The 57,671-nt window shown below is 35.4% G+C and carries 51 protein-coding genes (1 of these 51 running past the window's edge); 42 read left to right on the top strand and 9 right to left on the bottom strand.

Annotation, left to right across the window (positions count from 1 at the left end):
- The 5 genes from IIF7_RS16995 to IIF7_RS16975 all read right to left on the bottom strand — a co-directional run.
- Positions 1 to 964: the 5' portion of an HlyD family secretion protein gene (locus IIF7_RS16995; RefSeq protein ID WP_084842883.1), read on the bottom strand. It extends 119 nt beyond the left edge of the window; 964 of the gene's 1,083 nt are visible here — the first part of the coding sequence; its start codon is at positions 962 to 964; the stop codon falls past the left edge of the window.
- A 13-nt stretch (positions 965 to 977) separates the two neighbouring features.
- A complete protein-coding gene (locus tag IIF7_RS16990) occupies positions 978 to 2,306 on the bottom strand; it encodes a TolC family protein (protein WP_176218985.1) in 1,329 nt (442 codons plus the stop codon).
- The gene (locus IIF7_RS16985) at positions 2,296 to 2,943 is read right to left on the bottom strand and encodes a TetR family transcriptional regulator (RefSeq protein ID WP_245801667.1); all 648 of its coding nucleotides are present in this window, start codon (positions 2,941 to 2,943) and stop codon (positions 2,296 to 2,298) included. Before IIF7_RS16985 ends, IIF7_RS16990 begins: the two co-directional genes overlap by 11 nt.
- Positions 2,944 to 3,023: 80 nt before the next feature.
- Positions 3,024 to 3,434, bottom strand: coding sequence for a hypothetical protein (locus IIF7_RS16980; RefSeq protein ID WP_084842882.1), 411 nt, complete (start codon positions 3,432 to 3,434; stop codon positions 3,024 to 3,026).
- A gap of 140 nt (positions 3,435 to 3,574) precedes the next feature.
- Positions 3,575 to 4,294, bottom strand: coding sequence for an energy transducer TonB (locus tag IIF7_RS16975; protein ID WP_084842881.1), 720 nt, complete (start codon positions 4,292 to 4,294; stop codon positions 3,575 to 3,577).
- A gap of 453 nt (positions 4,295 to 4,747) precedes the next feature.
- On the opposite strand from IIF7_RS16975, the gene nusG reads away from it, so the two are divergent.
- Genes nusG through IIF7_RS16875 form a run of 20 tightly spaced genes read left to right on the top strand, consistent with a single transcriptional unit; the run spans position 4,748 to position 25,209 of the window.
- Complete coding sequence (gene nusG, locus IIF7_RS16970) at positions 4,748 to 5,221, top strand: transcription termination/antitermination protein NusG (protein WP_084842880.1); 474 nt, start codon at positions 4,748 to 4,750, stop codon at positions 5,219 to 5,221.
- A gap of 57 nt (positions 5,222 to 5,278) precedes the next feature.
- Positions 5,279 to 6,592, top strand: coding sequence for a lipopolysaccharide biosynthesis protein (locus IIF7_RS16965; protein ID WP_084842879.1), 1,314 nt, complete (start codon positions 5,279 to 5,281; stop codon positions 6,590 to 6,592).
- Complete coding sequence (locus tag IIF7_RS16960; protein ID WP_084842878.1) at positions 6,564 to 7,457, top strand: polysaccharide pyruvyl transferase family protein; 894 nt, start codon at positions 6,564 to 6,566, stop codon at positions 7,455 to 7,457. Before IIF7_RS16965 ends, IIF7_RS16960 begins: the two co-directional genes overlap by 29 nt.
- A 1-nt stretch (position 7,458) precedes the next feature.
- A complete protein-coding gene (locus IIF7_RS16955; RefSeq protein ID WP_084842877.1) occupies positions 7,459 to 8,337 on the top strand; it encodes a glycosyltransferase family protein in 879 nt (292 codons plus the stop codon).
- A 24-nt stretch (positions 8,338 to 8,361) separates the two neighbouring features.
- On the top strand, positions 8,362 to 9,216 hold the full coding sequence (locus tag IIF7_RS16950; RefSeq protein ID WP_084842876.1) for a glycosyltransferase family 2 protein: 855 nt from the start codon (positions 8,362 to 8,364) through the stop codon (positions 9,214 to 9,216).
- Between the two features lie 21 nt (positions 9,217 to 9,237).
- A complete protein-coding gene (locus tag IIF7_RS16945; RefSeq protein WP_084842875.1) occupies positions 9,238 to 10,185 on the top strand; it encodes an NAD-dependent epimerase/dehydratase family protein in 948 nt (315 codons plus the stop codon).
- A gap of 11 nt (positions 10,186 to 10,196) precedes the next feature.
- The gene (locus IIF7_RS16940) at positions 10,197 to 11,300 is read left to right on the top strand and encodes a glycosyltransferase family protein (RefSeq protein WP_176218984.1); all 1,104 of its coding nucleotides are present in this window, start codon (positions 10,197 to 10,199) and stop codon (positions 11,298 to 11,300) included.
- Between the two features lies 1 nt (position 11,301).
- Positions 11,302 to 12,393, top strand: coding sequence for a glycosyltransferase family 4 protein (locus IIF7_RS16935; RefSeq protein ID WP_084842873.1), 1,092 nt, complete (start codon positions 11,302 to 11,304; stop codon positions 12,391 to 12,393).
- Between the two features lie 37 nt (positions 12,394 to 12,430).
- The gene (locus tag IIF7_RS16930) at positions 12,431 to 13,012 is read left to right on the top strand and encodes an acyltransferase (protein ID WP_245801666.1); all 582 of its coding nucleotides are present in this window, start codon (positions 12,431 to 12,433) and stop codon (positions 13,010 to 13,012) included.
- The gene (locus IIF7_RS16925) at positions 12,969 to 14,117 is read left to right on the top strand and encodes a glycosyltransferase family protein (RefSeq protein WP_084842871.1); all 1,149 of its coding nucleotides are present in this window, start codon (positions 12,969 to 12,971) and stop codon (positions 14,115 to 14,117) included. The genes IIF7_RS16930 and IIF7_RS16925 overlap by 44 nt, the downstream gene beginning before the upstream one ends.
- 22 nt (positions 14,118 to 14,139) lie before the next feature.
- A complete protein-coding gene (locus IIF7_RS16920) occupies positions 14,140 to 15,381 on the top strand; it encodes a glycosyltransferase family 4 protein (protein WP_084842870.1) in 1,242 nt (413 codons plus the stop codon).
- Positions 15,382 to 15,385: 4 nt separating this feature from the next.
- The gene (locus IIF7_RS16915) at positions 15,386 to 16,702 is read left to right on the top strand and encodes a hypothetical protein (RefSeq protein ID WP_084842869.1); all 1,317 of its coding nucleotides are present in this window, start codon (positions 15,386 to 15,388) and stop codon (positions 16,700 to 16,702) included.
- Positions 16,703 to 16,708: 6 nt separating this feature from the next.
- Positions 16,709 to 17,911 carry a glycosyltransferase gene (locus IIF7_RS16910; RefSeq protein ID WP_084842868.1) on the top strand — a complete coding sequence of 401 codons (1,203 nt, stop codon included), beginning with the start codon at positions 16,709 to 16,711 and terminating at the stop codon, positions 17,909 to 17,911.
- The gene (locus IIF7_RS16905; RefSeq protein ID WP_084842867.1) at positions 17,874 to 19,070 is read left to right on the top strand and encodes a glycosyltransferase; all 1,197 of its coding nucleotides are present in this window, start codon (positions 17,874 to 17,876) and stop codon (positions 19,068 to 19,070) included. Before IIF7_RS16910 ends, IIF7_RS16905 begins: the two co-directional genes overlap by 38 nt.
- Positions 19,039 to 19,620 (top strand): LbetaH domain-containing protein, encoded by a 582-nt coding sequence (locus IIF7_RS16900; protein WP_084842866.1) that lies wholly within the window; start codon positions 19,039 to 19,041, stop codon positions 19,618 to 19,620. Before IIF7_RS16905 ends, IIF7_RS16900 begins: the two co-directional genes overlap by 32 nt.
- Positions 19,621 to 19,655: 35 nt before the next feature.
- Positions 19,656 to 20,618, top strand: coding sequence for a UDP-glucuronic acid decarboxylase family protein (locus IIF7_RS16895; protein WP_084842865.1), 963 nt, complete (start codon positions 19,656 to 19,658; stop codon positions 20,616 to 20,618).
- 12 nt (positions 20,619 to 20,630) lie between these two features.
- Positions 20,631 to 21,410, top strand: coding sequence for a glycosyltransferase family 2 protein (locus tag IIF7_RS16890; RefSeq protein WP_084842864.1), 780 nt, complete (start codon positions 20,631 to 20,633; stop codon positions 21,408 to 21,410).
- Positions 21,411 to 21,450: 40 nt separating this feature from the next.
- Positions 21,451 to 22,218 carry a polysaccharide biosynthesis/export family protein gene (locus IIF7_RS16885; protein ID WP_139801350.1) on the top strand — a complete coding sequence of 256 codons (768 nt, stop codon included), beginning with the start codon at positions 21,451 to 21,453 and terminating at the stop codon, positions 22,216 to 22,218.
- A gap of 11 nt (positions 22,219 to 22,229) precedes the next feature.
- Positions 22,230 to 24,596 carry a GumC family protein gene (locus IIF7_RS16880; protein WP_084842863.1) on the top strand — a complete coding sequence of 789 codons (2,367 nt, stop codon included), beginning with the start codon at positions 22,230 to 22,232 and terminating at the stop codon, positions 24,594 to 24,596.
- A complete protein-coding gene (locus IIF7_RS16875) occupies positions 24,505 to 25,209 on the top strand; it encodes a hypothetical protein (RefSeq protein ID WP_139801349.1) in 705 nt (234 codons plus the stop codon). Before IIF7_RS16880 ends, IIF7_RS16875 begins: the two co-directional genes overlap by 92 nt.
- A gap of 86 nt (positions 25,210 to 25,295) precedes the next feature.
- Here the strand turns inward: IIF7_RS16875 and IIF7_RS16870 are convergent, their stop codons facing one another.
- The 3 genes from IIF7_RS16870 to IIF7_RS16860 form a co-directional block, all read right to left on the bottom strand.
- Positions 25,296 to 26,774: a S41 family peptidase gene (locus tag IIF7_RS16870; RefSeq protein WP_084842861.1), complete on the bottom strand. Its 1,479-nt coding sequence runs from the start codon at positions 26,772 to 26,774 to the stop codon at positions 25,296 to 25,298.
- Positions 26,775 to 26,949: 175 nt separating this feature from the next.
- The gene (locus IIF7_RS16865; protein ID WP_084842860.1) at positions 26,950 to 27,633 is read right to left on the bottom strand and encodes a fibronectin type III domain-containing protein; all 684 of its coding nucleotides are present in this window, start codon (positions 27,631 to 27,633) and stop codon (positions 26,950 to 26,952) included.
- A complete protein-coding gene (locus IIF7_RS16860; RefSeq protein ID WP_084842859.1) occupies positions 27,630 to 32,663 on the bottom strand; it encodes an ELWxxDGT repeat protein in 5,034 nt (1,677 codons plus the stop codon). The genes IIF7_RS16865 and IIF7_RS16860 overlap by 4 nt, the downstream gene beginning before the upstream one ends.
- 364 nt (positions 32,664 to 33,027) lie before the next feature.
- Here IIF7_RS16860 and IIF7_RS16855 point away from each other — a divergent pair, with 364 nt between their 5' ends.
- Both IIF7_RS16855 and IIF7_RS16850 read left to right on the top strand, forming a co-directional pair.
- Positions 33,028 to 34,269, top strand: a complete 1,242-nt coding sequence (locus tag IIF7_RS16855; RefSeq protein WP_084842858.1) for a DUF5018 domain-containing protein — start codon at positions 33,028 to 33,030, stop codon at positions 34,267 to 34,269.
- A 14-nt stretch (positions 34,270 to 34,283) separates the two neighbouring features.
- Positions 34,284 to 36,578 carry a leucine-rich repeat protein gene (locus IIF7_RS16850; RefSeq protein ID WP_084842857.1) on the top strand — a complete coding sequence of 765 codons (2,295 nt, stop codon included), beginning with the start codon at positions 34,284 to 34,286 and terminating at the stop codon, positions 36,576 to 36,578.
- Between the two features lie 692 nt (positions 36,579 to 37,270).
- Here IIF7_RS16850 and IIF7_RS16840 read toward each other — a convergent pair.
- On the bottom strand, positions 37,271 to 37,612 hold the full coding sequence (locus tag IIF7_RS16840; protein ID WP_084842855.1) for a putative DNA binding domain-containing protein: 342 nt from the start codon (positions 37,610 to 37,612) through the stop codon (positions 37,271 to 37,273).
- A 520-nt stretch (positions 37,613 to 38,132) separates the two neighbouring features.
- On the opposite strand from IIF7_RS16840, the gene IIF7_RS16835 reads away from it, so the two are divergent.
- From IIF7_RS16835 to IIF7_RS21155, 20 genes are all read left to right on the top strand, one after another.
- Positions 38,133 to 38,459 carry a DUF6660 family protein gene (locus IIF7_RS16835; RefSeq protein WP_225573949.1) on the top strand — a complete coding sequence of 109 codons (327 nt, stop codon included), beginning with the start codon at positions 38,133 to 38,135 and terminating at the stop codon, positions 38,457 to 38,459.
- A gap of 138 nt (positions 38,460 to 38,597) precedes the next feature.
- Positions 38,598 to 43,031, top strand: a complete 4,434-nt coding sequence (locus tag IIF7_RS16830; RefSeq protein WP_075325750.1) for a CusA/CzcA family heavy metal efflux RND transporter — start codon at positions 38,598 to 38,600, stop codon at positions 43,029 to 43,031.
- A gap of 22 nt (positions 43,032 to 43,053) precedes the next feature.
- Positions 43,054 to 44,304, top strand: coding sequence for an efflux RND transporter periplasmic adaptor subunit (locus tag IIF7_RS16825; protein WP_173636774.1), 1,251 nt, complete (start codon positions 43,054 to 43,056; stop codon positions 44,302 to 44,304).
- Between the two features lie 95 nt (positions 44,305 to 44,399).
- Entirely contained in the window at positions 44,400 to 44,729 is a 330-nt protein-coding gene (locus IIF7_RS16820) for a P-II family nitrogen regulator (protein ID WP_057482983.1), read from the top strand.
- 24 nt (positions 44,730 to 44,753) lie between these two features.
- Positions 44,754 to 45,176, top strand: a complete 423-nt coding sequence (locus IIF7_RS16815; RefSeq protein ID WP_057482984.1) for a Fur family transcriptional regulator — start codon at positions 44,754 to 44,756, stop codon at positions 45,174 to 45,176.
- A gap of 26 nt (positions 45,177 to 45,202) precedes the next feature.
- The gene (locus tag IIF7_RS16810) at positions 45,203 to 45,562 is read left to right on the top strand and encodes a SpoIIAA family protein (protein ID WP_057482985.1); all 360 of its coding nucleotides are present in this window, start codon (positions 45,203 to 45,205) and stop codon (positions 45,560 to 45,562) included.
- A 30-nt stretch (positions 45,563 to 45,592) separates the two neighbouring features.
- Positions 45,593 to 45,811 carry an SHOCT domain-containing protein gene (locus IIF7_RS16805; RefSeq protein WP_008615618.1) on the top strand — a complete coding sequence of 73 codons (219 nt, stop codon included), beginning with the start codon at positions 45,593 to 45,595 and terminating at the stop codon, positions 45,809 to 45,811.
- A 57-nt stretch (positions 45,812 to 45,868) separates the two neighbouring features.
- The gene (locus IIF7_RS16800; protein WP_057482986.1) at positions 45,869 to 46,630 is read left to right on the top strand and encodes an AlbA family DNA-binding domain-containing protein; all 762 of its coding nucleotides are present in this window, start codon (positions 45,869 to 45,871) and stop codon (positions 46,628 to 46,630) included.
- Between the two features lie 277 nt (positions 46,631 to 46,907).
- Entirely contained in the window at positions 46,908 to 49,460 is a 2,553-nt protein-coding gene (locus IIF7_RS16795; protein ID WP_057482987.1) for a heavy metal translocating P-type ATPase, read from the top strand.
- A gap of 35 nt (positions 49,461 to 49,495) precedes the next feature.
- Positions 49,496 to 49,924: a Fur family transcriptional regulator gene (locus IIF7_RS16790; protein ID WP_057482988.1), complete on the top strand. Its 429-nt coding sequence runs from the start codon at positions 49,496 to 49,498 to the stop codon at positions 49,922 to 49,924.
- A gap of 89 nt (positions 49,925 to 50,013) precedes the next feature.
- On the top strand, positions 50,014 to 51,417 hold the full coding sequence (gene lpdA, locus IIF7_RS16785; protein WP_057482989.1) for a dihydrolipoyl dehydrogenase: 1,404 nt from the start codon (positions 50,014 to 50,016) through the stop codon (positions 51,415 to 51,417).
- Between the two features lie 97 nt (positions 51,418 to 51,514).
- Positions 51,515 to 52,864 (top strand): Na+/H+ antiporter NhaA, encoded by a 1,350-nt coding sequence (gene nhaA, locus IIF7_RS16780; RefSeq protein WP_057482990.1) that lies wholly within the window; start codon positions 51,515 to 51,517, stop codon positions 52,862 to 52,864.
- 10 nt (positions 52,865 to 52,874) lie between these two features.
- On the top strand, positions 52,875 to 53,666 hold the full coding sequence (locus IIF7_RS16775; protein WP_217806691.1) for a cation transporter: 792 nt from the start codon (positions 52,875 to 52,877) through the stop codon (positions 53,664 to 53,666).
- A gap of 45 nt (positions 53,667 to 53,711) precedes the next feature.
- Positions 53,712 to 54,392, top strand: coding sequence for a lipoprotein signal peptidase (locus tag IIF7_RS16770; RefSeq protein ID WP_041579156.1), 681 nt, complete (start codon positions 53,712 to 53,714; stop codon positions 54,390 to 54,392).
- A gap of 2 nt (positions 54,393 to 54,394) precedes the next feature.
- Positions 54,395 to 55,393 carry a sodium:calcium antiporter gene (locus IIF7_RS16765; RefSeq protein WP_013073444.1) on the top strand — a complete coding sequence of 333 codons (999 nt, stop codon included), beginning with the start codon at positions 54,395 to 54,397 and terminating at the stop codon, positions 55,391 to 55,393.
- A 3-nt stretch (positions 55,394 to 55,396) separates the two neighbouring features.
- Positions 55,397 to 55,582 (top strand): hypothetical protein, encoded by a 186-nt coding sequence (locus tag IIF7_RS16760; RefSeq protein ID WP_013073443.1) that lies wholly within the window; start codon positions 55,397 to 55,399, stop codon positions 55,580 to 55,582.
- Between the two features lie 18 nt (positions 55,583 to 55,600).
- The gene (locus IIF7_RS16755) at positions 55,601 to 56,917 is read left to right on the top strand and encodes an APC family permease (RefSeq protein WP_013073442.1); all 1,317 of its coding nucleotides are present in this window, start codon (positions 55,601 to 55,603) and stop codon (positions 56,915 to 56,917) included.
- 9 nt (positions 56,918 to 56,926) lie between these two features.
- The gene (locus IIF7_RS20880; RefSeq protein ID WP_013073441.1) at positions 56,927 to 57,103 is read left to right on the top strand and encodes a hypothetical protein; all 177 of its coding nucleotides are present in this window, start codon (positions 56,927 to 56,929) and stop codon (positions 57,101 to 57,103) included.
- Between the two features lie 18 nt (positions 57,104 to 57,121).
- Entirely contained in the window at positions 57,122 to 57,478 is a 357-nt protein-coding gene (locus IIF7_RS16750) for a SpoIIAA family protein (RefSeq protein WP_008615606.1), read from the top strand.
- Positions 57,479 to 57,535: 57 nt separating this feature from the next.
- Positions 57,536 to 57,667: a universal stress protein gene (locus IIF7_RS21155; protein ID WP_262508199.1), complete on the top strand. Its 132-nt coding sequence runs from the start codon at positions 57,536 to 57,538 to the stop codon at positions 57,665 to 57,667.
- Positions 57,668 to 57,671: the final 4 nt, after the last annotated feature.

Below are 57,671 nucleotides of genomic sequence, written 5' to 3'. Positions count from 1 at the left end.
AGTTTCCGGTAGCATTATCTGGTGGTAATAAAGAGAACCTTGCACCAGTTGCAGGAGAAAAAGCAGTAATTTTTCCTTCAAATTCGTAACCTGGGTAGGCATCAACTTCAATCCCAACTTTTTGTCCCACGCGCATTTTTTCAAGCTGAGTTTCTTTAAAGTTGGCGATAATCCATTTATCGTTAGTATTTACCAGATAAAAAAGTGATTGTCCCGGTTGGATAAATTGTCCCGGCTGGATATCTACGCTAGATAATTGCCCATCTATAGGAGCGGTTATTACCGTATAATCCATATTTAATAATGCAGCATCTAAAGCAGCTTTTGCGCTTTCTACATTAGCTTCAGCAACGCTAACCTGATTTTCTGAAATTTCTGTTTGAGAAACGGCAGCATTACGTTGGCTGGCAGAAGCTTTTTCCTGATTCTTTAAAATTTCTAATTGTTGCTCAGCTTCTTGTTTTGCCGCTAAAGCCTGTTCGTATTGCTGTTCTGTAATAGAATGATTGGCAAAAAGATTTTCGTAACGTTTAAAATCCTGAGTGGCTCTCCATAATTTAATCTCTGCAGATTTAATATTTCCACCGGCAGATTTGTATTGTGAGTTAGATGCTGCTGCATTTGCCTGGTATGATCCTATGCTTGCTTTTGCAACACCAACCTGACTTTCAGAAGCTAGTAAATTAGCTCTAGCTTGTTGTAACTGTACTTTATAATCGCGACTATCAATTATTAGCAAGGTGTCTCCCTTTTTTACTTTTTGATTATCGCTTACGTACACTTTTTCAACATAACCACTTACATGAGGGATAATTGGGTTCATCTTGGCTTCAATTTGGGCATCGTCGGTCTCTTCGTGAGAAAGGGAATGTATAAACTTGTAGCCACCATATACAATTCCTACCAATATTAATGCTCCTATTATGAAGATAAACTTCTTATTCGCTTTTTTCTTTTCTTCCATCTTAGTAAAAAGATTAGTTATTTTTGAAATTGAATTTATTTGTTAAAAGACCTTCAGCCTGTAATAATTGATAGTATTTTAAGCTAATATCGGCCTGGGCGTTTGTTTTATTTATTTTAGACTGAAGTTGGTCTACATCGGCTTCTAAAAGATCGTTGGTGTCTACTAGACCATTATCGTATTTATCTTTTACGATCCGGTAATTTTCTTCAGCTTGTTCCTGGGATTGGGAGTATACTTCGAACTGTGTTAAGGCTAGCTGATATTCTTCTTTAGCATTTTCAACCTGAATCTTTACATCGTCTTTTGCCTTTGCAATGTTATATTGTAATTCTTCAGCTTTATGTTGTGCCAATTTAACTTCATTTTTGGCTTTAAAAATATTCGAGATATCATAGCTTACACCCACTCCTACATTCATAGCGTTAGTAACAGTTAACGCATTTTGAATATCTAAAGCAGCATAACCACCCAATAAAGCGATAGAAGGATAATAGGCAGCTTTGGCCATTTTTATACTATTTTCTGAAGCTTTTTGTCTATAATCTAAGGCCTCTAAATCTGCACGATGTATGCTTGTATTTTCTACTGAGGGTGTTACTCCAATGGTTTCTTCAGGTAATTTGAAGGTAGAATCTTCAGGAAGTTTTAAAAATGTGGCTAATCTAAAATTTAGAATCCTAACATTTTTTTCGGCTTCTTTTAAAGTAAGATTAATATTGGATTCCTGAAGCTGTGCTTTTAAAAGATCATTGCGAGCTAGAAGTCCGTTTTCTTCCATCGCACTAAAATCTTTCACGCGCTGTTGGGCGCTTTTAAGATTCTCTTTTACAACCGCTACCATTTGCTGTGCCTTATAGAGATTAAGATAAGTGCTTATGGTTTGTAATGCGATGCGCTCTTTTGCACTAGCAGCTTCCAGACTTGTTGCTTCAAAATTGTTCTGACTAGCATTTACAGCATTTTTCAATCTAAAACCAGAAAATATAGGCATAGAAACACTTGCCTGTCCCAGCATAATTTGATTAATATCTGGTGTGCCAACTTCTTCAGTTTCACTATCTGCAGGATCTGAATTTCCTAGCGCAAGTTGCAAATCGATATCTGGGCTGGTAAGATATTGATATTGCACAGAAAGTGAAAATTCTGGATATTGACTGTTTTTAGTAACCTTCAGTTCTTCTGAAGCTGTTTTGATAGTTGTTTCAGCAAGCTTTGCATCGTCACTATTATTAATGGCGATGTTTACAGCTTCTTCAAGGCTTAAATTTTGATTCTCTTGCGAGAAACTTTTTAAACCTAAAAGTAAACAACACACTAACACTAGGGATTTACTCTTCATAGGTTAAAATTGCTTTTATTGTTCTTTGAATATGTTGGGTTAAAGTGGTGAATACAAATTGATCGAAATCTTCTTCCTTAAAAAGACCATGAACTTTTGAGTAGATTTTTTTGTTATAATAGAGATTAAAATAACTACCTAAAATTGTAGGAATTATAAGCTCTATATTAACATCTTTACTAAATATGCCTTCTTTTTGTCCTGCTTCAATAAGCGTTCTAAAGAGTTCCAGATTTTCTTCTTTTTGCTTTAGATAATTCGAGAAATCAATTTTTGGGTTTTCTCTTGAAAATTCAAAATGAACCAGTTTTTGGATTCGGCGGCCTTTATGAATGCGCTTAATTATGATGGCAATAATAGAATCGACTTTGTTCAGGTAAGAGGTTCCATCTGAAATAACCTGATCTATTTCGATTTTAAAGTTCGAAATACGATAGTTAACAATGGTTTCTAATAGTTTTTCTTTACTACCAAAATAATAAGAGATCATGGCGATATTAATATTCGCTGTTTTTGCAATCATTCTTACAGAAGTGCCGTCAAAACCATTTTTAGCAAAGAGTTCTTCTGTAACTTTAATGATGTGTAATTGTTTTTCGCTTAGTTCCATAATCCCTAAATCAATTATTCGGCACAAAATTAAACAATTGTTTAAATCAAACATTTGTTTAATTTTGTTTTAACCTATATCGATGTAGTTGTTGAGAAAAGATGATTTTATACTTCCTCTTGAAGTTCGTAAATGTGCTGAAATGCATCATGTAATGAAGTTACCTGGAATATTCTTCTTCTATAGAACATTCTCTCGAAGATAAGATTCATCATTCCAGAAGGGTGAGGTGTGATTACCGAAAAACTCTTTAAAAAATAACGATTATTGAAAAATTTTAGCCAGTCTTGAGAGACTGTGTAATATTCATTAATTCGGTTAGAGATATAATGAGGGCGGCAATCTTCACCTAAGATCCTTTTGGCGTCGGCGATTACTTTTTCGGCACATTTCCAGTTAAAAGTGATTCCTTCATGCATTTCAGAAACAATAATGTCATCAAAGAAATAGAAAATTCCAAAATCATAATCGATAAATTCGATTACCTGGTCGACATATTTAGAATCTGCAAGTCTCATAACCCAATTACTTAGAGTACATTAAGTTAGTGAATTTTTATAAATTATTTAGGCTGAAAATGCCTAAAATATTGGATTATAAAAAAGAGGCCAGTATCGGCTGGCCTCTATAAAAGTAGTTGTTATATATACTTGTGATTTTAATTTTGTACTTTAAAGTTTATAGGTATTACATAGCGAACAGGTACTGGTTTGCCTCTTTGTTTCCCAGGTTCCATTTTAGGTAACAGTTTAATAACCCTTTTTCCTTCTTCTTCTAGAAGTTTGTGTGGACCTCTTGCTTTAACATTATTTACTTCACCATTTTTATCTATTTCGAACATTATCGTTACTCGATTTATACCGCTTAGGCCTAAATCTTCACCAAGGCCGGTATCGAATCTTTTGCTTATAAAACGAGAGATTTTTTCACTCATACAGGCTTTTCGTTCTTCATTATCGTTTAAGCTTTCGCAGCCTGGAAAAATTGGTACATCTTCGATAAATTCAAAAGGTACAGGTTCTACAGGATCATCATCTGGAGCTTCAATAATTTCGTCTACCTCTATAATATCATCAAGACTAGTTTCTGTAGTTTCTATTTCGTCCTCAGTATCAGGAGATTCATCAGGAATTAGTTCTATTACCGGTGGATCTTTAGGTTTTGGCGGTGGTAAGTCTTCCTGAACCTTTGTTATAGGAATAGCTTCTTCTTCAGTCATTTCTATAGGATCCCATTGTTCTACTTTCGCTTGTTTTGTGTCGTAGGTTTTTAAATTGATCATTAAGTAAGAGAATAGTAAGACGACGATGAGCCCTATTTGTAAAAATAAAACGGTCTTTTTCCTAAGATCTGCCTTTGGGTTCTTCTTTGGTTTCATAATAAAAGAATTTATATTAATAAAAAATGTTACAAATTGAACTTATCAAATCGCTGATAAATAGGGAGGTGGGGACTGTTTTTGGAATAACAATTTTTATGCCGCATAAAACCGTTTAACGTTTATTTAAGGAACATTTTTATCGATAACATGACGTTTTTATCGTTTATGTAGCATTTTGGTGTGTTGAAACATGTTGATTTATAAGTAATTATATGAATTGTAAGATGCTTTGTGGTTTTTGCAGTTTATTTAAGAATCTTATCGAAAAAAGTCTTAAAATTTTAACTTATAGGAAATTAATTCTTTATTTAGATCCCAGATGCAGAAAATAGTAGTTGCTCACGATCTTAAGTGAGTGACGAGGCGAAGCAGTATTTATGCCTCTCATCACCCCTCCCTACAAATACTTTTAGCAAGATTAGAATTTTTTAAACTAAAAAATTATATGCTATGAAATGGTTTGTATTATACACAAAAAGTAGATTTGAAAAAAAAGTAGCCGATAGATTAAGAAATATTGGTTACGAAGTTTATTGTCCTTTGGTAGAAAGAAAAAGTAAATGGTCTGATAGAACTAAGATAGTAACAGATCCACTATTTAAATCTTATGTATTTGTGTGTCATTCTTCCAATCCTAGGACAGAAGTTATGAACGTACCAGGAGTGGTACAATATCTTTATTGGCTTGGAAAACCCGCAATAGTTAAACAACATGAGATTGATACCATTGAAGAATGGTTAAATATGGGAGAGGTAGAAGATTGTAGGATTACAAGTATGTCACCAGGCGATCGAATTAAAGTTAAAAATGGTCTTCTAAAAGGTGAAGATGGAGTAATCAAAGAAATAAATGGAGATACTGTTAAGCTAATTTTGAGTAGTCTTGGATGTACTGTCGTCATCAAAACTTTAAGTTTAGTTTAAGTTTTTATACTAAACCGTTATGTTTAGTTCTTAGTTTACTATTTTATTTCATTATCAATGATTAAAGCATTATTTAGAACCCGTTTCTCTGGGCTCATTTATCATAATTGGTTTAAGATAATAATCGTTTTTATTGCAGGACAAGGGGCCGTGCAGTTTGTTCAGTTGTTAAGCGGGTTCTTTTTAATACATTGGTTATCTGTAGAAGATTATGCGCAGTATAGCATAGCTTTTGCCTTTCAAAGTACTGCACAGGTTTTGGTAGAGTTGGGAGTTTCGGGATCTGTTGTTGCACTAGTAGGTAATAGGATAAATGATAAAGCTGTTTTAGGGAAATATATTAAAGGTGGAAAGTTTTTTAGAAACCGCATGTTGTTTGTGGTTAGCGTAATATGTTTAATTGGGTTTCCGTATATGACCTGGCAGCACGGTTGGCCTATACACATAACTTTTTTCCTATTACTTTGTATACTCCTAAATTTATTTTTTTCGGGAAATACAGCTTTTTACATTACTCCTTTGATGATTCATAGGAAGTTAAAGGATATTTATAACATTCAGCTTACAAGCGGAATTTTTCGACTAATTTTTTTATGGATTGTATATCTACTATCTATTATCAATTCTTGGATAGCAGCCTTAACAACATGCCTAACCGTATTTTACAACGGCGAAAGATTTCGTGAAAAATCAAAGGATTTTATAGAAGAACCGGTTGAGAGTGATCCAGAAACTAGAAAAGAGATTTTAAACTATGTTAAGCCAGTTATACCAGGTATAATCTATTCAGCATTCAGCGCTCAGATCTCGTTGTTTATTATCGGAATTTTCGGAGCTTCTGAAAATATAGCTGAAGTAGGTGCACTAGGAAGACTAGGACAGATATTTATGATTTTTAATATGGCTAGCTCTACACTGGTAGTGCCTTATTTGGCAAGACAATCGAAAAAATATTTGGGTAGAAAGTTTTTAGCTATTTTGGGAATAGGTCTATGTATAGCACTTACACTTATTACTATTGGTTTCGTACTTCCCGAACCGCTGTTATGGATAATGGGAGATAAATATTCTCATCTTAAGGGAGAAGTAGGGTTATTAATACTTAATTCAAGCATCATTTTTATTAATGTCTTGATGTGGGATATGAACTGTTCCAGAAAGTGGTTGTGGTCCTGGATTCCAATTGTGAGCATAAGCTCCAATATATTGCTTCAGGCTTTAATGATTTTTACTATGGATCTAAGTACAACCTATAGTGTCTTAATCTTTAGTGTTATTCTAAGCGTATTTAATCTATTAAATAAAATCCTGGTTACTATAATCGGTTTAAACAAGACAAAAAATGAAATTAATTTATTATCAGAAGAATAAAAATTTCGGAGATGCTCTAAATCCATTCATTTTTAAGAAATTAATCCCTAATTTTTTTGATGAAGACCCTAGTTCGATATTTTTAGGTATAGGTTCTATTCTTCAATTTCATTTTCCTGAGGCACATAAAAAAGTTGTTTTTAGTACAGGTTTTGCTTACGGAAAACTACCAGAAATTAATTCTTCTTATGACGTTATGTGTGTGCGCGGACCGCTAACAGCGAAAAGAATAGGAATAGACCCTAAATTAGGTATTACTGATGGAGCGGCTTTATTGAAGACGTTTGATTTTGGAGAAAAGAAAAAGAAATATAAGGTTTCTTTTATGCCACATCATCAAAGTGATCACAATTATGACTGGAGGAAAGTTTGTAAAGAAGTCGGTTTTAATTATATAGATCCTCTTTCCCCATTTTTAGAGGTAATCGATGCGATTAAATCTTCTGAAGTTATTCTAGCAGAAGCTATGCATGCTGCAATTGTTGCAGATACTTTGCGCGTACCATGGATTCCTCTCAAAATGTATCCTAGTATCAATGAATTTAAATGGAAAGACTGGACCGCTTCTTTGGATATGCAGTATAAACCAAATTATTTAAAAGCCCCATATAATTTAGGTGCGACTTCAGAAAAGATAGCAACTCGTTTAAGTTTAGAAGATGGTTTGCTTTTAAGGGGACTTTCTAAGGTTCATTATAAATACAGTGATATGCTCAAGCGAAATCAATTTGTTGATCAGTTTGGTGATATGTGTAAAGCACCACAATTTTTAAGTGATGAAAAGTTACTTGATGATAAAGTGGGGCAACTTCAGGAGAAAATAGAAGTATTTAAAAGAAAGTATAGTTCACTTTACACGCTATAATATGAAATTAGAGAAAATTATTACACTTGCCAATAGACACGTTAAAATTCAATTTTTAGCAATGGAACGCTCATTAAGAGCTACCGGCTGTGATTTGCCTATATGGGTTATTCCGTTTAATGATGATAAATTCGAACTGCCTGAGAATTCGTTTTGGTGGGAGGAGCAAGAGTTAATTGAATGGACCAAAGAAAATAATATTTTTGAAATGTGTCGGAAATATCAATGCCTGTTAACCAGCAATTATCAGTACGTTGACTCGGATATTGTATTTCTCCGAAACCCACAAGAAGTTTTAAAAGATCACTCTGGATTTATTAGTTCCTGTACACATTGGAATAATCCAGATCACACTTTCAATTCAGAGAGTCGGGATTACTTTAAATCGAAAAGCACAATTTGGCAAAGTTCAATATTCAACGCAGGGCAATTTGCATGCGATCAAATTCTATATACTCTTCAAGATTTAATAGATACTTGTAGGGGGCGATTCAAGAAAACTCTTATAGATGAGATCAATTTGTATAAAGATCAAGTCGCTCTAAACCTATTAGTTAGTTTGACAGGTGTTAAAGTAAACAATTTAACCCTTCCCCCAACGAACATGCAGTCTACTTGGGCTGGCGACTATACAGATGAAAATTTCGAAACTATCTATTGGGATAGGGAAGATCAAAAGCCATATATACTGCATTGGGCAGGTGTTCCAAAATTTATAAAAATTCCGGTGAATAAATACTTTCTCAAATTTCTAGAGCCACACGAAGAAAAGGAATGGAAAGAATTTATAGCAAAAGAAGAAAAACAAAGCAAGAATCTCTCTATACGGAATTTCAAAATTAAAATGCATCGCTTCAAAAAAGCATTGCAAACAGCTTAATCAAGATCTCAATTAAATAATAAGATGAATAATATTTCTATAGTTATTCCAACAAGGCATAGAAATGAACATTTAGAAGAGTGTTTAACATTACTGTCTCCAGATTTACAAAAGTATCCTATAAATAATTATGAAGTTATTGTCTCTGATGATGGTAGTATTACAACAGCAGAGAAGTTAATCCAGGAAAAATTTCCCTGGGTGAAATGGGTTAAAGGTCCACAAAAAGGACCTGCCGCTAATAGGAATAACGGAGTAAAATATGCTAAATTTAATTGGATTGCTTTTACAGATGATGATTGTTTGCCATCTAAAAACTGGTTAAAATCTTTTAGTAGGGCTATTGGAGATTACCCTGAAGGAAATGTTTTTGAGGGAAAAACAGAAGCAGATAGAAGAAAAAAGCGTTTCAATGAGGTAGCTCCAATCAACTCGAATGGGGGATTGTTATGGAGCTGCAATCTTATGGTAAGAAAATCTTATTATTTAAGTATGGGAGGGTATTGTGAAGAATTTAAGTTTGAACTAGAAGACATTGAATTTAGAACTCGTGTTCAAAAGGATAAACAACCAATAATTTTTGTTCCTAAAGCATTTGTTTGCCATCCTTGGAGAAAAATAGATAATAAGTATAAGGTTGAATATGAAAGTGTACTTATTTTTTTGAAAAGACATCCAGACCATCAGAAGCATTACAGTTTAACGACCAGATTAAAGATTATCGCTGTAATGACCCTAAACCTCTTCAAAGATGCTTTTCGTTTTAAATTTAGAGGGATAGGCTATGCAATTGTAGATCTATCTTATGAATTAAGAAGTGCTTTCGTGGTGCACTTTAAAATTGTTGCAAATCAGAAGCAGATTAATAAACCTGCTTAATAATCATTAAAACTTAAAATCATGGCGAAATATTGCGTTTTTGGCGGATTGGGATTTATTGGTAAGTATATCGTAAATCAATTAAGGTCTGAGGGTCATCAAGTGATCGTAATAGGGATGAAAATGCGTAATCTCGAAGATTATTATGATTGGAATGGATTGACATACCTTAAGCTCGAACAAATAATGGAAGGGGTTAATGGAGTTGTAAACTTAGCTTATGCTTCTACACCAAAAACTAGTTTTGACGATCCAATAACAGATATAAAAGATAATCTACCTTCTATTGTGAATTTTCTGGAATGGATGAGTTTATTTTCTGTAAAGAGAATTGTAATGGTGTCTACAGGAGGGGCTATTTATGGGAATACAAATGAAAATCCCATTTCAGAAGCAGCTGCAACAAACCCTATATCTCCTTACGGTATAACTAAACTTGCGGTAGAGAAATATTCCTCTATGTATTGTACTCATAAGAAGTTACCAGTTATAACCGTTAGACCAGGAAATGCTTATGGTGTTGGGCAATCGCCATTTCTGGGGCAGGGATTTATTGCAACTGCAACATATTCTGTTCTGGATCAAAGGGAAATGAAAATCTTTGGTAAAAACGGAACAGTTAGAGATTATATCCATGTTAAGGATGTTGCAAATGGTATTATTGCAGCGCTAAAAAAAGGAAAGATTGGAGAAACCTATAATATAGGAACTGGTAGAGGAGCATCGACCAAATTTGTCTTCGATTATATATCGAAATTAGCCAGAAAGAACGGCTTTTTTTCTCCGAAAGTTCAAATAGAAAAATTAAGACCATTCGATGTGAGAAAGAATATTCTGGATAGTTCAAAACTCAAAAAGGATACCGGTTGGTACCCTCAAGTAAGTTTAGAAGAAGGAATTGAAGAATATTGGAATCACAGTCTTGAGGCTTTTAAGTCTAAAGCCATCGAACGTGTTTTATGGGCTTAAATAATTATAATATGCATTGTGTAAGAGTTATAGATCCGTCAAAAAAGATCGTTATCTTTTTATCAGCGAAAGATGATATAGGGCGTGAAAGAAAAGCATATTATTATGCTTTAAAAAAATATTTTAATGTTGTCTGTTGTATTGATAAAGAACTCGATCAGGTAATTGCTTCTATGGAGTCTCAGGGAGAAATATTCTTAATTCTCTATCCAGACCCTTGCGAGGCCATTATTCCTGAAAATATTTTGAGTCTTAATTATCCTACAGGTTGTTTTCAAATAGACACTTACGATGGAACTAAAGCTAGATTAGACCAATCGATGCTCTTTGATCATGCATTTATATTTCATCCGAAGTATGATAAAATGCTAGAAGGAATGGGACATCCTGGAGTAACTTTACTTCCGCATGCAGTTGAGACGAATCTCTATCCAGAATTTAAAAAAGAAAGAAAATTCGATGTAGGATGGGTTGGTCGTTTAGATGGACCTTTTTATCAAATTCGAAAAGAGCAGGTAGAAGCAATTAGTAAACTTTATATAACCAACGATATTAATAAATTCTATAATCAGGATGAATTAATATCTGTTTATACAAATTCAAAAATTGCTGTCAATATATCGAGGGATGATTATATGATCGATGCGAATTTAAGATGTTTCGAAATTATGGCTTCTGGAGCGCTGTTGATAACAAAAAAACCTACGGAACTAGATGAAATTGGTCTAGTCGCAGGAAAACATTTTGTGACTTACAAAACAACAGAAGACTTACTTCAGAAGATAGCGTATTATTTACAAAATGAGAATGAAAGAAAACGCATCGCTTTTCAGGGATACCAGGCAGTTAATAGGTCTCATGATTTTGTAAATAGAGTAGCGACTATCGTTGATGTAGTCCAGAATAATAACAATAGAAAATTAGCTCCAGCAAGGAATTGGGGAGCGACTAAAAAAAATGAAGTGTTTTTTGAATATTATGCTCATCGTAGAAAGTTATTTAAAGCACTTAAATATGGTATTTATCTATTGAAATCTAGATATAGCCGATCCTTGTATGTCTTCAAGAATTTGGGAAGAATAGTTTTTTTAAACATGAAATTTTATACGAAATAATATGAGTTTAACAATACTTCACGTAGCAGATATAAAGCTTGATCCTTATTCAGGGATGGGAAGGATAGCATATTTTTGGAAAAAAGCTTTTGAAGAAGCAGGTCATCAATTTATTCATTTGGGAAAAGAAAATGTGGTTACAAAGCATCCTTCAGAATTTCCTGGTAAGGCTTTTAAGATATTTAAAGAAAAATTCGGCAAAAAGAAGCCAGATGTTATTTTGGCTCATGAGCCTGTGTCTGGAAAATTTATTGGAACCAATATTCCAATTGCGCTTTTTAGCCATGGAATTGAGCAGCGCGAGTGGAATTTAAGAAATACTTCCTATAAAAAATTTCATGACGAGGTTAGCTTGAGAAGTAAAGTTTTATTTCCAATATGGCGCCTTCGAAACTGTAATAGGGGACTTAGAAAAGCTAATTTATTATTGCTTTCAAATAAAGAAGATCAAAGTTACGCTATAGAAAAGTTTAAAAGACGTATAGATGACATTACAATCTTTAGGAATGGAGTGAAAGAAGACTTTCTAACTCAAAGTGATATCAACATTGAGAACAAACAATGTACTATCGGATTTAGCGCTACCTGGATCAAAAGAAAAGGCACGGGACTAATTATTGAAGCATCAAAGAAAATATTAAAAGATGGAATACCTGTAAGGTGGTTACTGTTTGGAACTGTCTTTCCTAAAGAAGACATCTTAAAACAATTTCCAGAGGAGTTACATCCAAATATTGAGATTGTACCCACTTTTAATTCAGACGAAGAAAAAGAATTGTATGAGCAATGTGATATCTTTATTCTACCTAGTTTCTTCGAAGGACAATCATTAGCTCTTTTACAAGGTATGGCGGCAGGTTTATGTTGTGTAACTTCAGATAATTGTGCTCAAATCGATCTAATCCAGCATAGGGTAAATGGTTTACTCTTTAAAACTGGAGATTATTTAGATCTTACTACTCAAGTAGAGTTAGCCATTAAAAATCCAAAATTTCGAAAAAAATTGGGAGAAAATGCACGGGAGAGTGTGATTGATCGTAGATGGAGCGTGGTATCGAAAGAAGTTGTTAATCAGATAGAGAAGATAGCATAGGTTTATTTAAATGATAATTCATAAGATATTCTTTAAATTGTCATTTTACTATCACCAATGGCTGGCTAAGATTTGTATTCTCCCAGCGGTTTTAGCAGGTTTAAAAATAGGGTCCGATAGTGTAGTAGGAAAAACCTTTTTCTCATGGCCACACCAGGTGAGCATCGGAAAGAATTGTATCCTCGAAAGCTATATAAACTTTAGGTATGATGGTGTTTGGAATCCAGGACCATCAATAGTTATTGATGACAATGTTTATATAGGAGCTAATTCAGAATTTAATATTTGCAGTGATATTTACATTGGTAAAGATGCTTTAATTGCTTCTGGATGTAAGTTTATTGATCATAATCATGGCTACCGTTCTATAAGTACGCCAATTAGATTACAGCCACCAGATGTATCAGCTATTAGAATAGCTAATAATGTTTGGTTAGGGACGAATGTAATAGTTCTAAAGGGTGTTAAGATTGGTTATGGAGCAATTGTAGCAGCAGGTTCTGTGGTTACAAAGTCAATTCCTTCAATGGAAATATGGGGCGGAGTTCCCGCCAAAAAAATTAGTATAAGAAAAGATGAAGACATTAATAATCACATGCGGATGTCTGGAACCTTCTAAAGACGGTATAGGCGATTATTGTTTCAATTTAGCTAAGGCGATAAAACTTTTAGGTGTTAAAGTTGTTTTAGTTAGTATCAACGATTTTTATGTAAAGTCTTTTAGAGAAGAAACCCGGGAAGATATCCAGCTTTGTAGAATTCCCGCAAGAAATAATTGGCAACAAAAATACAGATTATTTAAAAATATATCTGAAACCGTTAGTCCAGATCATATAAGTTTTCAATATGTGATTTATGCTTTTCACAAAAAGGGGCTACCGGTTGTTGCACATCAGTTTTTAGTGGGAATTCTTAAATCTTATGAGGTTAGCATTATGATGCACGAACCTTGGATAGGAAGATCTAAGGAAGATTCATTAAGACATAAGGTAATTGGCTATTTTCAGCAAATAATAATTAAGCAACTAATTAATGGAATCTCACCTATAAAAGTGTTTACTAGTAATATAGCATTTAGTCGCTTACTAAAGGATAATGGGATTCAAAATAAAGTTCTTCCGCTTTTTAGTAATATACCATTTAGTAAAAATGCGTTACAACAGCTGCCTCAGTTGTTCAACGAAAACCAATTATTTCTTTTTGAAAAGTCACTTAAGATTGTTCTTTTTGGAAGAATCCCTTTTAGCTGGCGAAAAGAAGAGTTTGTTAGGTGGTTAGATGGAAAGCACATTACTATAATGGTAGCCGGAAGGTCTGATCAAGATTCTGCCAACAATTTAAGGCATGAAATTAAAGGTTTGAGCGGGAAAATTAACTTTATAGCTTTAGGAGAGTTAAGTAAAGAGCAAGTTTCCACCTTATTACAATATGCAGATGCAGGTTTAGCCTTAACTCCTCCACAAATTTTAGGTAAAAGCGGAGTTGTTGCGGCCTATAAAGAGCATGGTTTACCTATAATATTAGCTGGAAATAATGAGCGATTTTTAGAAACAGACCTAAGCGGTCCAGAGCAATTAGATAAATTAAGTTTAGATATTTCTCTTGATGATCAATTAGAAAAACTTAAACGAAAACCTTCATATTCTGGAGTTCAACTTATTGCTGAAACTTTTTTAAATGGAGTAAGTGATTTGAAAGAAACGAAAAATGCGTATCCCATTTAATTTAACCTTAAATAATAAATAGATGAAAATAATTGTTTCTCATCCCAATAGTAACCAATTTAATAGATGGGCTTTAGATGGATTAATGAATAAAGATATGTTGCATGAATTTAATACATCTGTAGCATCCTTTCCGGGTACATTTCTGGATAAACTATCTAATGTTAAATCTTTTTCTGAAATAAAAAGACGAAGTTTTGTTTCAAGACTTCAACCTTTTACAAAATGTTCACCTTGGTTAGAAACTGGAAGAATTGTTTCTAATAAGTTCGGTTTTCAGTCGCTTACAAAACATGAAACTGGAATCTTTTCAGTAGATTCAGTCTATAAGGACATAGACACGAAAACAAAATCTCGCCTTAAGCATGCAAAATTTACTGGTGCAAAAGGTGTTTATGCTTATGAGGATGGAGCTCTAAATACTTTTCGTGAGGCCAAGAAGCTTGGGATGACCTGCTTCTATGATTTGCCAATTGGATATTGGAAACACGCAAGAAAACTATTAAAAGAAGAATACAGGAGATCACCAGAATGGGTGTCTACATTAACCGGTCTTCAAGACTCTTCAGCTAAACTTCTTAAGAAGGATGAGGAATTAAAATTAGCTGATAAGATTTTTGTAGCAAGTACATTTACGAAAAATAGTTTAAAAGATTTTGATCACATTTTAAATAATGTGGAAGTTATACCTTATGGTTTTCCTATACCAACTACTGGTAGGAAATATTCTAGTCTTAAAAACCGAAAAAAGATAAAACTTCTTTTTGTAGGAAGGTTAGAACAGCGAAAAGGAATTGGTGATGTCGTGAAGGTGGCAGATGCTTTAAAAGACTTTGTAAGTTTAACAATAGTAGGTCAAAAACCAACGAATGATTGTGAAGCACTAAATTTAGCTCTAACTAGGCATGTTTGGACACCTAGTATGCCTCATTCCAAAATATTAGAGTTGATGAAAGACCATGATGTGCTTCTATTTCCATCTTTATTTGAAGGTTTCGGGATGGTGATTACTGAAGCAATGTCTCAGGGAACACCAGTGATTACTACAGAAAGAACTGCCGGTCCAGATTTGATAACCCATGGAGAGAATGGCTGGTTAATGAAAGCTGGTTCTACAATTAGTCTTAAAAATTGTGTTGAAGAAATCATTGAAAACCGAGACTTAATAAGTCAGGTAGGTAAAAATGCTTTGGAATCTGCATTTGATCGTCCTTGGAAGAAATATGGCGATGAATTAGCAGAGGCTATGCGAAAACATTTTTAAAAATATGAGTGATGTAGCTATCAATATCAAGGGCACCAAAGAAATTATATACTCAGATAATTTAATATTAAAAAAAGGCATATGGCTTTATTTCTTTTTGTTGTTGTTTGAAGGAGCTTTACGAAAATGGGTTTTACCTTCTCTTTCTGCTCCACTGCTTATTGTACGAGATCCTATCGCTATCTGGTTGATATATACAGCTTGGAAACGAGATTTGATACCATATTCATCTTTCTTAATATCAATGGTTTTTACGGCGATGTTATCGTTAGTCACAACATTTTTAGCGGGACATGGTAATTTATTTGTTGCTATATATGGGGCTAGGATTTTAGTTTTACACTTTCCACTTATTTTTATAATTGGTAATGTTTTCTCAAGGAAAGATGTGGTTAAAATAGGCAAAGTAATGCTTTATTTTTCAGTTCCTATGACAGTTCTAATCGCGTTACAGTTTTACAGTCCGCAATCGGCTTGGGTTAATCGAGGTGTAGGTGGAGATATAAACGGGGCCGGGTTTAGTGGCGCGATGGGATATTTTAGACCCCCTGGGACTTTTTCGTTTACCACGGGAAATACTATGTTTTATGCCTTATTAGGAGCGTATGTTTTTTATTTTTTTCTAGAAAGAAAACGCGTAAATACCTGGATTTTAATTTTGTCTGCGATATCCTTATTTATTGCGATACCCCTATCAATAAGTAGAACATTGTTATTTCAGGTAATAATCGCATTTCTGTTTGCCTGTATAGCAGGTGTAGTAAATAGAAAGTTTTCTGGTAGAATATTAACATCTGTGATTCTTTTAATAGTCGCTCTTGCTATTGTTTCTACTACTGAAGTTTTTCAAAAAAGTACTGAAGTTTTTACTACCCGTATAGAATCTGCAAGCAAATTTGAGGGAGGTATTGAAGGTACTTTATTAGACCGTTATTTAGGAGGACTTTTAGGGGCTTTAAACCATTCCACTTCACAAAATCTTCCATTTTTTGGGCATGGAATGGGATTAGGAACCAATGCCGGTAGTATGATTTTGACTGGCGGTGTGTCTTTCTTAATAGCGGAAGAAGAATGGGGGCGTTTAGTGGGGGAAATGGGAATCCTTTTTGGTCTAGCAGTTATATTTATACGGCTAGGTTTATGTTTTTCTTTGGCTTTTAAAAGTTATAATGAACTAGTAAAAGGTTCTCCTCTAGCATGGATGCTTCTTAGTATAGGTCTTCTTATTATTCCACAGGGACAATGGGCTCAGCCTACTGCGCTTGGTTTTGGCGTTTTAGTAGGTGGTTTGATCATGGCATCTTTAAACACATCAAAATAAATAAAAATGAAAATCATTTTTTATACGCACCCAAGCTTTTTGGGGCATAAAAGTATGCCTAGATTTACCAATATGCTTGCAAAAGGAATGGCTATAAGAGGGCATGAAGTTGAAGTATGGTCTCCATCAGGAATTTTTGCAAAGTTATCTAAATCAAGCTCATTGATTAAATATTTAGGTTATATAGATCAATTGTTGATCTTTCCTTTTCAGGCCAAATTGAAACTTAAAAGAAAAGATGAAGCACTACATGTTTTAACAGATCATGCTTTAGGTCCTTGGATGAGTTTTATAAAGAAAAGAAAACACGTTGTTCATTGTCACGATTTTATAGCTCAAAAAGCTGCAGTAAATAAAATTGAAGATTTAAAAATTGGTAGTCTTGGAAGGTATTATCAAAATTTAATAAAGAAGGGGTACTCCAAGGCTCATAATTTTATTTCAGTTTCAGAGACAACGAGAAAAGATTTACATCTGTTTAAACCAGAAACACTTAAAAATTCTCAAGTTGTTTATAATGGTTTAAATCAAAATTTTAAACCTAGTGAGTCAATTGCCTTCTTAAGAAGGCAATTAGAGCAAAAATTAAATATTTCTCTTTCTAATGGGTTTCTTTTCCATATAGGAAATAATGAGTGGTATAAAAATAGAACCGGCGTAATTAATTTATACGTTTATTGGAGAAATAGTAATAAGCATTCTAAACCATTAATAATGGTTGGTCCTAAGCCCACAAAGGACTTAATAGCTTTAAAAGAGGCATCCGGTTTTTCTAAAGACATTTTATTTCTGGATAATATAGCTGACGATTTGGTTAAGGACTTATATTCGGCAGCTACATTACTTATCTTTCCTTCGTATACTGAAGGCTTTGGTTGGCCAATAGCTGAAGCAATGGCTTCGGGTTGCCCAGTTATAACAACAGCAGAAGCTCCAATGACGGAAGTTGGAGGCAAAGCAGCGTTTTACATTCCAAAAAGGCCATATAAACAAAGTGAACAGAATGAATGGCTTAAAGTTGGAGCGAAGGAAATTGAAAAAGTGGTTTCCTTAAGTTTAGAAGAAAGGAAAAAGGTGATTTCTTTAGGGGTACATAATTCCAAACGTTTTGATTCTAAGCAAGCTCTGGACTCTATAGAAAATATTTATAAATCGTGTTATTCCAAAAATTATGAAAATCCTTCATGTAGTAGATCGAATGGATCCTAAAGCTGGTGGCGTTTGTCAAGCTATAAGGACGATAGTAGATTCGTTATCACAGCTGGAAGTAACAAGTGAAGTCGTTTCTATAGATTCTGAAGCCAGCAACTTTAAAGATCCTTTCAAAATATATGCTTTAGGTCCTGCTAATAATCCATGGCAATTTAGTAAAAAACTGTTGCCGTGGTTAATCCGCAATTTAGGGAATTACGACTCAGTAATAATCCACGGTATGTGGCAGTATTATGGTTTTGCGACGTATAAAGCACTTAAAGAACGTGATGGGGATAAACCGTTAGTTTATTTAATGCCCCATGGCATGCTAGATCCTTATTTTCAAAATGCTCCTGACAGAAAATTAAAAGCGATAAGAAATAAAATCTATTGGAATTTGATCGAGCAACATGTTATTAAAAATTGTACGGCTTTATTGTTTACGTGTAGAACGGAGATGGAGTTAGCACGAGTACCTTTCAAGCCATACAAACCAAAGCATGAAAAAATAGTTGGTTTAGGTATAAAAAGTCCTCCAAAATGTACTGAGTCGATGCTTAATTCTTTTTATAAAGCATCTGGACTAAAAATCGATGAAAACTTTATACTTTTTCTAGGCAGGATCCATAATAAAAAAGGTCTTGATATTCTAATAAAAGCATATATCGAGCTTTTACCAGTTATTAAATTGTCTAAACTGGTTATTGCTGGTCCAGGAATCGAATCAGATTTTGGAAAAGAAATAAAAAGACTGATTGAAAAAAATCCTCAATTACAGTCCTATTTTGTTTTTACAGGAATGCTTGTTGGAGATTCTAAATGGGGAGCTTTTTATGCCTGCGAAACATTTATTCTTCCTAGTCATCAGGAAAATTTTGGAATAGCAACAGTTGAAGCTTTGGCTTGCGGTAAGCCAGTTCTTATTTCTAATCAGGTAAATATCTTTCATGAAATTCAGGATTACGATGCGGGATTGATTGGAGCAGATAATATCGCAGGAACCAAAAAATTACTTCAAAGTTGGATGTCACTATCTATCGAAGAAAAAAGAACAAAGGGTGCCAATGCGATGAAGTGTTACAAAGAGAAGTTTACAGAACACACCGTAGCAAAAAAAATTATAGAATTAAAGAATTTGAATTATGAAAATCGCTTCCTCGAATACAAATTTTAATTCTAGAGTTAGGTTAGAAGGCTTTAATCCTTCTAAAGGTTTAAGTAGAGGAGCTTCAAAATTTAAAGAAATTAGTTGGTACATCATTAAGGTGGTTTTCTTTCTATCTGCAATCCCATATCCAACAAATTTTAAAATCTTTTTACTTCGGCTTTTTGGGGCGGAAGTAGGTAAGAATATAACCTTAAAACCCAGGGTAAATATTCATTTTCCATGGAAGCTCAAGATTGGAAACAATGTATGGATAGGAGAAGAAAGTTTTCTATTAAATTTTGAGGAGTTGACTATAGGTAATAATGTTTGCGTTTCTCAGAGGGTATTTCTATGTGGTGGTAATCACAATTTTAAGGACCCCACTATGCCTTATAGAAATGGCCCCATTAGCCTAAGGGATGGATGTTGGGTAGGAGCTTGTTGTTTTATAGGGCCGGGTGTTTGTGTTGGAGAGGATACTGTGCTCACAGTAGGTTCAATTGTAACTTCTTCTGTAGGACCAAATTTAGTTTATAGAAAAGGTAATTCAGATTTAATGAGAGTAAGATGGATATAAATAATAAATAAAATGTTTAATAAAAATTTAATAAGATGAAAAGAATACTAGTTACAGGTGGTGCAGGTTTTATTGGCTCACACCTTTGCGCAAGATTACTGAATGAAGGTAATGAAGTAATTTGCTTAGATAATTATTTTACAGGGAATAAACAAAATATCGTTGATTTGATGCATCATCCCTATTTTGAGCTAGTTCGCCATGATGTAACAGAACCTTTTATGGCAGAAGTAGATGAGATTTATAATTTAGCTTGTCCCGCTTCACCTGTTCACTACCAGTACAATCCAATTAAAACGATGAAGACTTCTGTGATGGGAGCTATAAATACTTTAGGCCTGGCAAAAAGAGTAAGAGCTAAAATTCTTCAAGCGAGTACTAGTGAGGTTTATGGTGATCCTTACGTTCACCCACAACCAGAATCATATTGGGGAAATGTAAACACCATTGGGCCAAGATCCTGTTATGATGAAGGTAAGCGCTGTGCTGAAACATTATTTATGGATTATTTCAATCAACATAATATAGATATAAAAATCGTTCGAATTTTTAATACTTATGGTCCTAATATGAACCCTAATGATGGTAGGGTAGTGTCTAATTTTATTGTTCAAGCTTTAAAAGGTGAAGAAATAACAATTTTTGGAAGTGGAAACCAGACTAGGTCATTCCAATACGTAGATAATTTAGTAGATGGCATGGTCAGAATGATGGGAACTCAAAGAGGTTTTACCGGTCCGGTTAACATAGGTAACCCCAATGAATTTACTATGTTAGAGTTAGCCCAGACAATTTTAGATATTACTGGTTCCTCATCAAAACTAAGTTTTAAGGCTTTGCCTAAAGATGATCCACAACAAAGAAGACCAGATATTGCTATTGCTAAAAAATGTTTGGATGGTTGGGAACCAAATATTCAACTAAGAGAAGGGCTTACAAAGACTATTCAGTACTTCGAAGAGGTTCTAATGCAAGAACCACAAATTGTTCAAGCTTAAAAGAATCAAATTATGAAAGTTTCAATTATAACAGTGGTATATAACAACGAAGATACCATAGCAGAGTGTATAGAGTCTGTCTTTAGCCAGACATATCATGATATCGAATATATTATTATCGACGGTAATTCTACCGATGGAACAAAGGAAAAAATAAAACCATATTTGGACAAAATAGATTGTTTTATTTCTGAACCTGATTCTGGAATTTTCGATGCCTATAATAAGGGAATTAAATGGGCTACTGGAGATGTGGTGGGAATTTTGAATTCTGATGATTTCTTCCATTCAGAGAGAACTATAGAGAAGATTGTTAAAGCCTTTGATGTTTCTGGTAGTGATTTGGTTTATGGTAAAGGTGTTTTTGTGAGTAAGGATAATCCAAATTTAATTAAGAGAATTTATCCTTCTAATCCGTTTAAAAACAGTCATTTGTTTTTTGGATGGATACCTTTACATCCAACAATCTATGTAAAAAGAAAGGTTTACGAAGAGTATGGCTTGTACAATAAAAATTATTCTATAGCTGGGGATTATGATATTTCTTTGAGATGGTTTAAGAATAAGCATATTGAGAAGTTTTACCTGAAAGATTGGGTCGTTAAAATGAGATTAGGAGGGAAAAGTACAACCTTAGCATTGCAGAAAAAGAAATCTTCAGAAGATATGAAAATTATTAAATATCATAAGCTAGCGGGTTATTTAACCTTGATGTTCAAAATAGGTAGGAAAATACCACATCATTTAATTCCAAGAATGGTAGACTCTAAGAGTTTATATAGGTGGTTTTAATAATAAGATGTAAATATATAATTAACCTTTAATAAATAATATGAAACTAGCAGCAAATTCATTTATTTTATTGGTAACAGTTATGCTTTTATTTTCGTCATGTGTTTCGCGTAGAAAGATTGCGTATTTACAGGGAGATGAAGGTGAGCAAAATCTGAACCTTATAAATAATAATCTAAAAATTCAACCAGATGACGTATTAACCATCAGGGTATCTACAGAAGAACCTGATGCGGCAATACCTTTTAATTTAACTAAAACTGTAGGGCAATCAGGAATGCCTGGAAATATTGAACTAGAGACTTACTTAGTGTCCAATACAGGAACAATTAAATTTCCAGTTATTGGTGAAACTGAAGTTACCGGTTTAACTAATATTCAATTAGCTGAAAAAATAAAATCAGAAATTAGTGAGTACGTTAAGGACGCAATTGTTAATGTACGTATTCTAAATTTTAGAATAAGCGTTTTAGGAGAGGTTAAAAGCCCAGGAACCTTCTTTATTGAAGACGATCATATCACGCTACCGCAGGCATTGGGGCTCGCGGGGGATATGACGATTTATGGTAAACGAAAAAATATTTTGATTGCCCGCCAGGTTGAGGGTAAACAAGTTCGAAAGTACGTTGATTTGAGAGATGCAGATATTGCTTCATCACCCTATTATCATCTACAACAAAACGATATTGTTTATGTAGAGCCAGTAGGAGCAAGGAGGCAATCAGCAAGCTTCCTTGGAACAGCTTCCAGCTATTTATCTTTGGCATCTGTTATTATCTCTACCGTAGTCCTGATAACAAATAATTAAAATGGTTAATTATGAGTAATAAATCTAAAAATAACCAAAAAAAGGTTGGTCAAGAGCTTAAAAAATATACCAAGTATTGGTACTGGTTTATCATAACTGTATCTATTACTGTAAGTGCAGCATATTTTTACTTAAAATATGCCACTCCTGTATTCAAGGCTACGGCCAGTATAATTATTAAGAATGATGGGACCAAAGGTAATTCTGATGCCGCATATGGTTTTAGTGATGCTTCGATGTTTGGATTAAGATCTGAAAAAATAGAGAGCGAAATATCAATATTGAATTCCAGGCAATTAATGAAGGAGGTGGTAAAAGCACTTAATTTGCATATTACCTACTCTATAGATGGTAGATTTAGAAATATAGAATTGTATGATGATAAACCATTTACAGTTAAACTTCTAGCATACGATGCGCAAAAGCTTAAAAAGTTTTCTTCCAATTTTGTAGTAACCTATTTAGGGGAAGATGAATTTTTAGTGATGGATAGACAAAATTTTAAAGAGTATAGGGTAAGTGTTAATGAGGCATTAGATATTGGATTTTCGAAAATATTATTAACCAATCCTAAGTCAGATGGTAAAAACCTGCCAGTGAATGTTGACTTTCATTCTATCGAATCTATGGCAGCCAATTATGGAAATAAAGTTTCCTTAATTCAAGGTGAAAATAGTTCGAATGTAATTCGATTTGAACTTACAGATCCGGTGCCTAATAGAGCAAAAAATGTATTGGATCAACTTATTCTAGAATATAATAAAGATGCCATAGAAGATAAAAATTTGATTGCTGAAAATACAGCTAATTTCATTAACGAGAGGCTGACAATAATTAATAGCGAATTAGATTCTGTTGAAACAGGTAAAGTAGAATTTAAGAAAGAAAATCGTCTTACTGATTTATCATCGGAGTCTGAAATATTTGTTCAGAATGCCAGTGAGTATAGTAAACGAAAACAAGAATTAGGCACACAATTAGAGCTCGTTAATACTATACTTCAGTTTTTGTCTAGTACCGATAGTGATGATCTTATCCCGGCTAATTTGGGTATAGAGGCAGCAGGTGTTAATCAACAGATTTCAGAATATAATAATTATATTTTAGAGCGTAATAGATTACTTAATAGCTCTACGGAAAAGAATCCAATGGTTAAGCGAATTAATGATAATTTGGGACAGGTAAAATACAATATCTATCAGTCATTAAAACAATCTAGATCAAGTTTACAGATTTCACTTAATGAACTTAGAAGACAGTCTTATAACGTTAATTCAAAAATTTCAGAGATACCACTTCAGGAAAAAGAAAATAGAGGTATAGAAAGACAGCAAAAAATTAAAGAATCTTTATATCTATATCTCCTGCAAAAGCGAGAGGAGAATACTTTAGCTCTTGCAGTAACTGAACCAAAAGCTAAAATAGTTGATGAAGCTTACAGCAATGGAATTCCAGTAGCACCAAATCCAAGGAGTATTTTTTTAGGAGCTTTTTTGTTAGGGCTGTTAGTTCCTTTTTCTTTAATATTTGGTTTTCAGGCTTTAGATAATAAGGTTCGAAGCAAAATTGATCTCCAAGAGTTTCTATCGAAAGAAATACCTCTAGTTGCAGAAATCCCTTCTTTAGGAAGGATGAAAAAAAACTTTTTAATACAACAAAAGGATAGATCTGTATTAGCAGAGTCTTTTAGAATTTTAATGACGAACCTTCAAGTTCATCTAAAGAAAAGATTTGTTGATAAGAATTCAAAGGTCATCATGCTTACATCCGCTTCTAAAGGAGAAGGTAAAACATTTACAACTATGAATCTTGGTATTACCATGGCAAACAGTAATAAAAGAGTTTTGCTGATTGGAGCAGATCTTAGAAATCCGCAAATGCAGCGATATATAGAAAAGCCAGAAAATTATATTGGATTGAGTGAATATTTATCAGAGGAAGCGCAAATTGATGGTATTGTTAGACGATCGAATATTCATGCTAATCTTGACATGATTTATTCGGGTAGTATACCCTATAATCCTAGTGAATTACTTAGGTGTGATAGGTTAGAGTATTTGTTTAATGAAATGAAATCGAGGTATGACTATATATTAGTTGATACCGCTCCATCAATGTTGGTAGCAGATACAGCGATTATTAGTGAATTTGCAGATCTTACTTTATATCTAGTGAAGGCAGGAAGTACCAAAAAAGAAAGCCTGGATTTTATACAGGATGCAAATGGGACTACTTTAAAAAATATATGTTGTATTTTAAATTGTGTTCAATTTTCAAACCTGCGTTATGGCAATAAATACGGCTATGGCTATGGGGAGAAACGAAAAAAATATTCTAGAGAAATTAAAACAAGCACTGCTAACACCGTTACTTCATAATTATATCATGAAAATTAAATATTTATTCATGTTAGGATTTTTATCAGTATTTCAAATAATGCAGGGGCAGGAAGAGGATGAAGATAAAAGAAATTATGATTTTCATTTGCTTGTGGGCTCATCCATAACTGACACCTACTTTTCTTTTACTAACGACACTGAATCGAATACAGAGCCTGGAGTAGGAATTTCAGTTGGTATTGGAACAGCCCTAAATCTTTCTAAAAGACTTTACCTAACATTAGATTATATATTGAGATTGAGGCGTAGCAAGGATATATATTTTGATAATAATTTCAATTTATACTACTTAAGTTTTCCAGGAGCATTAAATATCAGAGTGAATAAAATTTTAGATATCGCTTTTGGTCCACAAGTTGAAATAATATTATTTACAAATGGAGATGATCGGAAAGATGGAGAAATGTTTTCACATTCTTTGGAACATAGAAATTTAGGGGTTCATGTAGGTCCAATTATTCACCTTTCAGAAAAATCTAGTATAGCTTTAAAATACTTTACAGGATTAAATAATATTGGGATAAACTACGAAGGCCTATACAGAGAATTCAGAATAAAAAGTTTCGGACTTAGATACAGTTATATATTCTAGAAAATTTTGCTGCTAGCTACGATAGCCCCTAAGGTTTATATTTTATAAACTAAAGGGGCTTTTTTAATTGCTAAGCTGAAATAAACCTACTCCTTAATCATCGGAGTTTTGTTAATATACATTCTTTGATAGGTAGGCTTAAACATACTACTCTCACCAATTTTTTCAAACTGAAATTTATCCTGAACCATCATTCTAGACTGTATTTGAGTTCTGCCTAAAATTTCATCAATAGCTCTGGCTAATAAAGGTTCTTCCATATCACCAAGAACACCAAGATTATTTAAATCTTCAGTAATTGTTATATCTGGTGTGAGGCCATCCACAAAATCTGTATAACCATCTACATTTGCCATTTTTAAGACAAGAGGTTGCATAGCATAAGTGTGATCCTCATTTCTGTTTTCTTCATCAAAAGTTGGGCTGTCGTATAAGGTTAAAGATGCCTGAAATTTACCTGTTGTAGTTTCACCAATATGTACAACGTTAATATATGGTGTAAGCCCATTAATGATTAGCTCACTTGCAGACGCCGTAGCCTGAGTAGTTAAAATATAAACTTCGTTAAGATTTAGGCTATTTATAGCTTGCCCATCACTTAATTCTGAATCAAATTCGTTTATAAGAAAATCTGGAGCAAAAGTCTCATAATATTCCTGGTAATCTTCATTCCATTCTTCAGTAGCAAAAACTTCTCCTTCAAATTGGCCGGTAATCATACTTGCCAAATCTGTAGCAGTATTAACAGAACCACCGCCGTTATATCTAAGGTCTAAAACCAGATCTGTTACACCTTCACTGCTAAATTCTCCAAATGCAGCATTTAATTCTTCATCAAAATTAGCAATAAAGCTGTTATACATTAAATAACCAATTTTTCTACCTTCCAGCTCAAAAACTTCCGTAATAAAAACAGGGTTCATGGTATAATAGCCGTCTGTTAGATCTGCCGTTTCATCGGTTAAATAAATAGTGTTGTCCTCTACATAACCAATATTAATGGTGAAGGAATTGCGGGTTAATAACTCGTTATAGTTTGATAATGTAAGTTGTTCACCATCTACTTCAGTAAATACAGTTCCTCGGGTTAAACCAGCTTCATCAGCAGAAGTTTCTGGTAAAACATACTGGATGTACCCAAATAAATTATTGCTGCCACTTAGTAAACCTAAACCAAATTCGATACCTGTAGCGCCACTTATTCCATCAAATTGATTTTCGAGCTGCTCGTAATCATCTACCAGATAACTAAATTCATCCTGATTAGAAAGTAGGGAATTAAAAAGGCTCTCAGGAGAACTAAAATCATCTAGAAATTCGGTTTGTGCATCATCGTTTGCAAAATAATCATCTGCAAGTTCAGGTACATCAGATTTATAAAGGTAAACATCATTAAGTCCGCGATAGATGAAGTTTTTAACTTCTAATTCTATACGCTCTTCTTCTGTAGGTTCGGTTTCCTGCTCGGGTTCTGGATCAATTTCTGTGATATCACTATCTTCAGAACAAGCATTAAAGCTAAATATACTTGCTAAAAATAATAGTAGTAAAAGATTCTTTTTCATTTATTTCAGTTTTTCTAATTCATAAATCATCACCATGTCTTATAATATACGGCAATATAAACGGTGTGGATTAGCTTAACGTAAAATTTAACGTTAAAATTATTTGGAGGTCTAAAACAATAGGTAAATAAAAAAACTCCCGAAATTCTAAAGAATCTCGGGAGTTTTTTGTGATTTATTTTGTGAAGAAAACCCATATATCTCCAATACTTTTTGAAGTAGCATCTTTGCTATTAACTTGCCAATAATATCTAGTGTTAGATTCAAGAGAGACTTCGAATTCGGTTGAATCCAAATTTTCAGCTATTAATGGAGGATTTTCTGATATACCGAAATATAAGTCAAATTTTAGATCATCATTATCCAGATCTGTTGCTTCCCATTTCAAAGTAAAACTAGAAGAAGTAAGCTCTTCATTATTTAGAGGAGAAATTCTTTCTGCCTTAAATGGGATATAATTACTCATTGCTTCGCCTTCTACATAGAATGCGAAGACTTTAGAAAAATCACTCTCATTATCATTTTCGTCTATAGAGTTGACTCTCCAATAATATGCTGTTCCTTCTGAAAGTGTAACTGCTAAGTTATTATTCTCAGTGTTCATCGATTCGATGATGTTAGTAAATGAACGGTTCTCAGAGATTTCGATTCGATATGAAACTTCATCCAGATCGGGATCGTCTACATTAGACCATTCGAATTGTATTTCGCTATCTACACAAAGGGAGTTATCTGCTGGGTAAACTAATTGCGGCGCATTTGGCGGTTTATTTTCCGCTGGGATTTCACTTTCACTGCTGTCACTAGGTGAGCAAGAAAAGAGGCATAATATAAACACGAGCGTTATTATATTTCTCATTTCTTTATAATTTTAATGGTTTCATTTGTGTTATTGCCTAATTTTAAAAAATATATTCCAGCTGATAGATCATTAATGTTTAGTCGTAAAATATTGTTTTCGGGCTTAATATTTTTTTCGCTTATCAAGTTTCCATTAAGTGAGTAAATTTCAATAGGAATTATATTCATATTAGAAAAAGTAGTTTTTTCCAGAGATACATTTATTGGACCATAAGTTGGATTAGGATAAACAATGGTATGTAGATAAGAATTAATTCTCTCCCCAAATGAAATTGAGCATTCTCCGGAAGCAGATACTTCCAGGAAATCTCCTGGTTTTGAATTTATAATGACTTCATTTTTATTGGTGTGAGCAACTTTAGTTCCATTTAAAAAAACAGAATATGGTTTTATTCCTCCAGACATATTTATTACAGTCATGTTATCAAGAGAATGATAAGAAGAGGTACTTACCTCGAATGCCTCTGGTTCTGAGATTTGGAACTCATAGCATTCTTGCCTATTGTTTAATTGCATAGTTAAGCAGAGAGAGTAATCGCCTGGCCTTAAATCTGTAATTTCAATATTCGTATCGAATTCACGAATAATCATTTGAGTATTACTTGAAATTACTGCAGTATAACGATTTGGATTATTCGTTGTGATCTCTAATTTTCCATTGTTTTTATCACGACATGTTGCATTAGTTGGTTTTAATATAGGAGCCTCAAAGTCCTGTTTTTCAATATTGATGTTCAATTCATCTATATATCTTATTTTATTGATAGTATCAGTTTCTATAACCTGAACTTTACCTTTGCCGTTTAGCCCCCAATCTATGGAAACTATATTGTTATTTGATGATACTTTCGTAGCACCTTTAGCAAACCATTGATATTTTGAATTTTCTTTTTTGGATATTTGATATGTTTTCTCTGTTGAAAACTCTTGTACTGTTTCTGGTCCAGTGATTACAGGATTGTTACGATTGGCTTCAATAACTCTTACCTTTATTGATCTGGGGTTACCTAGAGAGCAATTGTTTTGCGGAGTTACTTTGATAGTGAATAAACCAGGTGAATTCCAATCGATTTTTGCGGTATTTCCTTTGAAAAATATTTCCTGATCACCATCGATTTCCCAGTTGTAATTAATACCAGTTTGATTTGGTACAGAATAGGTTGAACTGGTACCTATAACTACATTGGTATCGCCCTGGATATAGGAAGGTTGCCCTGGGGTAATATTATTTTTATGAAACTTGAATATCTCTGCCTCGTTAGTACTTCCGTAAAGAAGTTCACCATCAGCATAAAAATTTCTTAAATCACCAGTTAGATGAAATATTTCTTTCCATGATTCTCCTGCATCTTCACTTTTATAAATAGTATTGCCACTCACAGCAAGCCAATTCTCTTCAGAGTTTGCATGTAAAAAATTAATGGTCCCTTCAATGGTCGTAAAAACTCTATTCCAGTTTTTTCCGCGATCAATGGATTTATAAAGTATCCCGTTTTGAGCACCGGCTAAAGCTATATCTTCATAGAATTCAGCGGAATATAAAAAAGAACTGGATTCGGTCTCTCCTTCGGGAGTCTCAATTTCTTTCCAAGTGGAGCCGCCATCTTCTGTTTTTATAATTCCATTAAATCCAACAGCTATTCCTTCTTTTTCATTATTGAATGACAATCCGCCAGGCCCCATTGCATCTTCATACATTACATCCCATGAGGCACCTCTATTAGTAGATTTTAAAATACCTGCCATTTCTGCGTTTCCAAGTGCAATTATTGTTTCATCATTTATAAAACGAAAAAATCGGCTTCCGTCTATAGCTCCTAATTTTTCCCAGGTTTTACCAAAATCACTACTTTTATGAAAATTATATCTACCAAGAACGTAAATAATACCTTTTCTAATTTTAGTGTAGCTCATATAGCCATCATTCGGTTTATTCATAGTTTGCCACATTGTGCCACCATCCTTTGAAATATAGGCATCTTCTTCTGTAAATAGTACTCCTATATTATTTTCAAAATTAGTAATCGGGTTTCTGGAGGCATCTGTAAATCTCGAAATGATCTCCCATTCCTTATTAGGAGCTTTTCTGGCTATCGCATTATTACTTCCATAATATTCTGAATCAACTATTAAAGCATACTCATCATTATCACTTAATGCGAATGAAAGGTTATTTATTCGGTAATCGTCAAAAACAAGATTCCACGTAACCCCTCTATCTTCTGTTTTAAATAAACCTTCTGAAGACGTTATATAACCAGTATTTTCATTAGCGAATTTAATCCTGCTTGGCTTTCTAGCGATAGACGATGAGGTTTGCTCCCAGGTAATACCACTATCTGTAGTGCTATAGACATCACCAGAATTGTTTAAAAGAAACCCATTTTCCTGATCGATAAAAAATATATCAATGAAATTTCGAGAGCTATTATCACTAGAATTAAGTTCCAAAACATTCCATGAATTACCAGAATCTATTGTTTTCAGAATCTGATTGCTATAAGTTGTTAATAAAAAACCAGTTGTTTCATTTATAAATAGTCCTTTTGTAAGATTTCTGTGATTAATTTCTTCCGAATACCAGTCTTTTCCTCCATTGTTTGTTACTAAGATTTTTCCGTTTTCACTAAACAAAAAACCTTTTTCAGCATCTATAAAAGTTATATTTCTAGGGTATGGATATTCTTTTGCAGGAAACTCTAATTCAAACCAGGATTCACCGGCGTCTTCGCTTTTTAAAATTATTTGATCACCTAAAGCATATCCATTTCTTTCATCAGGAAATTCTACTTGAAATAAACTTCTATAGTCTCCTGTATGTTTTTTTTCCCAAGTTTGTCCTGCATTATATGTTTTTAATACCAAACCTTCCGTCCCTACGGCTATAAATTCTTGCTCTTTCAAGTAGATAATATCATTTAGATCAAAATCTAAATTTTCAACCTGAATTTCGCAATTTTCAGTGGGTGATGTTAATATAGACTCCTTCTCGATATTAAGAACTACTATTTCTTCAAAAACATCCCCTGTATTTTGATTTTCTGCAGCAATCCTCAGGCTTAAAGTGGTTATTGATTTTCTATTAAATGATTCCTCTAATTTTAATTTATTTCCTTCAATTTTGAAGGCTTTGTTGTTGGCGTCGCCTTTACCAGAAACAAATTTAAAGTTATAGTTATTGTTCTCGTTTTCAAAGATATTGATTGCACTTATAATACTTCCTAAATAAGTTTTTTCTGAAAATGAATTATTGGACAATTCTATTAATCCCTGTTTGAATTGTATTTCCTTTTTTAAGCTTATTGCAGCATCTGAATTTGTTGAAACTTCACTGTTTTTAGCAAATCCTTTTAAAATGAGATTAAATTCGGGGTTTTTTGAATCAGAACTTTGGATTGATAATGTAGCATTTTGATGTCCTTTGTTCTGAGGATAATAAAACAGAGTAAAAGTCGCTGTTTCACCTTTTTCTAGGCTTTTAGGGAAAAAACCAGAAGGTTCGATCTCTAGATTTTCTTCTAGATCTTTTCCATCGAGGTAAAAATCATTTCCACTAATATTAATTTGTGAGAATGCTAAACTTTTATTCCCTTTATTCTTTAGAGTTACCTCAAAACGGGAAACACTATCTATTTTAGATATAAAGTTTTTGCTTTCGCCACTGTAAAGCGCTCTGTTGTTAAAGGCAACTTCTAATTGTCCACTAATTTCAGTTGAATATAAAACCTTGCGATTATCATATTCGTTTGGGGAATTTTCTATTTCTGCTCTAAAATATACAATATCACCGTTAGATTTAAAGTAGTATTGCTCACCAGTATTATCTCTAGTTAAACGTAAACCTGAAAATTTCTTAGTGTTCTCGGAAGTTCCATTAGAAGTCCATATATTTCTTCCGCTAGAAAAGTGGATTAGATTATTAGCAACGATAAATTCGCCATCTTTATCTATATTTATGTCATTCTGATTATAAACAGGGAATGTTCCGGCTGCCGTACCGTCAGATTCCATAAGAGCATAGGCATTTTCTCCACCTCCGTTAAAATAAAGTTTTCCATTATATTCTATAAAATTAGATATTCTCGAACCTGAATAATGCCTTTGCCAGCCATATTTTTTTACCAGCACAGTTCCTTCTGAAGTACCGTCAGTTTTCCATAAGGTATTTTCATAATTACTAGAGCCATCAGAATTTGTTTTAGAAAAGAAAACTAGCTCTTCTATCTGAGTGAAATCATAGATATCTTGGTCTCCATAAGCATCTTGATTAAATTCTTTTAAAAGAATAATATCCTCAGATTGAGTGATGCGATATAATCTTATATTTCCGCGATAACTTGTATGAGTGATAAAATAAAGTTCGTTATGGAAGCTGTTTAGTTCTGCTACAGAATAATATTCGTCAATATCCATTTTCTCTGTTTCGTTTGTAACAGAATCGTACTTGTATAATAATTGTTTGTTTGAAAAGTAGAGAAGATCGTTAGCAACGGTTAGGTTTACAAAACTGGAACTATTGTCAGCATAGACAAGTTTTGTTCCATTAGAGGTTCCATCTGTTTTATATAGCTTTTGAGAGCCATTAATGTACTCATTAGATGCTGTAAAATAAAGTTCACCTTGGTAGACTGTAAAGTTTTTTGGATTTGATCCAATACGATGGGAAGGATGTATATCTTTTACTAATACTGTTCCCTCTATAGTGCCGTCGCTTCTCCAGAGTTCATGGCCAGTAATACCATTGTTTGCAGAAAAATAGATGTGATTTTTGAAAACAAATAAATTTTCGGGATCACTACCGTAGGTGCCTTCTAGAATATCCTTTAGCATCGATGTGCCATTAGGCGTACCATCGGTTTTCCAGAGCTCTTTACCATGTATCCCATCGTCTGCTAAGAAATAATCTGTATTTCCTAGTGAAACCATTTCGTCAATAGAATTAAAAGTTCCTATGTATTGCTGGGCGATTAACTTATAACTGCATACGGCAAAAAGTAGAACCGCAAAAAGTACGTGATGCTTTTTCATATAATTTCGAGTTCCTTAGATGACACTATTTAGATTTTATTGAAAAACTAAATAAAGCGAAAATCTAGAATCAACATTTAAGTGCTAATAATGTTTGGGAATGGAATTATTTCTACGTGTTAAATATATGTAAAAAAAAAGATATAATTTCTTTCATTTTTCAAACATTTTATAACTGATTGAAAATCAATAATGACTTATTTTTTAGTTTCAAATCCGATACCTTGAATTAATGTTATTGCTTCATATTTAAAGGATTGTTTGATAAATTTAATAATTTTTGAATTCAAGATTAATAGTAATTTTTCTAGTATTTTAATCCCAAGGGTTATGTAAATATGTATATTTGGGAAATTTTAAAATTATGTTAAAAAGTAAGAGTAAAAATAGAGTTGCGTTTTATTTTTTCAGAAGTATGCTGATTTGTACGCTCATTATAATTTTTGGATGTGCGAAGGATAAAGAGCCCAAAAGTGACGAGAACAGAATATTAAGTTTTGAATTATTTGTAGATGGTCAATACTATCAGGGACAGGTTAATCATTTTTCGAAGGAAATATCAATAAACACTATAGGTCTCGAAAGAGAGTCTGATTTAGTTGCAGATATTGAAATATCAGAATTTGCATCAATAAGCCCTGATCCAGAAATGCCACAAGATTTTATGAATCCTGTAGATTATACGGTTACAGCTCAAAACGGTGAAAAATCTACTTATCGTGTAATAACTTCGAACACCAGAGCATTATCTGAAGAGAAAGAAATCCTAAGTGTGAGCATGGAATTCGAGGGTGAGACCTACGAGGCAGTAATAGACCAAGCAAATAAAATTATAGATATTACTTTACCCTTAAATGCGGGAGGAGAATTAGTGGATATAGAAATTTCTGAGGGTGCTTCACTTGCTTATAGCTACGAAGAAGGTTTTATTAATTATAGTTATCCAGCAATATTTACGGTTACTGCTGAAGATGGATCTACTGTAGATTATCAATACAATCCATTTCTAATTGGGTTTAATTCTTTAAGGGCTATATATTATAGTAATGCAATACCGCTTATTAATGGATTAAATATTAACTTAAATCTCCCTAATTCTTCTTTAGTACTTGAGAATGATAAAAATTCTTACGTGCTAGAATATTCCAATTACGAGACCTACGATCGGGAAGATCTCTTAGGTGTAGAAAATAATTTTTTAATTCACTTTCCAGAGAACATAGTTTCAGCAGATAATTATGAGCTCAAATACAAAGTAAGTGGTGAAACATTAAGTACCTATAGACGAGAGTTTGATGTAGTTTCTGGAGATGTTCCAAAGATTACCGGCGTTAATAAAGAACGTTTTGTAAGAGGTGATACATTAATTATTTATGGAGAAAACCTAGCTCCTGGAGTTTTGATTCGGGCTCATAATGGTAGGGGATATGCCTACAATGGGCATTACGTAAAACTTAACTCAGAGAAAACAGAGTTAAGAGTTCCGCTTACAAATAATTATAGCATGTTTCCTTCTTATCATGCAAAATATGAAGACGTTCCAACGCCTATATATATCTATTATCAAGCTAGAGAGGGAGATTCAACTACTGTAGATTTTTATTAATTCTGATACCAAATATGAAAAAAATACTATTCACTTTTATTTTTGCCAATATGCTTTTTGCTTGTTCGCCAGAGGATGATGCAGAAGAGGAAGAAGTAGCAACATGTGATTTACCTCAAAATATTAGTATTTCAGAGATTACCGATGGCTCTGCAGTTGTGCAATGGGATTCAGATGAAAATGAATTAAATATTGAGATAGAATATGGAGAAAATGGGTTTACTCTAGGGCAGGGAAAAAAAGAAATTATCTCTACCAATCCTTATACTATAAACGGTCTATCCACTAACAAGAGTTATGATGTATACTTAAAAACCTTATGTGAGACATTGCAAAGCGAGCGCACCGAAGTAAAAAGCTTTACCACTAATTGCACTCAATCTGTTTATGAAGGTGGACTTTATATAGGAGATCAGGAAGATATCGATCAATTTACAGTGGGGTGCTATTCAAAAATAGAAGGGAATGTTTACATAGAAAATAGAGAGATAACAGATTTATCTTTTTTAGAAACTGTAAACATAATTACTGGACACGTCACCTTAAGGTATAATGAAAATTTGGAATCTCTTCATGGTTTAGAGAATATTGAAGAGATGGGTGGAATTGAAATAGATGGTAATCCAGTATTAAGTTCGATAGATGCTTTAGAAAATTTAAAGAGTACTAAAGCCATTTTTATTCGTAATAATCAGAAGATCAGTTCCCTTAAAGTGTTTAAAAATATAAAAGATCTTTCAGATGGACTAGTTGTAGGAGAAACCCCGTTACTAACCAGTCTGGAGGGATTACATAATTTAAACCATGTTGGAAGCTATGTGGATATCTATTATAATGATGGATTAACTAATTTATCAGGTCTTTCAAGCTTGGAAACCGTCGTAGGAAGACTTAAAATTTATAGTAATCAGAATTTAACGTCATTAGAAGGCTTAGAAAATTTGGAAGAAATAGATAGAGGTATCGAATTGATAGGTAATGAAAACTTACTTACTATAGAAGCATTAGATAATCTAAAGGAAATTGAAGAAGGGTATCTTTCAATCACAGATAATAATTCCTTAAGCTCACTCTCAGGTTTGGATAATTTGCAAGAAGGCTTAATAGATATAGTTATCAGAGATAATGATAATTTAATTTCATTAAACGCCCTAAATGTAAAAAGCATTTTAGGGCTTGAAATCATGGACAATATGAGTTTAAGTTCTTTAACGGGGTTTAATGAAGTGGAAAAAATTGAAAGAGATCTAATAATTACCGGTAATGAAAACCTAATTAGGATTGAAGGATTCCCCAAAGTAGATGAAATCTACGGAAATGTAAGAATTTCTGAAAATGATAAACTAGAAAGTATATCTGGATTCCAAAATTTAAAAAGTATCGTTCGTGATATTTTTATAGGGGATAATGTACTTTTAAAAGATATAAGTGCATTAGGAAAAGTAACATATATAGGTGATAGGTTAGGAATTCAAAATAGTCCACTTTTAAATTCCATTGAAGTTTTAGAAAATTTAAGGGATATAAAAGGTATTTCGTTTTGGTCTACGGGAATTAATTCTTTAAAAGGCCTGGAAAATATTACCAGTATAGAGAAAAATATAGTTATTAATGATAATGATAACCTTACAGATTTGGAAGGTTTGAATAACTTGGAATATGTAGGGCAGGAGCTCTCTATAGGGAGTAATAAGTCACTCGTTTCGCTTAAAGGTCTCAATAGTTTAAAAACAATAGAAAGAGATCTCAGGATAGAGAGTAATATTAATCTATCATCTCTTAGTGAGGCAGAGAATCTGTCTAGAATTGGATCTATGCATATAAGTTATACGAATGCATTAATTAACCTAGATGAAAATGACCTTCCAAAACTAGAGGAGATTGAGGCTATACAAATTCAACACTGTAGTAATCTTCAATCTATCACGGGATTTAATAAAATTCAAAATATTGCAAGTAATCTTAACATAAACGATAATTCAAATTTGGAATCGATAAGTGGTTTTCAAAATTTAGAAACATTACAAAGCTTGAATGTTTTTAATAACATAAAATTTAAATCTATGGTTGGTTTCGAGAATCTGGAAAATGTCGAAAGGATATCTTTGTATGGGAATAAGATTCTCGAAAAAATAGATGGGATTAAAAAAGTAAATTCTTTAATATCTCTAACCATTAGTGGTAATACGATGCTGCGAGATTTTTGTGTAGTAACACCTTATATAAATAATATTCGATATTTTGATGTTTCAGAAAATTTATATAATCCAAGTAAGCAGGATATTATAGACGGTGATTGTAGTAATTAAAATAGTCTTATTCACTAAAACAAAAAACTCCCGAAATTCTATAGAATCCCGGGAGTTTTTTATTGTGGAGTCGGAGGGAACGACCAAATTTTTAAAATCCTTCTATTTATAAGTTGTTCCAGGGCTGCATAAAAATTGGTCACCGGATTGGTCTCGCTTTAACAAAATTTAACTTTTAACCATAGAAAATAAGAGTAATTATTTCGATTTGCTAGGGATTCTGAAAATATGGACTTATATTTATGTATAAAATTTTTAGACTAGCTATTGCTAACCGTTAATGATTCAATGAGTTATAAAACTTACTTTTATAGCTCATATTTTTGATGTCTGTTAAGCTGTAATATTTAATTTATAGCTCATGGCGTGGAACTGGCAGCTCAAAAATTGGCCTGGTTTTGAATTCAATTCGGAAGTTTTACTTCCTTTAAAAATGGTTTTTTACAAAAAGCGGGAATGTTCAGATACTCTGATATGGGTAAGGCAGCAATATATAATTTCTTATACTTTTGAATTAACTTATCCTTTAGTAAGGGCAGTAATGATTCTTGAAAAGAGGAAAACCTGAAGGCTTAATTTAGATATCAATTTAGAAAGTTGTTGCTTATTTTAAGGTGAGTGTTACTTAAGTTTTGAAATAGTCCATAAAATAAGGAAAAAACAAATTTTCTTTTGCGTTGCTTAAAGTAGGATTAATGTTTCTTAAGAGTAAAAAGAGCATTAGGAGCTCTTTGTTTTTCACTTAATCTTGTGATAATTCCTTCCTCAATAAAATAATTTAAATGGTGAGAAATGGTGTTAATATGCGTATTACAAAAATTGGCTAAGTCCTCTTTTATTGATTTTTGATTTCTAAATAAATAGCCTAAAATTTTTCTTTGGGTTTGATTAAAGGAACTCGACTTATTTTGAATTTTCAAAACTACTTTATCGTGGATTGTTTTCGAATGTTCACTTATTTTATTTCTTAGGCTTAAATATACATTTCCATTTTCCTCTTTGTATTCGGGCAAAGGCAACATAGAATTTTCCATTGAGCTATAGATCCTGGAAACTCCTTCATTTAATTGACGCGCACATAACCCATATCCTCTTCTAATATTTTTGCTATGCGAGGATTTCTTTAATTCGGCCAGGGCAGGATCAGTTCAGCATTGTCCCTATTCTCATAACCCGAAGGTCACTGGTTCGAGTCCAGTTCCCGCTACTAGCAATGACAAGGCTTTACAGAAATGTAAGGCCTTTTTTTATGGACTGGGTACAACATAGGTACAACATTTTTGGAAAGCCAAATTTGAATAGAAAATAATGTTAATTAACATTATTTGGGGATATTTCCTATCTCATTCGAAGTGTAACTTAGTAATTTGAAGGATTTGTATAATTCTCTATTTCATTAAATAGCTTATTAAAAAACAATGTTCTAATTCTTCAGTATAAGATCTTGGTAATTTTTTAATTGAAATTATTATCAAATTATGTGATAAACCTTTTGAAATCTGTTCCTATTCTTTTTGCACAATCTGTGCATTGATTTTTTTTTATCTTTGTAGTGTGAAAATTATCGCTGTCATATTATCTCTATATATATTCGGGCTTAACTTATTAGCCTGTAATGATAGTGACACTTCACAAGTGATTTCTGATTCAGAAGTAACAGTGGTTGCTACGCAGAATTTAGATATCGACTATTCACATGATAAAGTAGCAGATTTATGCCCTCCTTTTTGTAGTTGCCATTGCTGCCATGTGCATACAGTAGATTTCGGTTCTTCAAATTTCAAGGCTTTGATTATTGAAATTCCATCAAAAGCCTTTGTCCATTTTGACAGCTCAGTGGAAGAACCTATTCTTTCCTTTTTAGATCCTCCAAAAGTTTAATTCAGTTTTTTTAAAGGATAATTATATCCTTTTTTGACCAAATCCTGGTTCTCATACTAGATCCTTGGTCCTATTGATAGATTTTGTTAGGCACAAAATTATTATCAAGAATTTTAACTGAATTAAATTTTTATTTATATGATTAATAAGATAATCGCATTTTCCATTAATAATAAATTTATTATTGGACTACTTACCTTAGCGCTGATAGGGACGGGTATTTGGTCCATGATGACCGTCAACCTGGGATCGGTGCCAGATATTACTAACAATCAGGTTCAGGTGATCACCCAGTCGCCAAATCTTGCCACAGAAGATATTGAACAATTTGTAACCTATCCCGTAGAACTTTCGATGGGTAATTTACCTGGAGTTACAGAGATTCGCTCTATTTCACGGTTTGGACTTTCGGTAGTTACTATTGTTTTTAAAGATGATATGGGAACTTATCTCCCTCGTCAACTAGTACAGGAAAAACTTAATGAATTGGGAGAAACCATTCCCGATAAATTTGGAAGTCCTGCTATGGGACCTATTTCAACCGGATTGGGTCAAATTTATGAGTATACCATAAAGCCAAAGGAGGGATACGAAACTGAATATTCTCCCATGGAACTACGAACTATTCAGGACTGGATAATCAAGCGACAACTTACCTTGCTGGAAGGTGTGGTGGAAGTAAATTCTTTTGGAGGCTCCATAAAACAATATGAGGTAGCAATCAATCCTGAGAAATTAAACAGTATGGGTATAAGTATCTCTGAGGTTTATGAGGCGCTGGCCCGAAACAATGTGAATACCGGTGGAGCTTATATTGAGAAAAATAAAATGTCAAATTTTATTAGAGGTGAAGGTTTAATCCGTTCACTGGAGGATATAAGGAAAATTGCTATTACTACCGAAAATTCTATTCCGATAACTATTGGAGATGTTGCGGAAGATGTTCAGTTTGGAAATCAGGTACGCTACGGAGCTTTCACTCAAGACGGAGAGGAAGCCGTAGGCGGGATAATAATGATGTTAAAAGGCGCCAATCCCAATGCCGTAATTCAGGATGTTAAAGATAGGATGGCAGAAGTTGAAAAGTCACTTCCTGAAGGTTTGACCATAGAGCCAATTATTGATCGGAGTGAATTAATAGCACGAACAACCGATACTGTTAAAACAAATTTACTGGAAGGTGCATTGATAGTGATTTTTGCCCTGGTATTGTTATTAGGTAGTCTAAGAGGTGGACTTATTACTGCTACCACTATTCCCTTATCACTGCTTTTTGCTTTTATTTTAATGAAACAATTCAATGTCTGGGCCAATCTAATGAGTTTGGGCGCTATTGACTTTGGAATCATTATAGACGGTGCAGTGATTATCATCGAGGGAACCGTGTATGAAATACAAAAACGGATAAGATCTGGCAAGGTGAAATTCAATCAGGCTAAAATGGATGAAGTAGCCTATGATGCTGGGAGCACGATGATGAGTTCCGCATTTTTTGGACAGATTATAATTCTTATTGTATTCACGCCTATACTTTTTCTTACGGGGGTAGAAGGTAAAATGTTTAAGCCGATGGCGTACACTTTCGGTTTTGCCATGATAGGTGCTATTTTCTTATGCCTTACCTATGTCCCTATGATGTCTGCCCTATTTATGAAACCCATTCAGAATAAAAAGAACTGGTTTGGAAGGTTTGAACGCTGGCTGGAAAGGATAAGTGATAAGATAATTGGTGGAATACAAAGGGTATATATGCCTTTACTGAAAGGGGCATTAAAACTGAAGCTCATTGTTGTAGGTGCTGCTGCTGTTCTACTTGTATTAGCCGGTTTCCTTTTTTCCAGAATGGGAGGAGAATTTGTGCCTCAACTGGATGAAGGGGATATTGCAATGCAGGCTTTAATCAGACCAGGAAGTTCATTAACAGAGTCTATTGAAGTTTCCAAAAAAATAGAAAATATCCTTCTAGAAAATTTTCCTGAAATTAAAACAGCAACAGCAAGAATTGGAGTAGCGGACATCCCAACAGATCCAATGCCGATGGATATCGCAGATATGTACCTGATTCTTGAAAAAGATAAGGATAATTGGACAACCGCTGAAACTAAAGAAGGACTTATAGCGCAAATCAAGGAAAAACTCAATAAAGAACTTACTGGGGTAAACCTTGTGTTTACGCAACCTGTAGAATTAAGGTTCAACGAATTATTAGAGGGGGTTAGAGAAGATATTGCGGTTAAACTATATGGAGAGGACCTGGGGGTGTTGTCGGAAAAGGTACAGGAAATGGCTAATATTATCCAGACCGTACCTGGAGCAGGAGATGTTAATCCTGAACGAACATCTGGGCTGCCACAAATGACCGTGAAATTTAACCGTGATAAAATTGCTCAATATGGCCTGGATATCCAAAAAGCAAATGATTATATAAGTACTGCTTTTGCGGGAGGAACCGCAGGAGTCATTTTTGAAGGAGAAAAGCGATTCGATTTAGTAGTAAGATTTGATGAAGAACATAGAAAGAATATTGATGACTTGCGTGGAATGTATATCGATCTTCCCGACGGAACTCAGGTACCGATAAAAGAAATAGCAGATATCGAATATGTTCCGGGCCCTATGCAAATTTCGAGAGATGATACCTACAGAAGAACCTATGTGGGTGTAAATGCCCGGGGAAGGGATGTAGAGTCAGTCGTTAATGATATTCAGCAAAGATTAGATGAAGAATTAGAATTACCTCCCGGGTATTATATAACTTATGGGGGGGAATTCGAAAATCTTCAGAGTGCTAAGGACCGCTTGATAATTGTTGTACCCATTGCCCTTTTCTTGATATTTGTTCTTCTATATTTTGCCCTAAAATCGTTTTCCCAATCTGTCATGATCTATATAGCCATACCCCTCGCTGCCATTGGAGGTGTTTTTGCCCTTTGGTTGCGGGGAATGCCATTCAGTATTTCTGCTGGGGTAGGTTTTATTGTATTATTCGGGGTTGCAGTTTTAAACGGGCTGGTACTAATAAATAGATTCAATTCTTTAAAAGAAGAAGGAGTAACCAGTATAAAAGATAGAATTTTTACAGGAACCAAAGAACGAATACGACCTATTATGTTAACAGCAACAACAGATATTTTCGGTTTTTTACCAATGGCATTTTCCACATCAGCCGGTGCAGAAGTTCAACAACCACTTGCTACGGTGGTTATAGGTGGGATGCTTACAGCTACACTGCTTACGCTGGTTGTATTACCAGTACTATATACCCTTGTAGAAAGAAAACGAGAGAAAAAAGAACAGAATAAACTAGGTTCTTCCAATTCGCGATCTTTAGCTACGATTTTGATAATTGGCTTAGTTTTAGGCGGAACCTTTTCTGTAAATGCACAATCTGATGCAATGTCATCTGAATATTCACAACAGGATTCTTTACAAACAATTAGTTTGGAGGATGCAAAAGAAATGGCAATCAAAAATTTTCCACAGCTCCAAGCTGCCCAGCTCGAAATTGAAAGTGAGGAAGTATTGCGCAAAACCGCCTTTGATTTTGGAAACACCCAAATCTTTACAGGAAAAGAAGAAGTAGGAAATGGCTCTGATGGGATCTATACCCAAATTGGCGTCCAACAACAAGGCATCGATATTTTCGGAATAGTGCCCCGGTTAAAACTACAGAAAGAAAGGGTGGCACTTGCTGAAAATGCCTTAGAGCTATCTACTATTGAAATTGAACGTGAAGTAAGCAGGGCCTGGACATCTGTTTATACAAGTAAAAAGAGGTATCAGGTATATAAGAAAATGGATTCTATTTTCGAAGATATTGAAAGGGCGGCTAGAATCAGGTATGAGACAGAAGCTACCTCTAAACTGGAATATCTTGCCACCTCAAATCAGGGGAATGAGGTGAAAATACAGTTAGAACAAGCTTATCGAGATTACCTGAAATCAATACAGCGCTTAAACCTATGGTTTGTTAGTGACACAATTTACGATGTACCAGATTTGCCTGCTGAAGCATTGGATGAACCTTTAAACTTTCTGGTAGAGTCTCTTGAAAATCATCCCTTACTACAGGTTTCAGAACAAAGAATTGACGTGGCAAAAGCGGTTACCAGAGAACGAAAATCTGAATTTTTGCCCAAATTTCAGGGTCAATACGGTAGGCAGGAAATAGCCGGGCAATCGGGTTTCTTTCAATATCAAATAGGAATTCAAATTCCACTGTTTTTTGGGCCGGAATTAGGCCGTACCCAGGAAGCACAAGTGAATCGAAAGATTGCAGAGCAAAACTTTTACCAGGATAAACTCGAACTGGAAATCGCCTATAAAAATATGCGGGAAGACTACATCAAATGGAGAAACTCATGGAATTATTATAGGGATGAAGCGCTTCCTTTAGCACAGGAACAACAGGATGGGTCGGTATTAGCATTTAAGGAAGGTGCTATAGATTACGTAACCTTCCTTCAAAATATAAGAGATGCCATTAGAATCGAAGTAAATGCCTGGAGTGCTTTTAACGATTATCTCGACAGCCGTTACCAACTGGAATATTACCTTAAGAATTCAAATTAAAAATTAAAATAAGAAAATCGATATGAATACAAGATCAATAAATATTTTAATGCTTGCCTTAACGCTCAGCATATTCTTTGGATGTAAAGAAAATCCTGAGGAAGGGGATGACGCTTCCAGTGAAACTGCAACTACTAATACCGAAGAAGGTGAAAATCACGGTGAGGAAGGAGATGAAGAACACGGTGAAGAAGAAGGCGGGATGCGTTCAGTACATCTTTCAGAGATGAAATTCAATAGTTTGGGCATCAAAGTAGATACCTTACCTAAAAAAGCTTTGTCCGGTATTGTGGAAGCCAATGGCCAGTTAGAAGTGCCGCCACAATATGAAGCTACCGTTACGGCAATTTTAGGCGGTAATATAACTTCTATAAAGGTTATTGAGGGGGATAAGGTAAATAAAGGTCAGGTGTTGGCTTATCTTTCTCACCCAAATTTAACCAGAATGCAGTCTGATTATATTAATGCATATAGTAGGATGCAATTTTTGGAAAAGGAATTTGAAAGACAGAAACGTTTATATGAAGCAGAGGTAGGATCTGGAAAAACTTTTCAACAGACCCAATCCGATTACCAGTCTGTACAAGGTGAAGTACGGGGGTACGAATCACAATTACGCCAGTTAAACCTAAATGCTTCCCAGGTTAGAGACGGTGAATTATATGAATATATTCCGGTAGTAAGCCCAATTGGAGGTTATATAGAAAAAGTACTGGTGCAGATAGGACAGTATGTGGAGCCGCAAACCAGCATGTTTATGGTAGTTGATAATGAACATGTTCATGCCGATCTAATGGTTTTTGAAAAAGATATTTATAAGGTGAAAGAAGGCCAAAAGATTGCGTTTACACTGGAATCGGTTCCAGGCAGTAATTTAACCGGGGAAATTTATTCAGTGGGGAAACAATTTGAACAAAACCCCAAAGCGGTACATGTGCATGCAGAAATCGATAATAAAGAAGATTTTCTAATTCCGGGGATGTATATAAACGGAAAAATCAGGACGGGTGAAGAAGCTGTTCCTGCCTTACCGGAAGAAGCAATAATTGAAGAAGAAGGAAATCCCTACATCTTTACGGCCCAAAAACACCAGGAAGATGGTGAAACCGAGTGGGAATTGAAACCGGTGCAGGTAAGAACGGGAATAACTGAAGATGGTTGGGTTGAAATTAAACTGCTGGAGCCTCTGCCTGAAGGTACTTTGGTTGCTTATAATAATGCCTATTATCTGGTCTCTGAAATGCAGAAAAGCCAGACTTCCCATGGTCATTAAATTAAAAAAAATAGATGGATGGACTCTCTGTTAAATGTTTGTCTTGATTAAAATTCCAGAGGGTTCATCCTTAATACTAAATTAAAACCACAGTAATGAAAGAAATAAAAGCATTTATAAAGCCAAAACGGGTTCAAATAGTGATAGAATCCCTTAGCGAAAGCGGATTCAAAAGTATGACGCTGTCTCAGGGGGAAGGTACCGGAGCATTTAAAGCAAAAGGCGCATCACCTTCTTTAGATTTCCGTGTAACCGACAGCCCGGTGGTAAAGTTAGAACTGGTATGTCAAAATGAAGAAGCACAATCGGCTATCAATATCATCCTGGAAAACGGGAAAACACCGGATCCAGGTGATGGCATCATTTATTTGTCTGACATTGAAGATGCTTTCAAGATAAAAACCGGGGAATCCTTAAAGCGTTAAATTTTCTAAACCCTTTTACGCCCAATGGAAAAAATAGTAAAAAAGTTAGAAAGCAAAGGCATCCGCCCTACGGCAATGCGCCTGATGACCTATAAACGGTTGGCACAATTGAATGTGGCCATTAGTTTAGGCGACCTTGGGAAAGATTTCGAAAGCTCGGAAAGGAGTACGCTTTTCCGTACTATGAAGACATTTGAAGAAAAAGGAATTGTGCATCAAATTGAGGATGGCACCGGCATCATTAAATATGCCCTGTGTGAAGACAATTGTGAATGCGAGGTGGGTAACGACCTTCACTTACATTTTCATTGCAATAGTTGCGGGGAAACCGTGTGCCTTACAGAACATAAAATCCCTCAGATAAATCTGCCCGAAGGTTACGTGGCAGAGGATATTAATCTGGTGGCTAAGGGAGTCTGTGAGAAATGTAGCAATGACTTGGATTAAGTTTTTTGATTTAAAAAATTGGAACAATGATGAAAATTTATAAAAAAGAAAACAAGGTATATATGGTAGCTCAAAATAGATTGGATGCTACCGATTATGACAATTTGATATCTCAATTAAAAAACCATATACAGGCAAACCATAAAGTATACTGGTATATTGAAATGGAAAATTTTGAGGGGTGGACTGCAAGTGCGTATTGGAAGGGCATTGAACTGAAACTTCCGAATGAAGAACGCGTTAAAAAGGTTGCATTGGTGGGAATTACAAAATGGCAGGAACAGTTTACCGAAGTTTTGATACCCTTTACAAAGGCACATATTAAATTCTTTAGCCTTGAAGAAAAACATTTGGCCAAGGAATGGATGGAGAAAGGAAATCATTAAAAAAGTTAAATAAATTTAAACAGAAAGATTATGATGGACAACTGGAATTTTGGGGGAATGCACTGGATATGGTGGGGGCTTTGGATAATCCTCATCTTTTGGATATTCTTAATTCCTTATCCCACCCCGGGACAAAATAGACGGAAGGATAAGGCTATGGAAGCCCTGAGAGAACGATACGCCCGGGGCGAGATAAGCGATGAGGAATTTGAACAAAAGAAGAAAGTCCTTCAGGATAAGAAGAAGTAGTTATAAGGCACAGGCATCGAAAGCGATGGCACCTATGGCTTATAAAAGAAGGTAAAAATGAAAAAACGCAAAGTATTTGTTTTTATATTCATTGGATTAGCCCTTGGCTTATTTATAATACAGCCCCTGGTTATTTCACTCCACATGTATGACATGCAGGGAGGTAATGGCGAATGGTGGAAATCTCTGCTTGCTTCATATCAGCAGGAAGTTAGTTCATGGGATTTGGATCAAGCCATCATCAAATTGCTATTTGGACTGCTGGGCATTGCCTTGTCGCTTATGTTTATGGTCAGGCAAAGAATATTTCAATTGACCGGAAGAAGAGATAAGCTGGAGGAGATCAGGGAGCTGATTGCGGCAGGAGAAAACCAGCAAGTAGAATTTAAATCTACCTTGAGATGGGATTTGAGGCAGTTTAAACCGAATAAGGCTTTGGAGGACGTAATAGCAAAAACAATTGCCGGGTTTATGAACACCCAAGAAGGGCATTTAATTATCGGAATTGATGATGAAGGTAGTATTCTGGGGCTGGAACAGGATTGCGGTACTTTAAAAAAACCTGGCAAGGACGGGTTTGAGCAATATATAATGCAATTGGTGTCCCTCAAGTTCGGCACTCATTTTTGCCCTTTGGTTAAAGTGGCCTTTTACCAATTCGAAGAAAAGGATATCTGTTATGTAAGGGTTCACAAATCACAAAAACCTGTGTATTTGAATTTGGGCGATCGTTCGCATTTCTTTATCAGAACCGGGAACGGAACCCGCGAGTTGGATATGCCTGAGGCTCTGGAGTATTTGGAGATACACTTAAATTAATATAAACCCTATAAAATTGAAAAAATGATATAGGTATTGGACATAGAAAAAGAAAACTTGATTGCTGCTAAAATCAATGGTAGAATCACGAAGAAGGATATAAAAAACCCATCCGCTAATCCACAATATCATCGAAAAAAGTCATAAAATTTGTAGGCGAAAAAAATAGCAGGAATGGGTCGTTAAAGCTACTCATTTCTTTACCGGTTCAGAAGTCAAATATTTTGACCTTCAGGATAAGGAACAAGCAAAAAACTGGATACAAATAACTAAGGATATGAAAAAACTAAAAATCAAAATTCCCGTAATCCTTCCACAGGTACCTAATGAAAAAGACGCTTGTGTGGAAAGGCTAATTAAGGAACTGGAAGCCGAAAATGGCCTTGAAAAAGTCCACATAGCGGATGATCAGGAAGATACGGTGCCACAATTGTGCTTTCATTACGATCCGGATATAATTTCTATTGACCGCATTCAATCATTGGCAGAAAGAACCGGGGCTGAAATTACCGCGAAATATGGACATTTGCTTATAGAGGTTGAGGGGATTAGACATACCCGGCATGCAAGGACTATAGAAAAGAGTCTGTTGAATATCAATGGTGTTTTGGAAGCTTCCGCCAATGCCGGAGGAATGATCCGTTTAGAATATGATAAACGGGAAACAAGTTTTGATGAGATAACTACAAAGCTCGAAAAAGAAAACCTACAAGTTAAAAAAAGCTCCTCTGCTGAGAATAAGGGCTTTAAATCTGCCGAAAAGAATCCTCAAAATTTAAATAAAGAAAAGGTAAGGGATATAGAAGAACAAAAGCATAAAGATACTGATCTCCAGAATCATAGAGAAGCGGATAGCCACGGGGCCGGGGAAGAACATTCCCACGCCCACGGAGGTATTTTTGGGAAAAACACCGAACTTATTTTTGCTATTATTTGTGGTGCTCTTTTGGGTATTGGTTTTGGTTTGTCCTACGTAACATCAATACCGGAATGGGTCAGCTTATCCCTATACATAGGTGCCTACTTTTTTGGAGGTTACTTTACAGCAAAAGAAGCCATACAGACCGTAGCCAAAGGTGGATTTGAAATTGATTTTCTCATGTTGGTCGCAGCTATAGGAGCAGCTATTCTTGGGGAATGGGCTGAAGGAGCTTTGTTATTATTTCTCTTTAGCCTGGGGCATGCCTTGGAGCATTATGCAATGAACAAAGCACGAAAATCTATAGCTGCACTGGCAGAACTGGCGCCAAAAACAGCTTTGGTTAAGAAAAATGGTAAAACGGAAGAAGTTGGTATCGAAAAACTCAATATTGGGGATATCATTGTGGTGAAACCAAATAGTAAAATATCTGCAGATGGCGTAGTGGTAGATGGGCAGAGTAGTGTTAACCAGGCTCCAATAACCGGGGAGAGTGTACCGGTAGATAAAGTTCCCGTAGAAGATGTTGAGAAGGATTACTCAGAGGTAGATGATATTAAAGATGAAAACCGCGTTTTTGCCGGAACGATCAATGGGAACAATACTTTGGAGATTAAAGTTATCAAAGCAGCCAAAGATTCAACGCTTTCCCGATTGGTGAAACTGGTTAACGAAGCTCAGACTCAAAAATCGCCTACCCAGTTGCTCACCGATAAATTTGAAAAATATTTTGTGCCGTCCGTCCTTATTTTGGTCGGGATTCTTTTGTTTGCTTTTTTAGTTATTGACGAACCCTTTAGCGCCAGCTTTTACAGGGCGATGGCCGTATTAGTAGCTGCAAGTCCCTGTGCGTTGGCAATCTCGACCCCAAGTGCTGTATTAAGTGGAGTGGCCAGAGCTGCCCGTGGCGGGGTATTAATTAAAGGAGGGCGCCCTCTGGAGGACCTGGGGGTTATTACCGCCCTAGCCTTTGATAAAACCGGAACTCTAACGGAAGGAAAGCCAAAACTTACCCAAGTGGTGCCACTTGGGGATATTTCAGACAATGAACTTCTCAAAATAGCAGTAGCCGTGGAAGGTCTTAGTGATCACCCCCTGGCCAAAGCTGTAGTTCGTGATGGAAAAGAGCGTCTGGAAGGCGAGGAAATCCCAAATGCCTCTAATTTAGAGGCAGTTCTGGGTAAAGGGATTAAAGCATCATTTGGCAATGATAAAATCTATATAGGTAACCTCGACCTGTACGAAGGGCTTGATGAGAGTACACCTTCCGAAAAAATAGCTACGAAAGTGCGTGGTCTTGAAGGTGGTGGAAATACAACAATGCTTATACGAAAAAATGAAGAATATATAGGCATCATTGCATTAATGGATACCCCTCGTGAAGCCGCCAAGGGAACCCTTAAAAAATTAAAAGAAATAGGAATTAAACGAATGATCATGCTTACTGGTGATAACCAGAAGGTAGCAGACGCAGTAGCAGAAGAAATAGGATTGACCGATGCCTGGGGTAGTTTATTACCGGAAGAAAAAGTGGATGCTATAAAAGAATTAAAAGAAAAGGAATCCAAGGTGGCAATGGTGGGCGATGGCGTTAATGATGCCCCTGCCATGGCAAACAGCACTGTAGGAATAGCTATGGGTGCTGCGGGAAGTGATGTAGCCCTGGAAACGGCGGATATTGCGCTAATGGCCGATAAGTTGGAAACCCTGCCCTTTGCCATAGGTTTAAGCAGGAAGGCAAAGGCGATTATCAGGCAAAACCTTTGGGTTAGCCTTGGTATTGTGGCCCTGCTTATACCTTCAACCATATTCGGCTTGGCAAATATTGGAGTGGCGGTAGTAATCCATGAAGGTTCGACGCTTCTGGTGGTTTTTAATGCGTTAAGGCTTTTGGCTTATAAAAAAGATTAGATCCGGACTTAGACTGTTTTTCGAAAGAATATAAAATGACAAAAACGGAAAAAAAATTATCGTCAAAAGGGATACGTCCCACTGAAATGAGGTTGAAAATTTACAAATACCTCAAAAGGAAAACTTATGCAGTAAGTTTAAATGAAATGCAAAAAGTCTTTATCAATAAAAATATCAAAACAGCCAATAAGACCACTTTCTACAGGGCGATAAAGCTCTTTGAGAAAAAAAGCATGGTGCACCAAATTGACGATGGAACTGCTTTTGCAAAATATGCGATTTCCGATGAAAACGCCAAAGGTAAACACAGTACAGATTTACATATGCACTTTCATTGTACCAATTGTAAGAAAACAATCTGTTTACCAAATAAAATATCGGAAGAGAGTTTGCCAAACCAGTATGAGGTGAACGATGTGAACCTAGTTTTAAAAGGGATATGTAAAAACTGTAGTAAAAAATAATAGGTGGGAGTGCCTTAAGCCTGAATCCCAGCCCCCAATGGTCAAGCTTAAGGTTTTTTCCACCGTAACTAACTTAAAAAAATGTGAATATGGAAAAATTTGATGTAACTATAATAGGATCTGGCCCGGGCGGGTATGTAAGTGCGATCCGTTGCGCCCAATTAGGATTAAAAGTAGCCATTATTGAAAGGTACAACACGCTTGGCGGCACCTGCCTTAACGTGGGCTGTATCCCGTCAAAAGCCTGGTTGGAAGCCTCTGAGCATTATTACAAACTCAAGCATCAATTCGAAAATTTTGGGATTGATGTTAAAGAGGCCAATGTCGATATCCTGAAAATGAACCAAAGGGTTCAGGATGTGGTACAGGAAATCATCAATGGTGTTGATTATCTGATGAAAAAGAACAAGGTTGCCGTCTATCAAGGCCACGGCACCATCAAGGACAAAAACACGATTGAGATTAAGGGCGGGGACAAAACGGAAACCATAACAACCGATAAAATCATCATTGCCACAGGGTCCAAACCCGCTTCACTGCCCAATATTAAAATAGACAAAAAGCGTATCATCTCTTCCACCGAAGCCCTTGCCCTACAGGAAATCCCCAAGCACTTAATGGTCGTTGGGGGTGGCGTTATCGGTGTTGAGATAGGTTCCGTATTCGCCCGCCTGGGTTCAAAGGTTTCCATAGTAGAATATTTTGATAGCCTTATCGCCACTATGGACGGCGCACTGGGACATCAATTGCACCGTTCCCTTAGAAAACAGGGAATTGATTTTTATTTGGAACATAAGGTGACAAACGCAACGGCAACTGAGGATAAAGTAGAATTGAAAGCGGAAAATCTTTCCGATAAAGAAGAAATGAGTTTAGATGGCGATTACTGTCTTATGGCCATTGGCCGAAAACCATACACCGCCAGTTTAGGGCTTGAAAATATAGGAGTGGAAACCAATGAGAAAGGACAGATAACGGTAGATAAAAACCTTGAAACCAATGTCAAGGGTGTGTATGCCATTGGGGATGTAATCCGGGGGGCAATGCTTGCCCATAAAGCCAGTGAAGAAGGCGTTTTTGTAGCCGAAAGCATAGCAGGTCAAAAGCCACATATCAATTATTCCCTTATCCCAAATATCGTGTACACCCAGCCTGAGGTCGCCGGTGTAGGCTTGACGGAAGAAGAACTGAAGAAGACCAATAGAAGTATAAAAACGGGCTCTTTTCCCTATAAGGCAAACGCACGGGCGAAGATAAGTATGGATACGGATGGTTTTATCAAGGTAATCGCAGATAAGGAAACCGATGAGATATTGGGCGTGCATATGATAGGCCCTCGCATAGCAGACAGTTATACCGAAGCGGTGGTAGCGATGGAATTTAGGGCGGCTGCCGAGGATATTGCAAGAATGTCACACGGTCACCCCACATTTTCCGAGACCTTTAAGGAGGCCTGTCTGGCAGCTACCGAAGACAGGGCGTTGCATATTTAAAGTTGACCTAACAGTAAGTTCTTAAAAATTAAGACGCTACTGAGCTTTTTGAAATATTAAGGTTTAAGTAATGAACTCAAAAAACAGATAAGATAAAATGGGGCAATCAGTTCGAAATCAATCCACTATTGGGTATATCAGGGAAACGGCAACAAAGTTCCTCGACAGGGAAACAGCTGGGGGGATTTTTTTAATAATTGCTACTATAGTTGCCCTTCTTTTAGCTAATTCAAAGTGGGCAGGTGCCTATCATCATTTTCTTGGCGATGAATTGCTTTTTGAATTTTCCGAGCATCTTAGTTTTGGGCTAACAATTGAAGAATGGATCAATGATGGCCTAATGGCAATTTTCTTTTTGGTTGCCGGCCTTGAATTGAAGAGGGAGGTTATGGTGGGGGAATTATCTTCAATTAAAAAAGCCTCAGCCCCATTGTTGGCAGCTTTAGGTGGCATGGCAGTTCCGGCCCTCATTTTTATTAGCCTAAATTTAGGCACTGAAAATATAAAGGGTTGGGGCATCCCTATGGCTACCGATATCGCATATTCACTAGGGATTATTGGCCTACTGGGAAAAAATGTCCCCAGGCAGTTAAAAACATTTTTAATAGCCCTCGCTATTGCTGACGATATAGGTGCCATATTGGTGATAGCATTGTTTTATAGCAACGAGTTGAGCTGGATATACCTTGGATCGGGCATGGGGGCATTTGGGTTATTATTATTAATGAATTGGACTGGGATCAAAAATTTGATTTGGTATATTATTATTGGGATCATCTTATGGTATTGCTTCCTTAATTCGGGGATCCATCCAACTATTGCGGGAGTACTTTTTGCCATTACCATTCCAATAGTGCCCAAATTAGACAGTAAAATATTAAAAGAAAGGACCGCCACAAACGTTACTAATCTTGAGAAAACAGAGCTGGAAAAATTAAATCCTCTTCAGGATAAAAAACAACAAATAATTTTAAAAGCTATTAAAACAGATACTGAGAATTCAAGGCCTCCTTTGCTCAAACTGGAAAATTCCCTTGTTGATTTCAATGCTTTCTTTATCATTCCAATTTTTGCAGTCGCGAATGCGGGAGTAAAGCTCGATGTAAATTTAATTGAGGTTGTTTCCGGTTCTTTAGGGCTGGGGATCCTTTTGGGATTAGCTATTGGGAAAGTAACAGGGATTGGTATTTTTACATTGATCGGGCAAAAACTTGGAGTTTCCGAATTACATATTACACTAAACTGGAAACATATAATTGGAATTGGTATGATCGCGGGAATTGGCTTTACCATGTCCCTTTTTATTACCAATCTCGCATTTAATGATCAGGAATTGATTAAAATTTCGAAAATAAGCATTTTGATAGCTTCATTACTTGCAGCTATTGGCGGTGCGGTAATTCTCTTATTAACTTCCAATAAAGGAAGGAAAAATATAGTTAAGTGATATGGGAGAAATGAACAAAAGTACTTTTATAGTAAGTCAAATGGACTGTCCTTCAGAAGAACAGATGATCCGGATGAAATTGGAATCTTATGCTCAAGTGAAATATTTGGATTTTGATATACCCAATCGAAAACTTGAAGTATATCACCTTGAAGGGAATGAGGAAATCAAAGCCTCGATTTCAGAATTAAAATTAGGTGATAAATTTATGGGGACCGAAGAAGCCGAGCCTCCCGTAATAGAAGACCAATCCAAACAGAAAACAATCCTTTGGTGGGTCCTGGGGATAAATTTCGGCTTTTTCATTATCGAAATGACCACGGGGTGGATTTCTTCTTCTATGGGCCTAATTGCAGATTCTTTGGATATGCTGGCAGATTCGATAGTATATGCGCTAAGTTTATTTGCAGTAGGTGGTGCCATTTCCAGAAAAAAGAAGGTGGCAAAATTCAGCGGCTACTTTCAAATTGCATTGGCAACACTTGGTTTTGCAGAGGTATTAAGAAGGTTTTTTACAAGTAGTGAAACACCAATGTTCGAATGGATGATCATAGTTTCCATTTTAGCCTTACTGGGGAACCTTATTTCGCTCTGGTTGATAAATAAGGCCAAAAGTAAGGAGGCGCATATGCAGGCCAGTGCTATTTTTACGTCCAATGATATCATCGTAAACGGCGGGGTGATACTGGCCGGGGTGCTGGTCTATTTTCTGGATAGCAAATGGCCCGATTTGGTAATTGGCGGCATCGTTTTCACGTTTGTAATGCGGGGCGCCATAAGAATTTTAAAATTATCTAAATAATGCAAATATATGTTGCACAAGACGTTGGGCAAGAATAAGGAAATTATGAATAAAAGTAGTGTAGCATTATTAATTTTACTGTTGTTGGTAATAGACCAGGCCATAAAGATTTATGTGAAGACCCATTTTTATTATGGCGAGGAATATTTTGTGTTTGGCCTGGATTGGTTTCGCTTACATTTTTTGGAGAATGCCGGCATGGCCTGGGGCTTTAAATTTGGCGAAGGTTATCTGGCCAAATTTGTTTTAATACTATTTCGCTTCGTAGCCGTTATTTGGGGGACCTTTTATATCAAAAAGATGATACGTGAAGGATATGCAAAAGTCTTTATAATCTGTGCCGCATTTATATACGCAGGTGCATTGGGCAATTTGATTGACGGTGCATTTTACGGACTGATTTTTGAAAAAAGTGATCCCGCACTTCGCAATATTGCAGAAATATTCTCCTCAGGCGGTGGTTATGCCGGATTTTTAAATGGCAATGTGGTGGATATGTGGTACTTCCCTATTATTGATACAAGGCTTCCGGAATGGCTGCCATTATGGGGAGGTAATGAATTTACTTTTTTCGACCCTGTATTCAATACCGCAGATGTTTGGATTAGCACGGGAGTGATTTTACTCCTGATCTTTCAAAGCCAACAAAAAAAAGACCAGAAAATATCGGATAAGAAAAAGTTGAAATATACTGAAAGTAACAGGACAATTATAAAAATCGATTAGTTATGAACGCTTGGCTTTGGGTAGTAGTATTGGGATTGGCAGCTTGGGCTGCCCATTGGGGTGCTGATCAACTCCTTACCCCTTTAAAGATGCTGCGCAAACAATGGGGGCTTACTGCTTCTGCAGGGGCAGCTTTCCTGGCTATTGTAACAGCGAGCCCTGAAGTGGCGATAAATATTACGAGCGCCGCCCGTGGGGTATCTGATATCGGGTTGGGGAATTTGCTTGGTTCCAATATCATTTCCATTCCGCTCATGGTAACCATTGCATACTTTGCTTCCAGAAGAAAGTTTAAAAACAATAAGGAGCATCAAAAACATTTGGATGCCAACCTGCTGGCCCTGAACAAACGTTCCGTCTCGGTATTATCTATCCCCTATCTGGTAATTATCGGGTTGGTGGCTATATTAACGCTTCCCAAAGCCTGGCGTGGATTACAACCCATTGATGGGTGGATCATGCTGGCTGCCTATGCGGCTTTTTTAACGCATGCCATTATAAAAGGCAGGGAAAAGGGTCAGAAGGTAGAATGGGATAAAAAGAAAATATGGCTTTCGGTTGCAGGGGCCCTGGCCATAGCCGTGGGGGCTTTTTTTATTGTAAAAGCTACCGAAAATATTGTTTCGGCACTGAATATTTCCGAAATTGTTGGAGGGTTGTTTATCACCGGAATTATGACTACCGCCCCTGAAATATTCAAAACATGGAGTGTGGTAAAGGGAGGTGAAGTGACTGCGGGTACCACCAGTGTGATTGCAGATAATGCCGTTACCATGACAGTGGCATTTTTCCCCCTGGCACTGGTAACGACCCCAATCGAAGATTTCCAGTTGTTTTGGGTCAACCTGGCTTTTGTAGGACTGATGCCGCTTTTATATTCAGTATTTGTCCATCAAAGCAAGGAACTTCACGGGTTCAGCAGATGGCAGATATTCGTTTTCGATGCAGCGTATATTGTATATCTTTTAACTATGGTGTTTTTTGTTCTAAAACTATTTTAAAAAATGAAGGAGGATTTATTTAAGGATTACCAGGAGAGGCTTAATGTGCTGGATGAAAATATTAGAGCAGTAGCATTAAAATATGCAAGGGATTTCTATTTGAACAAAAATTGTTCAAAAGAAGAGGCTATTGAGCGTGGCATCGTAAAGGCAGAGATGGAAAAAAGGAATTTAGATAGAAATGGATAATATATTACTAATAGTATTATGGCAGAATTAAAAAAATCTCTGGGTACTCTTCGCCTTACTTTTTATGGTGTAGGTACCATTGTTGGTGCTGGAATATATACTGTAATTGGTGCAGCCGCTGGACAGGCGGGAACAGACCTTTGGTTGAGTTTTATTTTTGCCGCCATTGCGGCCAGTGTCTCGGCAATGTCGTATGCAGAGCTGTCCTCTACCTATCCTAATGCCGGTGCAGAATTCATTTTTGTACGGAAAGCTTTTCCAAAAATCGACATTCCATCTTTTCTAACAGGTTGGACGATTGCATTTCACAGTTCGGCCACCATCGCCGCGGTGCTACTTGCTTTTTCAGGGTATTTCAATACGTTTTTTAACATCCCTTCCTTACTGGTTAGCTATGCTGTGCTACTGATTCTTGCATTTATAAGCATTACGGGCATCAAAAAATCATCTACCGCCAATATCATTATGGTCAGTATTCAGCTATTGGGATTGTTTATTCTTATTGCGGTCGGACTTTTGGAAACAGGACCACCAAAATCAGAATTTTTTAAAGTGGAGTCCTTTTCCGGCACCCTGGCAGCGACTGCTACCTTATTTTTTGTTTATACCGGCTTTGAGCATATGGCAGCATTGGGTTCCGAGGTAAAAAATCCGGGCAAGACGATTCCGAGGGCATTTTTATTGACAATGGTGTTTACCACAATTATATACCTACTAATATCTTTTACGGTACTCAATATAAGTGACCCCGCAGAAATAGCAAAGGTAAATTCCCCATTGTCGCTGGCCGCTTCAAATTTAAATTCCTGGTTGCCCGTAGCCCTGGCAGTTGCGGCACTTTTTGCTACGGCTAATGCGGCTTTTAGTGGCATTATTTCCATTAGCAGGTTGCTTTTCGGTATGGCAAGCGTGGGCGAGCTTCCAAAATTTATGACCAAGACCAATGCACAGAAAGTACCCTGGGTAACTACACTGGTGGTTATGGCTGCGGTAGCGGCATTTTTGTTATTGGGAGATATTAAAATTGTCGCAGGAATGTCCTCTTTAGGGGCGTTACTCGTTTTTGTAGCTGTGAATATTGCACTCATCGTTTTGCGTTATAAAGCACCTGACAAAGAAAGACCTTTTAAAGTTCCCCTTTCCATAGGGAAAGTACCTATCCTACCCATTTTGGCCATAATTATTAGCCTGTCTCTGGTAGTTCAGTTTAACTGGCAGGTGTATGTTGCTTTTGTGGGAGCAATTATAGTGGGCATCGTGCTGGATTATTTTTTGGACAAAAAGTCAAAGAATGAGATGGATCCCGAAAAAGAAAAAGAACTGTTCAACCATTAAAATGAAGCTATGGAATGGACCTTTGAAGAATTTAAAACCAGTTTGGATGGCCTCCATCCTGCAGTGAAGCAAAAAGCCCTGGAAATTGCTAAAAGTCTGGTTATAGAAAAGAATTATACTAAGGGAAATGCCATAAAAGAAGGAATTATGAAAGCTGAAGAATGGTTTTACGATTTAGGCGGTTAATAATTAATAAAAATAGATATGTTACAAATTATAGAGATTTCAGGAGATAATATTATTGCAACCAGAGCATCGGGAGATTTATCCGAAATGGATATTGAGAAGGTACATCCCATTATTCATGCTATTTTGGACAAAGGATTAAACGTACGCTGGTATTTTGAAATGGAGAATTTTACCGGCTGGGATTTTCCAGGCCTGTGGGAAGATCTAAAAATGGATACTGCCCACGCAAAAGATTATGAAAAAATCGCCATGGTAGGTGATAAAAAATGGCAGGACTGGATTACAAAGTTCATGAAACCTTTTACCAATGCTGAAGTAAAATATTTTGACTTAGAGGAAAAGGAGATTGCCAAAAAGTGGATTAAACAATAAAGCTTTTATTTAAACAATTAATTGAAAAACTGAATGTATAATTAAAATTAAAAAACCATGAAAATAATAGTTCCGATTGATTTTAGTCAAAGTTCCAAAATTGGAGTTGAGTATGCCATAAAGGTGGCCGAATCTTTAAATTCAGAAATTATCTTTGTTCATGCCTATTCTTGCAAAAAACGGTCATAGTATA

The sequence above is a fragment of the Zunongwangia atlantica 22II14-10F7 genome, from assembly GCF_002094855.1.
Taxonomy (GTDB): Bacteria; Bacteroidota; Bacteroidia; order Flavobacteriales; family Flavobacteriaceae; genus Zunongwangia; species Zunongwangia atlantica.
The sequence above is the reverse complement of the archived record's forward strand: the minus strand, read 5'-3'. Positions and strand labels throughout refer to the sequence as shown.

Excerpts from the sequence above, each read along its gene's own strand:
- IIF7_RS16990 (WP_176218985.1), bottom strand. The coding sequence starts at position 2,306 with ATGAAGAGTAAATCCCTAGTGTTAGTGTGTTGTTTACTTTTAGGTTTA.
- IIF7_RS16980 (WP_084842882.1), bottom strand. The coding sequence starts at position 3,434 with ATGAGACTTGCAGATTCTAAATATGTCGACCAGGTAATCGAATTTATC.
- IIF7_RS16975 (WP_084842881.1), bottom strand. The coding sequence starts at position 4,294 with ATGAAACCAAAGAAGAACCCAAAGGCAGATCTTAGGAAAAAGACCGTT.
- nusG (WP_084842880.1), top strand. The coding sequence starts at position 4,748 with ATGAAATGGTTTGTATTATACACAAAAAGTAGATTTGAAAAAAAAGTA.
- IIF7_RS16965 (WP_084842879.1), top strand. The coding sequence starts at position 5,279 with ATGATTAAAGCATTATTTAGAACCCGTTTCTCTGGGCTCATTTATCAT.
- IIF7_RS16960 (WP_084842878.1), top strand. The coding sequence starts at position 6,564 with ATGAAATTAATTTATTATCAGAAGAATAAAAATTTCGGAGATGCTCTA.
- IIF7_RS16955 (WP_084842877.1), top strand. The coding sequence starts at position 7,459 with ATGAAATTAGAGAAAATTATTACACTTGCCAATAGACACGTTAAAATT.
- IIF7_RS16950 (WP_084842876.1), top strand. The coding sequence starts at position 8,362 with ATGAATAATATTTCTATAGTTATTCCAACAAGGCATAGAAATGAACAT.
- IIF7_RS16945 (WP_084842875.1), top strand. The coding sequence starts at position 9,238 with ATGGCGAAATATTGCGTTTTTGGCGGATTGGGATTTATTGGTAAGTAT.
- IIF7_RS16940 (WP_176218984.1), top strand. The coding sequence starts at position 10,197 with ATGCATTGTGTAAGAGTTATAGATCCGTCAAAAAAGATCGTTATCTTT.
- IIF7_RS16935 (WP_084842873.1), top strand. The coding sequence starts at position 11,302 with ATGAGTTTAACAATACTTCACGTAGCAGATATAAAGCTTGATCCTTAT.
- IIF7_RS16925 (WP_084842871.1), top strand. The coding sequence starts at position 12,969 with ATGAAGACATTAATAATCACATGCGGATGTCTGGAACCTTCTAAAGAC.
- IIF7_RS16920 (WP_084842870.1), top strand. The coding sequence starts at position 14,140 with ATGAAAATAATTGTTTCTCATCCCAATAGTAACCAATTTAATAGATGG.
- IIF7_RS16915 (WP_084842869.1), top strand. The coding sequence starts at position 15,386 with ATGAGTGATGTAGCTATCAATATCAAGGGCACCAAAGAAATTATATAC.
- IIF7_RS16910 (WP_084842868.1), top strand. The coding sequence starts at position 16,709 with ATGAAAATCATTTTTTATACGCACCCAAGCTTTTTGGGGCATAAAAGT.
- IIF7_RS16905 (WP_084842867.1), top strand. The coding sequence starts at position 17,874 with ATGAAAATCCTTCATGTAGTAGATCGAATGGATCCTAAAGCTGGTGGC.
- IIF7_RS16900 (WP_084842866.1), top strand. The coding sequence starts at position 19,039 with ATGAAAATCGCTTCCTCGAATACAAATTTTAATTCTAGAGTTAGGTTA.
- IIF7_RS16895 (WP_084842865.1), top strand. The coding sequence starts at position 19,656 with ATGAAAAGAATACTAGTTACAGGTGGTGCAGGTTTTATTGGCTCACAC.
- IIF7_RS16890 (WP_084842864.1), top strand. The coding sequence starts at position 20,631 with ATGAAAGTTTCAATTATAACAGTGGTATATAACAACGAAGATACCATA.
- IIF7_RS16885 (WP_139801350.1), top strand. The coding sequence starts at position 21,451 with ATGAAACTAGCAGCAAATTCATTTATTTTATTGGTAACAGTTATGCTT.
- IIF7_RS16880 (WP_084842863.1), top strand. The coding sequence starts at position 22,230 with ATGAGTAATAAATCTAAAAATAACCAAAAAAAGGTTGGTCAAGAGCTT.
- IIF7_RS16875 (WP_139801349.1), top strand. The coding sequence starts at position 24,505 with ATGGCAATAAATACGGCTATGGCTATGGGGAGAAACGAAAAAAATATT.
- IIF7_RS16870 (WP_084842861.1), bottom strand. The coding sequence starts at position 26,774 with ATGAAAAAGAATCTTTTACTACTATTATTTTTAGCAAGTATATTTAGC.
- IIF7_RS16865 (WP_084842860.1), bottom strand. The coding sequence starts at position 27,633 with ATGAGAAATATAATAACGCTCGTGTTTATATTATGCCTCTTTTCTTGC.
- IIF7_RS16860 (WP_084842859.1), bottom strand. The coding sequence starts at position 32,663 with ATGAAAAAGCATCACGTACTTTTTGCGGTTCTACTTTTTGCCGTATGC.
- IIF7_RS16855 (WP_084842858.1), top strand. The coding sequence starts at position 33,028 with ATGTTAAAAAGTAAGAGTAAAAATAGAGTTGCGTTTTATTTTTTCAGA.
- IIF7_RS16850 (WP_084842857.1), top strand. The coding sequence starts at position 34,284 with ATGAAAAAAATACTATTCACTTTTATTTTTGCCAATATGCTTTTTGCT.
- IIF7_RS16840 (WP_084842855.1), bottom strand. The coding sequence starts at position 37,612 with ATGGAAAATTCTATGTTGCCTTTGCCCGAATACAAAGAGGAAAATGGA.
- IIF7_RS16830 (WP_075325750.1), top strand. The coding sequence starts at position 38,598 with ATGATTAATAAGATAATCGCATTTTCCATTAATAATAAATTTATTATT.
- IIF7_RS16825 (WP_173636774.1), top strand. The coding sequence starts at position 43,054 with ATGAATACAAGATCAATAAATATTTTAATGCTTGCCTTAACGCTCAGC.
- IIF7_RS16820 (WP_057482983.1), top strand. The coding sequence starts at position 44,400 with ATGAAAGAAATAAAAGCATTTATAAAGCCAAAACGGGTTCAAATAGTG.
- IIF7_RS16815 (WP_057482984.1), top strand. The coding sequence starts at position 44,754 with ATGGAAAAAATAGTAAAAAAGTTAGAAAGCAAAGGCATCCGCCCTACG.
- IIF7_RS16810 (WP_057482985.1), top strand. The coding sequence starts at position 45,203 with ATGATGAAAATTTATAAAAAAGAAAACAAGGTATATATGGTAGCTCAA.
- IIF7_RS16805 (WP_008615618.1), top strand. The coding sequence starts at position 45,593 with ATGATGGACAACTGGAATTTTGGGGGAATGCACTGGATATGGTGGGGG.
- IIF7_RS16800 (WP_057482986.1), top strand. The coding sequence starts at position 45,869 with ATGAAAAAACGCAAAGTATTTGTTTTTATATTCATTGGATTAGCCCTT.
- IIF7_RS16795 (WP_057482987.1), top strand. The coding sequence starts at position 46,908 with ATGAAAAAACTAAAAATCAAAATTCCCGTAATCCTTCCACAGGTACCT.
- IIF7_RS16790 (WP_057482988.1), top strand. The coding sequence starts at position 49,496 with ATGACAAAAACGGAAAAAAAATTATCGTCAAAAGGGATACGTCCCACT.
- lpdA (WP_057482989.1), top strand. The coding sequence starts at position 50,014 with ATGGAAAAATTTGATGTAACTATAATAGGATCTGGCCCGGGCGGGTAT.
- nhaA (WP_057482990.1), top strand. The coding sequence starts at position 51,515 with ATGGGGCAATCAGTTCGAAATCAATCCACTATTGGGTATATCAGGGAA.
- IIF7_RS16775 (WP_217806691.1), top strand. The coding sequence starts at position 52,875 with ATGAACAAAAGTACTTTTATAGTAAGTCAAATGGACTGTCCTTCAGAA.
- IIF7_RS16770 (WP_041579156.1), top strand. The coding sequence starts at position 53,712 with ATGAATAAAAGTAGTGTAGCATTATTAATTTTACTGTTGTTGGTAATA.
- IIF7_RS16765 (WP_013073444.1), top strand. The coding sequence starts at position 54,395 with ATGAACGCTTGGCTTTGGGTAGTAGTATTGGGATTGGCAGCTTGGGCT.
- IIF7_RS16760 (WP_013073443.1), top strand. The coding sequence starts at position 55,397 with ATGAAGGAGGATTTATTTAAGGATTACCAGGAGAGGCTTAATGTGCTG.
- IIF7_RS16755 (WP_013073442.1), top strand. The coding sequence starts at position 55,601 with ATGGCAGAATTAAAAAAATCTCTGGGTACTCTTCGCCTTACTTTTTAT.
- IIF7_RS20880 (WP_013073441.1), top strand. The coding sequence starts at position 56,927 with ATGGAATGGACCTTTGAAGAATTTAAAACCAGTTTGGATGGCCTCCAT.
- IIF7_RS16750 (WP_008615606.1), top strand. The coding sequence starts at position 57,122 with ATGTTACAAATTATAGAGATTTCAGGAGATAATATTATTGCAACCAGA.
- IIF7_RS21155 (WP_262508199.1), top strand. The coding sequence starts at position 57,536 with ATGAAAATAATAGTTCCGATTGATTTTAGTCAAAGTTCCAAAATTGGA.